This is a genomic window from Streptomyces lucensis JCM 4490, from assembly GCF_014650035.1.
Taxonomy (GTDB): Bacteria; Actinomycetota; Actinomycetes; order Streptomycetales; family Streptomycetaceae; genus Streptomyces; species Streptomyces lucensis.
Map to the genome: position 1 here is coordinate 115,344 of NZ_BMUE01000002.1, position 54,804 is coordinate 170,147.

The window sequence follows — 54,804 nt, forward strand, 5'->3', positions numbered from 1 at the left end:
ACGGCCGTGCGGACGGCCTCGGCGACGTCATAGGTGTCGACGAGGAGGGTCGTGCCGCGGCCGAGGGTGTCCACCTGGGCCTGGAAGGCGTCCCGCTCCCGGTCGTGGAGCAGGGTGAAGGCGTGCGCGGAGGTGCCGACGGTCGGGATGCCGTAGCGGAAGCCGGCCGCGAGGTCGGAGGTGGTCGCGAAGCCGCCGACGTACGCGGCCCGGGCGGCGGCCACGGCGGCCAGCTCGTGGGTGCGGCGCGCGCCCATCTCGATCAGCGGGCGGTCACCGGCGGCGGAGGCCATGCGGGAGGCGGCGGCCGCGATCGCGGAGTCGTGGTTGAGGATGGAGAGGAGCACGGTCTCCAGCAGCACGCACTCGGCGAAGGTGCCCTCGACCCGCATGATCGGCGAGCCCGGGAAGTACACCTCGCCCTCGGGGTAGCCCCAGACGTCCCCCGCGAAGCGGTAGCCGGCGAGCCACTCCAGGGTCTCCTCGTCGACGATCCCGCGCTCGCGCAGGAAGCCGAGGACGTCCCCGTCGAAGCGGAAGTTCTCCACCGCGTCCAGGACACGCCCGGTGCCGGCGACGACGCCGTAGCGGCGGCCGTCCGGCAGCCGCCGGGTGAAGACCTCGAACACGCTCCGCCGTTCGGCCGTACCGGCCTTCAGGGCGGCCTGCAGCATCGTCAGCTCGTACTGGTCCGTGAAGAGCGCCGTCGAGGGAACGCTCACCGGCAGCCCAAGGTCCGCTGTGTTCATGACGATAAGGGTACCCCCATTTCGTCAGTGTGACGATTTCTGGCCCGCGTGGCAGCATGGTCACTGTGACGTCACCCGCGCCCGTAGAGATCGAACGCACCGAGTCGGCGGAGGAGGTCTTCGCCGTACCCGAGCCCGACGTCCCCTGGGTCACCATCGTCCACAACGACCCGGTCAACCTCATGAGCTATGTGACGTACGTCTTCCAGTCGTACTTCGGCTACCCCAAGGACAAGGCCACGAAGCTCATGCTCGACGTCCACCACAAGGGCCGGGCGGTCGTCTCCAGCGGTTCCCGCGAGGAGATGGAGCGCGACGTGCAGGCGATGCACGGCTACGGTCTGTGGGCCACCCTCCAGCAGGACCGGAAGTAGCGAGCGAACCCATTTCCATGCCCGGACACTTCGAACCGCTTCCCGGCGGCGGCGCGGCCGTCGCGCTCGACGAGATCGAGATCTCCATCATCCGGTCGCTGGCCGTCCAGCTCCTGGAGCTCATCGGCCCCGGCCCCGGCGCGGACGCCCCGGGCGACCCGCTCGCCGAGCTGTTCGCCGAGGGCCCGAGCGAGCCGCCCGCCGATCCGGTGCTGCGCAGGCTCTTCCCGGACGCCTACGGCGACCCGGAGAGGGCCCCCGGCTCGCCGGCCGAGGCCGAGGAGCGCCGGGCGCACTCCGCCGAGTTCCGCCGCTACACCGAGAACGACCTCCGGGCCGGCAAGCGGGACAGCGCCCTCGCGGTGATCCGCTCGCTGGACGCGCTCGCGCCGGTGGGCGAGGGCGGGGCCGTGCTCGAGCTGGCCCCCGAGGAGTCGCGGCGGTGGCTGGGCGCGCTCAACGACCTCCGGCTCGCCATCGGGGCGCGGCTGGAGATCACCGACGAGGACGACACCGATCTGCTCTACCGGCTCCCGGACGAGGACCCCCGCAAGCCGATGGTGATGGCGTACCTGTGGCTCGGCGGCCTCCAGGAGACCCTGGTGACGACCCTTATGCCGTGATCCGGGCGGTTTGACCGTCCGGACGCGTTCGCTCAGAGGACGCTCAAATCCGGATAACGATCCAGTCACCGTTGCGGCCTGTTTTGCCGCATTCGGGCGCTCTTTGTCCGGTTCTTCCTGTGGGGTGCGCCACAACGCCCCTCTGTGATCAATATTGCGGCCGTGATAAATCTTCACGACCGCCCGGCCGACACCACCCATGTCCGGCCGGGTGCGCCACCGAGCCGACGACCGTCGGCCAGGCAACAGCTCCAGCAATCCGGGGGGATCGAAAACCCGATCCGAGGCCGACGAAAGGTCCGGGTCGGCATGGAGAAAGGCGCACCACACATGACCTCTGAGAAGGTCACCGCAGCCCCTGAAGAGGGGTACGAGCGCGGGCTCGGCAGCCGTCAGGTCCAGATGATCGCGATCGGCGGCGCCATCGGTGTCGGTCTGTTCCTGAAGGCAGGCGCGAACATCGAGAAGGCCGGTCCGAGCCTCATCCTGATGTACGCCCTCGCCGGCGTGATCATCTTCTTCATCATGCGGGCCCTGGGCGAGCTGCTGCTCTACCGCCCGGTCTCCGGCTCGTTCGCGGACTACTCCCGCGAGTTCCTCGGCCCGTTCTTCGGGTACTTCACGGGCTGGACCTACTGGCTGATGTGGGTCGTCACCGGCATGGCCGAGCTGACGGCCGCCGCGATCTACATCAACTACTGGTTCCCGGCCATCCCGCAATGGGTGACGGCACTCGTCTTCCTGGTGGTCCTCTTCGGGGTCAACCTGATCTCCGTGAAGCTCTTCGGCGAGCTGGAGTTCTGGTTCTCCATGGTCAAGGTCACCGCCCTGATCGGCATGATCGTGATCGGCGTCGGCGTGCTCACCTTCGGCTTCAGCGCCGCCGGCGACACCGCGCACGTGTCGAACCTGTGGCAGTTCGACGGCTTCTTCCCCAAGGGCATCGGCTCCTCGCTGATGACCCTGCAGGGCGTCATGTTCGCCTACCTCGCCGTCGAGCTCGTCGGCGTCACCGCGGGCGAGTCCGAGGACCCGGAGAAGACCCTCCCCAAGGCCATCAACACGCTGCCCTGGCGCATCGGCCTGTTCTACGTCGGCGCCCTCACGGTCATCCTGTGCGTGGTGAAGTGGACCGAGTTCACCGACGGCGTCAGCCCCTTCGTGAAGGCGTTCGCCGTGATCGGCATCCCGGCCGGCGCCGGCATCGTCAACTTCGTGGTGCTCACCGCCGCCCTGTCGTCCTGCAACTCGGGCATGTACTCCACCGGCCGCATGCTGCGCACCCTCGCCGACAACCGCGAGGCGCCCCGCGTGTTCAACCGGCTGTCGTCGACCAAGACCCCGGCCTTCGGCATCACCGTCTCGGTGCTGTTCATGGGCATCGGCGTCGTCCTGAACTACGTCGTCCCGGAGAAGGCCTTCGGCTACGTCACCTCCGTCGCCACCGCGGCCGGCATCTGGACCTGGCTGATGATCCTGGTCAGCCACGTGCTGTACCGCCGCGCGGTCGCCGCGGGCCGGCTGCCCGCGAGCGCCTTCCCCGCGCCCGGCGGCGCGGTGAGCTCGTACGTCGCCATCGCGTTCCTGCTCTTCGTCACCGGCCTGATCGCCTACGACGCCGACTCCCGCATCTGCCTGTACGTGATGGCGGGCTGGGCGGTCGCCCTCGGCATCGGCTGGACGGTCCTGAAGTCCCGCATCCCGGAGATCGCCGACCGTCGCGAGCCGGAACTCGAGAAGGTGGGCTGACCTCCCTCACGGACGTCCGGCCCCCGGGAGTACTCGTGGCACCCCCGGAGGCCGCCGCTCAGGACGTCCGGCATGTGGGCCGTCCCGTACCACTCCCCGGTACGGGACGGCCCTCTGCTTATCCTGGCGGGCATGCTGACCATCACCCAGGCCCTCGTCGACCAGATCGTCGCGCACGCGCGCAAGGACCACCCCGACGAGGCGTGCGGCGTCGTGGCGGGACCGGCGGGATCCGGCCGCCCCGAGCGCTTCATCCCCATGCTGAACGCGGCCATGTCGCCGACGTTCTACGAGTTCGACTCCGGCGACCTGCTCAAGCTCTACCGCGAGATGGACGACCGCGACGAGGAGCCGGTGGTCATCTACCACTCCCACACGGCGACCGAGGCGTACCCCTCCCGCACCGACATCTCCTACGCGAACGAGCCCGGCGCGCACTACGTCCTGGTGTCCACCGCCGACACCGACGGCCTCGGCGACTTCCAGTTCCGCTCGTTCCGCATCGTGGAGGGCGAGGTCACGGAGGAGGAGGTCAAGGTGGTGGAAACCTACTGATCTCGCCAGCCGGTCGCTGTGCATCCAGCATGCGAGATCACATTCCGGGGACCGGACCGGGAATCGATACGATGAGCCCATGGTTTCCTACGACGTGAGCGAGAAGACGCCGGGCACCCTGCTCGTGGCGCGGCTGCACGTCGACCTGTGCAGGCTGAACAGCGCCATCTGTTGACGTTCCCTGCCGCCGTACGGCCGTGCGCCGCGGCGCTCCCCCAGGCCAGGGGCCGGGGGACCCCCATCGCGCCCACCGACCACCATTTCCTGAACAGGAGCCCGCAACCATGGCCATCGAGGTCCGCATCCCCACCATCCTGCGTCAGTACACCGACGGCCAGAAGGCCGTGGAAGGCACCGGGGACACCCTCGCCGAGCTGTTCGCCGACCTCGAGACCCGGCACACGGGCATCCAGGCCCGCATCGTGGACAACGGCCAGCTGCGCCGCTTCGTCAACGTGTACCTGAACGACGAGGACGTCCGCTTCGTCGACGGCATCAACACCAAGCTGTCCGACGGCGACACCGTCACGATCCTGCCGGCCGTGGCCGGCGGCATGGCCTGATCCGCATGCGCTACGACTCCCCGCTGGCCGCGGTGGGCAACACCCCCCTGGTGCGCCTGCCGCGGCTGTCGCCGTCCGCCGAAGTCCGCATCTGGGCCAAGCTGGAGGACCGCAACCCCACCGGTTCGGTCAAGGACCGGCCCGCCCTGCACATGATCGAGCAGGCGGAGAAGGACGGTCGGCTGACCCCGGGCTGCACGATCCTGGAGCCCACCTCCGGCAACACCGGTATCTCGCTGGCCATGGCGGCCAAGCTCAAGGGGTACCGGATGGTGTGCGTGATGCCGGAGAACACCTCGGCCGAGCGCCGGGAGCTGCTGGCCATGTGGGGCGCGGACATCATCCCCTCCCCGGCCGCCGGCGGCTCCAACACGGCCGTGCGCGTGGCCAAGGAACTGGCCGCCGAGCACCCGGACTGGGTGATGCTCTACCAGTACGGCAACCCGGACAACGCGGGCGCCCACTACGCCACGACCGGCCCGGAGATCCTCGCCGACCTGCCCTCGATCACCCACTTCGTCGCGGGCCTCGGCACCACCGGCACCCTGATGGGCGTCGGCCGCTACCTGCGCGAGCACCGGCCGGGCATCCAGGTCGTCGCAGCGGAGCCGCGCTACGACGACCTGGTGTACGGGCTGCGGAACCTAGACGAGGGCTTCGTACCGGAGCTGTACGACGCCTCCGTCCTCACCACCCGCTTCTCGGTGGGCTCGGCCGACGCCGTCACCCGCACCCGGGAACTCCTCCAGCAGGAGGGCATCTTCGCGGGCGTCTCCACCGGCGCCGCCCTGCACGCCGCGATCGGCGTCGGCAGGAAGGCCGTCAAGGCGGGGGAGTCCGCCGACATCGTCTTCGTCGTGGCCGACGGCGGCTGGAAGTACCTGTCCACCGGCGTCTACACGGCGGCCACCACCGAAGAGGCCATCGAGGCGCTGCAGGGCCAGCTCTGGGCCTGACCCGACCGGCCGAGCCATCCGGGATCCCGCGCGCGGACCTGCTCCGCGTGCGGGATCCTTGCCGTTGAGGATCCGTTCGGGCCGCCCGTACGTCACACCCGTACCAGGCGGCCGCACGGCCGGCCACATCGGACAGGACGGCAGAAAGGCGGACCCATGCGCCGTACGACCCTCACCGCTCTCGCGGCCACGACGCTGCTCCTCGCGGGCTGCGGCTCCCAGAGCGGCGACGACGGCGGCAGCGACGGCAAGGTGTCACCGGCGCCCACCACGCGTTCGGCGAACCCGTCCGCCGGGGCGTGCGAGGACCACGCCGAGCTGAAGGCCGGCGACGACGGCCGCACCGTCTGCGTCACCAAGGGCGGCGAGGTGCGGCTCACCCTGGACGGCACCAAGGCGCGCCCGTGGAAGCCGGTCGCCGCGAGCGGCACCGCACTGAAGGCCATCAACCCGGGCTTCGTCATCCTGCCCGGCGACGCCACGGCCGCCTACCAGGCGGTGTCCCCGGGAACCGTGAAGCTCTCGTCCTCGCGCCCCCTGTGCGCCGAGCCCACCGCCCCCGGGAAGGTCTCCTGCAAGGGAATCGAGGAGTGGACGGTCACCGTGCGGGTGCGCTGACGCCGGCCCGCGGCACCACGCCGGCGGCGCTGGACCGTGTCCGCGAAGTCGCGTCGTTCGCCCGCAGTGCGGGCGTCGCGGCGCAGGCGCGACTTCGCGGACACGGTCTAGCCGGCGAGGTGCCGTACCTGGTCCCACAGCACGGGGTCGACCACGCCCACCCGGCGCCGGAACTCGCGCACCGGGACCTCGCGCAGCTCGTCGGTCCGCAGGAAGCTGGGGCGGCCCCGGGCGTCGCCGACCGCACCGGGCGGCAGCGGGATCACCCCGGCGCGCTCGTCGTGGTACTTGCTGGTGATCTTCGCGACGGTGGCCCGGTCGCCGCGCACGGCCAGCACCAGACAGGGCCGGTCCTTCGCCTCCGGGCGGTCCTCGTAGGGGACGTTCGCCCACCAGATGTCCCCCGGGGCCGGCCGCGCGGCACGCGCCGTACGCGTACCCGGCCGGCCCGGTGGCCGCAGCCGCCGCCCGCCGGGCCGGCGGCCGCCTCCCCAGCCGTCGACGAGCGTGGCGACCAGCGCCAGCAGTACCACCGCGGCGAGCGCCAGCCACCAGGACGTGTCCATACGAAGACGTTACCGGCGCGCGTCTCGCGTCGCGCGCCCTCCGGCCACACTCGTGCGCTCCGGGTCCAGCCGAACCGGTGACAGCACAGGTGAGTTCGCCCACAACGGCCCCTGGCGGAGGAGCGACCCGCGTCTTCGCGCCTTAGGCTCGACGGACCGCACGACCCCCGTCAGCCCCCTCGCGAGGCCCGTCCTCGGGCCCTCGCCCCGCCCACCGGTCTTCCCGCCAACGGAGGTTTCTGCTTCATGAAGCTCACCGTCGTCGGCTGCTCGGGGTCGTTCCCGTCCGCGGAATCGGCCTGCTCGAGCTACCTCGTCGAGGCCGACGGCTTCCGGCTGCTCCTCGACCTGGGCAACGGCGCCCTCGGCGAGCTGCAGCGCCACTGCGGTCTCTACGACCTCGACGCCATCTTCCTCAGCCACCTGCACGCCGATCACTGCATCGACATGTGCGCGTACTTCGTCGCACGCTACTACCGTCACGACGGCGGCCGCTGCGCTCCGATACCCGTCCACGGACCCGAGGGCACGGAGCACCGGCTGACCACCGCGTACGCGGACACCCCCTCCGCCTCGTCCATGAGCGAGGTCTTCGACTTCCACACGGTCAAGCCGTCCACGTTCGAGATCGGCCCGTTCACGGTGCACACCGAGCGGGTCCGCCATCCCGTGGAGGCGTACGGCATCCGCATCGAGCACGGCGGGAAGTCGCTGACGTACTCCGGCGACACGGGCGTCACCGAGGCGCTGGACGAGCTGGCCCGGGACAGCGACCTGTTCCTGTGCGAGGCGGCGTTCACGCACGGCAAGGAGAACATCCCCGACCTGCACCTCAACGGCCGTGAGGCGGGTGAGACGGCGGCCCGCGCGGGCGTGCGCAGGCTGGTCCTCACCCACATCCCGCCGTGGACGGACCCGCAGGTCAACCTCCGTGACGCCCGCGAGGCGTTCGGCGGGCCGGTGGACCTGGCCGCTGCGGGAGTCACGTACGAGATCTGACGCCGAGGCACGCGAAAGGGCCCCCGAGCGGTGACTCGGGGGCCCTCGTCATGCCGGGCGGGCCGGCCTCACGCCTTGGTGAGGTCCTCGACCTCCTCCTCGGGCTCGCGGCCCGGGGTCTTGAGGTCGAACCTCAGGATCGCGAACCGGAACAGCGCGTAGTAGACCGCGCCGAACACCAGGCCGACCGGGATGATCAGCCACGGCTTGGTCGCGAGGTTCCAGTTGAGCACGTAGTCGATCGCGCCGGCCGAGAAGTTGAAGCCCGCGTGGACGCCCAGGGCCCAGGTGAGCGCCATGGACACCGCCGTCAGGACCGCGTGGATCACGTAGAGCACCGGGGCGATGAACATGAAGGAGAACTCGATCGGCTCGGTGACGCCGGTGACGAACGAGGTCAGCGCCAGCGAGATCATCATGCCCAGCACGGCCTTGCGGCGCTCGGGGCGGGCGCAGTGCGCCATGGCCAGGGCGGCGGCCGGCAGACCGAACATCATGATCGGGAAGAAGCCGGACATGAACATCCCGGCGCTCGGGTCGCCGTGCAGGAAGCGGCCGTAGTCACCGGTGAAGACCTCGCCCGCCGCGTTCTTGTAGGTGCCGAGCTGGAACCACGCCACGGTGTTGACGAACTGGTGCATGCCGATGGGGATCAGGCCGCGGTTGACCAGGCCGAACAGGGCGGCGCCCGCGGAGCCGAGGCCGGTCATCCACTCGCCGAAGTGCGTGATGCCCTTGCCGATGGGCTCCCAGACCAGGGTGAAGACGACGCCGACCAGCGTGCCGACGAAGGCCATCAGGATCGGGACCAGGCGGCGGCCGTTGAAGAAGCCGAGCCAGTCCACCAGCTTGGTGCGGTGGTACCGCTGCCACATCACCGCGGCGAGCAGACCCATGATGATGCCGCCGAGGACACCGGGGTCGTTGTACGTCGCCTGGACGATGCCGCCCTTCTCGATGTGCTCCTCGGTCACCGGGAAGGCCTGCAGCACCTTGCTGTAGACGAGGAAGCCGACCAGCGCGGCGAGGGCGGTGGAGCCGTCCGCCTTCTTGGCGAAGCCGATGGCCACGCCTATGCAGAACAGGATGGGCAGGCTGCCGGTGATGGCGCCGCCCGCGGCGTTGAAGACGGTGGCGACCTTGTCCCAGCCCAGGCCGTCCTTGCCGAAGATGTCGTCCTGGCCGAGCCGGACCATGATGCCCGCCGCCGGCAGGACGGCGATCGGGAGCTGCAGGCTGCGGCCGACCTTCTGCAGGCCCTGGAACAGACCGGATCCCCGCTTCTTCGCGGGAGCCGCCGATGTCGCGGTGGCGGTGCTCATGCTTCCTCCATCGGGTGGTGGTCTACACCACTCAGTGGTGTAGACCTGTTTCTAGCACGATGCGAGGGCATAAGGAACTGCTAAATCCGCTACCGCCGCACTACGCGCAGTACGTGCGCGCGGGGCGCCCGCGCGGGCACGCCGAAAGGCCCCGGCGGGCCGGTGCGCGGCGCGGGCGGTGGGGGTGCGCGAACCGGACCTCGGTGGCGTCCTCGGCCTCGTCCGCCGGCTCCCGTCCCGGCGTCCTCAGGCCGAACCTCGTGATGACGAACCGGAAGAAAATGTAATACATGTGCGCGAAGCGCGGCACCCGTACGTTTGGCGACCCTCCACGCGGTGGTGTAGACCAGTCCGCGGACGGTTCCGCTGTCGTGACCGCCATCATCCGGCACGCACGGCATGACCGCTCGCGAAGATGGGCCAACTGTGGGTTACTGCGACAAAGCGGTTCGGATCAGGGAGAGGGAACATGGCCAGCAAGGCTGAGAAGATCGTCGCCGGCCTCGGCGGCATCGACAACATCGAGGAGATCGAGGGCTGCATCACCCGGCTGCGCACCGAGGTGTCCGACCCCTCGCTGGTCGACGAGACCGCCCTGAAGGCCGCCGGCGCCCACGGCGTCGTGAAGATGGGCACCGCCATCCAGGTCGTCATCGGCACCGACGCCGACCCGATCGCGGCGGAGATCGAAGACATGATGTGAACCATCCCGGTTCACCCCTGAGGGGCTCTTCCCGACGCGGGAGGAGCCCCTTCCTTCTCTACGGCTAGGCTCGTCGCCATGTCTCGCATCGACGGCCGTACCCCCGAACAGCTCCGCCCGGTCACCATCGAACGCGGCTGGAGCAAGCACGCCGAGGGCTCCGTCCTCGTCTCCTTCGGCGACACCAAGGTCCTGTGCACCGCCTCCGTCACCGAAGGAGTCCCGCGCTGGCGCAAGGGCAGCGGCGAGGGCTGGGTCACCGCCGAGTACGCCATGCTGCCCCGCGCCACCAACACCCGCGGCGACCGCGAATCCGTCCGGGGCAGGATCGGCGGCCGTACCCACGAGATCTCCCGGCTCATCGGCCGCTCCCTGCGCGCCGTCATCGACTACAAGGCGCTCGGCGAGAACACCGTCGTCCTCGACTGCGACGTCCTCCAGGCCGACGGCGGCACCCGCACGGCGGCCATCACCGGCGCCTACGTCGCACTGGCCGACGCCGTCGCCTGGGCCCAGGGCAGGAAACTGATCAAGGCCGGCCGGCAGCCGCTGACCGGAACCGTCAGCGCCGTCTCGGTCGGCATCGTCGGCGGCGTCCCCCTGCTCGACCTCCGCTACGAGGAGGACGTCCGCGCCGAGACCGACATGAACGTCGTCTGCACCGGCGACGGCCGCTTCGTCGAGGTCCAGGGCACCGCCGAGGCCGAGCCCTTCGCCCGCGACGAACTCGACGCCCTGCTCGACCTCGCCGTCCACGGCTGCACCGAACTGGCCGCCCACCAGCGCACCGCCCTGGAAGCCACCCTCGGCGAGTAAAGGGACCGCCAAGACATCCGGTCCGCGGGGGCAACCCGCACACCCTCCCCAGCGTCCTACGGACGGGCGCACGGCTCACCGCCGTGCGCCCGGTCAGCCGTACCAGGGGAGGGAACCACCATCATGGCCGCCAGCCGACGCCGACGCCGCGGCGTCATCACCACCTTCGCCGCCGTGGCCGCCGCCGCGCTCACCGCCGGCCTCACCACCGGCTGCGACGCCGTGAACAAGGCCCTGGACTGCGTCCAGACCGCCGACACCATCGCCGACAGCGTCACCGACCTCCAGCAGGCCGTGGAGAACGCCGCCGACGACCCCTCGCAGCTCGACTCCTCCCTCGCCGCCATCGACAAGAACCTCGACAAGATCGGCGACAAGACCGACGACACCGACGTCAACAAGGCGGTCGACGACCTCGACAAGGCCGTCGACAACGTCCGCACGGCCGTCAGGAACGGCGACAACACACCGGACGTCGGCCCCGTCACCGACGCGGCCGGCGAACTCACCAAGGTCTGCACGTCGTAGCGGCACCCCGAACACCCGGGGGGCGATCGACGGGGCCCGGGGGAGTGCGCTCAGCGCTCCCCCCGCCCGAGCCTTCCCCGCCCCTCGCGCCGCGAGTCCCGACGCTCCAGCCGCTCCTGACGGCGCTGCTCCTTCAGCCGCAGCCGCTCGGCCCGGGTGACCTTGCGCTCCACCCCGACACCGCCCCAGAACGCGAGACCGCCGACGACCACCCGGGGCGCCCCCGGCTCCACCCGCTCGTCACCCCGGGGATGGTCGAAGCCGCCCATCACACCGATCCCGCGCACGACGACCTCGACGCCCGGCGGCACGATCACCTGCACCCCGCCCATGATCGCCACACAGTTGATCTCGACCTCGCGGTCCGCGAAGTCCGCCTCCCGCAGATCGATCTCGCCGCCGCCCCAGAAGGCGAAGCACGTGAACCGCTTCGGCACCGTCCAGCGGCCCTTGCGCTGGAAACCCGACATCACGGCGACCGCCCCCGTCGACGACCCCTCGCCCCCGACGATCCGCCCCGCCCAACCCCCGCGTTCCACCGGCTCCTTGGTGAAGGACACCGGACCCGGCGCCACCGCGCCGGACGCCGGCAGATCACGGGTCAGCGGCGCCAGCTCACCGTACGTACGCGCCGTGTACGCCGCCTCCAGCCGCTCCTCGAACTCCGCCATGTCCAGCCGGCCCTCGGCCACGGCGTCCCGCAGAACCTCGGCCACCCGCTCACGGTCGGCGTCGGACGCCCTCAGATCCGGGACTGCGTCGTCGGTCATGGCAGCAGCCTACGAGACCGCCTTCTCCGCGTACATCTTCGCGATGACCGCCTCGATGTCCGGCTCCCGCACCGACAGGTCCACCAGCGGGTACCGGGCCGCCAGCTCCGCGACCACCGCGGCCGCCGACCGCCCCGCCGGGAACGCCAGCCACTGCCGCGGCCCTTCCACCCGCACCACCCGCGCCGACGCCACCTCCACCGGCGGCGACTCCCGCTCCAGGTCCACCACCAGCGTCCGCTCGCCCTCCCCCACCTCGTGCAGCCCCGCGAGCGCACCGTCGTACACCAGCCGCCCGTGGTCGATCACCATCACCCGCGAACACAACTGCTCGATGTCCTGCAGATCGTGCGTGGTCAACAGCACCGTCGTGCCCCGCTCCGCGTTCAACTCACGCAGAAAGCCCCGCACCTTCGCCTTCGACACGACGTCCAGGCCGATCGTCGGCTCGTCCAGGTACAGCACCTCCGGATCGTGCAGCAGCGCCGCGGCGATGTCCCCCCGCATCCGCTGCCCCAGCGACAACTGCCGCACCGGCACGTCCAACAGCGAACCCAGCTCCAGCAGTTCCACCAGACGGTCCAGGTTCTCCCGGTAACGGGCGTCCGGAATCCGGTACATCCGGTGCGCCAGCCGGTACGAGTCGATCAGCGGCAGGTCCCACCACAGCGTCGTCCGCTGCCCGAACACCACCCCGATCCGGTGCGCCAGCCGCCCCCGCTCCCGCGACGGATCGATCCCCGCCACCCGCAACCGCCCCGCGCTCGGCGTCAGGATCCCGGTCAGCATCTTCACCGTCGTCGACTTCCCCGCGCCGTTCGGCCCGATGTACCCCACCATCTCCCCACGTGCCACCGAGAACGAGATCGAGTCCACCGCACGCACCGCACGCCGCTCCCGCCTGAGGAACCCCGCCTTCCTGCGCACCTCGAAGACCTTCTCCACACCCTCCAGCACGATGAAGCCGTCCCCGCACCCCATCGAGTCACCGTCCGCCATCCGTCAGCTCCCCGTGCTCCGATACGAACGAAGTCCCGCCCGCCAGGCCAGCCCCGCCAGCGCACAGCACCCCACCGCCACCAGCGGAGGCGCGAACGCCGCCCACCCGGGCAACCCCAGCGGGTACGGCCGCCCCAGCACATACGTCGCCGGCACCCAGTTGACGAAGGCCAGCGGCAGGACGAACGTCACCCCGCGCACCAGCTCCTTGCCGAACACCGACGGCGGATACTGCAACAGCGTCGTACCTCCGTAGGTGAAGGCGTTCTGCACCTCCGCGGCGTCCTGCACCAGGAACTGGAACGCCGCCCCCGCCACGAACACCGCGCAGAAGATCCCGCAGCCGCTCACCACCATCACCGGCATCAGCAGCACCTTCGCCGGCGTCCACGCCACATCCAGCCGGGACACCGCCCAGCCCAGCACCAGCGCCCCCTGCGTCACCCGCCCCAGCCGCCGAAGCGCGAACTGGTCGGCCGCCACCAGCGCCAGCACCGGCGCCGGCCGCACCAGCATCGTGTCCAGCGTCCCGTCGCGCACCCGCCGCCCCAGCCGCTCCGCCGACCCCATCACCAGGTCCGCCAGCCCGAACGCCGTACCCGACAGCCCGTACAGGAACGCCACCTCCGGCAGCGACCAGCCGCCCAGCGCGTCCACCCGCGAGAACATCAGCATGATCGCCACGAAGTCGAAGAACGTCGCCGCGAAGTTCCCGAACGTCGTCATCACGAACGACGCCCGGTAGGTCATCGTCGACCGCACCCACATCCCGGCCACCAGCCGGTACGCGCGCAGCCCCGCCACCGGCCGGCCCCGCTCACCCACCCTGGACCACCACCCGCCGCGTCGCCGCCGACTGCAGCAGCCGCCCGGCACCCAGCAGCGCCACCGCCCACGCCCCCTGGAAGACGAACGTCCCCCACGGATCCGCGTCCCCCAGCAGGATCTGCGCCGGCGCCTGCAGCAGCGACGACCACGGCAGCACCCGCACCACCTCGCCCAGCGCCCCCGGGAACACGTTCAGCGGAAGCAGCATGCCCGAGCAGAAGTACCCGGCGAGCCATGAGATCTGCGACACACCCGTCCCGTCCAGCAGCCAGAACGCACTGAGCGCCAGCAGGAACCGGATCCCGAACCCGACGAGCATCGCCAGCAGCACGGCCACGAAGAACGCCACCCAGGTACCGGCGTCGCTCGGCAGGTACACCGGGAAACACAGCGCACCGAAGACGAACGGCACCAGCCCCCGCCCCAGCAACTGGAAGAACGCCCGCCCCAGATCCGCGGCCAGCCACCACAACTGCAGGTCGGCGGGCCGGTACAGGTCGATCGCCACGTCCCCCGTACGGATGCGTTCCATCAGCTCGCCCTCGACGCCCCCGCCGCCGATCGCGAGCGTCGACAAGAACGCCTGCCCCAGCCACACGTACGTCACGACCTGCGCCTGGTCCCACCCGCCCAGGTGCGGCCTCTCGTCCCACAACGCCCGGTACGAGTAGACGAGGATCAGCCCGAACACGGTGTTCGTGAACACCCCTGCCGCCGTGGCGGCCCGATACGTCGCGTACCGTCTGAATCCCCCTACCGCGACGGCCGCGTACAACCGTCCCGCGCCCACGCCAGTCGACCTCCCTGGACAACTCGACACCGAAGCGCAGGAGCCTAGTCCGACGGCCCGGCGACCGGCCACGCATTTCCCGCCCCGGAAGCGTGCCGGAATCCGGGAACGGAACGCCAGGTGCGAGAGTCTTCAATCAGGGGGCGCAGAGAGCGTACGAGGCGTACGGGAACGTACGACGCGAAACAGGAGTCCGTGCACGAGATGAGCGACGAGCCGCAGCAGCCGAACGAAGGCGTGGCACCGGACAAGCCGCTGCCGGCTGACGGGCCCGCAGGCCCCCGGAGCCGTGAAGAGACGGCCACCGAGAGGGGGAAGGGGACGCGGAAGCCCGCGCCGGCCGCCGCCGAGGGCGCGGACGCGGGTGCGGACGCGGGCGCCGAAGCGCCGGCCGCCGGCTCGGGCCGCGGGAGCGCCGGGTCCGAGGGGGCCGCGCCCAAGGGGGCCGGGGCCGCGCCGAAGGGGCCGGATGCCGGTCGGGCGCCGGCCGAGGGCACGGACGCCAGGAGGGCCGCGTCCAAGGGCGCGGGGCCCGAGGGGGCCGCACCCGGGGCCGCCGATCCGAAGAGGCCGGGCGCCAAGGGCACGTCCGGCGCGGGCGCGGACACCAGGAACACCCGGCCCGCGGGCACGGCGCCGAAGAGCTCGGGCACCAAGGAGCCGAAGGTCCAGGGCACCACTGCGCCGGCCGAGGACGCCGACGCGAAGAGGACCGGCAGCGACCGGCGGGACGGCTCCCGCGGCACGGCCACGCCGAGCCTCCCCGCCCAGGACACCCAGGGCCAGGACCGCACCACGTCCATCGCCCGGGCCCGGGCCCGCCAGGCGGCCCGCGACGCCCGTACCGACCAGCGCGGAACGACGGACGGCGACACCTCCTCCAAGACGCCCGCCGGCCCCCGCACGGCCGTCGGCGGCGCATCCGCCCCGGGTGCCGCGGCCAAGCGCCCCGCCGAGGCCGACGACGCCCAGTCGGCCGAGAGCACCCAGGTACTCCGGCGCATCCCGCCGGCCGAGGACGGCAAGGACGGCAAGGGCGGCGACGGCACCAAGGCCTCCCCGTCCGGCAAGGCGGCCGGCGACACCCGCGCGCCCGAGACCACGCAGGTCCTCCGGCGCGTCGCCGCACCCCGCAAGGGCGAGCCCGACGGCCCCCGCGACGCGACCGCGGCCTCCCCCGCGGCACCGGCCGGCACCGGCGGCCGTACCCCCCGCACCCCCGGCCCCCGTACGGGAGCCCAGAACCGGACCACAGGAGCAGCCGGAGCAGCCCGAGCCGCCGGTGCGGGAGCCGCCGGCGCGAGCGCCGTCGGCAGCCCCGGCGCCGCCCGGGCAGCCCGAGCCGCACGCGCGGCCGGCGCCGCCGGCGCGGGCGCCACCGCCGCCCAGGCCTCCCCCGCGGGAGCCGCCGCCACCGCAGCCCGCACCACCGCCCCCGGAACCAGCACCGACCCCGACGAGGAGACGACCGCCCTCGCCGCCTCCGACGGCACCGCCCTCGACGGCAAGAAGGGCAAGAAGCCCAAGCGCCCCAAGCGCACCGGCTGGCGGCGCCTGATCCCCACCTGGCGCATGGTGCTCGGCACCTTCGTGACCTGCATCCTGCTGATCGTCGGCCTGTTCGTCCTCGGCTACTCCCTGGTCAAGATCCCGCCGGCCAACGCCCTCGCCACCAAGCAGAGCAACGTCTACCTCTACGCCGACGGCTCCCAGCTCGCCCGCGACACCCGCGACAGCCAGGTCAACCGCGAGAACGTCAGCCTCGCCCAGATCTCCAAGGCCGCCCAGCACGCCGTACTGGCCGCCGAGGACCGCGACTTCTACTCCGAGTCCGCCGTCGACCCCAAGGCCATGATCCGCGCCGGCTGGAACACCGTCACCGGCAAGGGCAAGCAGTCCGGCTCGACGATCACCCAGCAGTACGTCAAGAACTACTACCTCGGCCAGGAACAGACGGTCACCCGCAAGGCCAGGGAATTCTTCATCTCCATCAAGCTCGACCAGCAGAAGACCAAGGACGAGATCCTCGAGGGCTACCTCAACACCAGCTTCTTCGGCCGCAGCGCCTACGGCATCCAGGCCGCCGCCCAGGCCTACTACGGCAAGGACGCCGCCGACCTCGACCCCGCCCGCGCCGCCTACCTCGCCGCCCTCGTCAACGCGCCCAGCGAGTACGACGTCATCGCCCACCCCGAGAACAAGAAGGCCGCCCTCGCCCGCTGGAACTACGTCCTCGACGGCATGGTCACCAAGGGCTGGCTCAGCAAGTCCGAACGCACCGGCCTGAAGTTCCCCATGCCCAAGGAACAGACGATCTCCGCCGGCCTCTCCGGCCAGCGCGGCTACCTCGTCGACGCCGTCCGGCACTACCTGATCGCCAACGACATCGTCACCGCCGACCAGCTCCAGGCCGGCGGCTACCGCATCACCACCACCATCCAGAAGGACAAGCAGAACGCCTTCGTCAAGGCCGTCGACGACCAGCTGATCTCCAAGCTCGACAAGAAGAACCGCAAGGCCGACACGTACGTCCGCGCCGGCGGCGCCTCCGTCGACCCCAAGACCGGCAAGGTCGTCGCCATGTACGGCGGCATCGACTACGTCAAGCAGTACACCAACGGCGCGACCCGCGGTGACTACCAGGTCGGCTCCACCTTCAAGCCGTTCGTGTTCACCTCCGCCGTGGAGAACAACTCCACCACCCAGGACGGCCGCCTCGTCACCCCGAACACCGTCTACGACGGCACCAGCCAGCGCCCCATCCAGGGCTGGAGCGGCGGCCCCTACGCCCCCTCCAACGAGGACGAGAGGTCCTACGGCGAGATCACCGTCCGCAAGGCCACCGACCTGTCGGTGAACGCCGTGTACGCCCAGATGGCCGTCGACGTCGGCCCCGCCAAGGTCAAGCAGACCGCCGTCGACCTCGGCGTCCCCGCCGCCACCCCCGACCTCAAGCCCTACCCCTCCATCGCCCTCGGCACCGCCACCGCCAGCGTCCTGGACATGGCCGAGGCCTACGCCACCCTCGCCAACCACGGCAAGCACGGCACCTACACGATGGTCGAGAAGGTCACCAAGAACGGCACCCAGCCGATCGAGCTGCCCCACCAGCCCGTCAAGCAGGCCGTCAGCCGCGAAGCGGCCGACACCACCACCACCGTCCTGCAGAGCGTCGTCGACAACGGCACCGCCGTCGCCGCACAGGCCGCCGGCCGCCCGGCGGCCGGCAAGACCGGCACCGCCGAGGAGGACAAGGCCGCCTGGTTCGCCGGCTACACCCCCGACCTCGCCACCGTCGTCTCCGTGATGGGCCAGGACCCCGTCACCGCCAAGCAGAAGCCGCTCTACTACGCCCTCGGCCAGCCCCGCATGAACGGCGGCGGCCCGCCCACCCAGATCTGGGCCCAGTACACGCGCGACGCGCTCAAGGGCAAGCCGGCCACCGACTTCGACCTCGAACTCCAGCAGGGCGCCGACCAGACCCAGGAACCGCCCACCTCCACCGGCACGGCCGAGCCCGACACCGGCGGCCAGGACGACGGCGGCACCACCGGCACGCCCACCGACGGCGGCCCCACGGCCACCCCCACCGACGGCGGCACCACCGGCACGCCCACCGACGGCGGTCCCACCACCGACGGCGGAACCACCACCACGGGCGGCGACACCACCGGAGGCGCCACCACCACCGGCGGCGACACGACCGGAGGCGCCACCACCGACGGCGGCGGCACGGCCACGGGCGGCGACGCCACCGGAGGCGGGACGACGACCGGCGGCGACATCGGCGGTGGCCCCGACACCGGAGGCGGCACCGCCACCGGAGGCCCCGGAGGCCCCCAGCTGACCGGCCGGCGTCAGTGACCGCCGGTCGCCTTCAGCCCCACGACGGCGACCAGCAGCAGACACACGAAGAACACCCGGGCGGCGGTGACCGGCTCACCCAGCACCACCATGCCGAGCACCGCCGCACCGGCCGCACCGATACCCACCCACACGCCGTACGCGGTACCGATGGGCAGGGACCTCGCGGCGTACGACAACAACGCCATGCTCGCGACGATGCCAACCCCGGTGAACACACTCGGAACGAGCCGGGTGAACCCGTGGCTGTACTTCATCCCGACCGACCAGCCCACTTCCAGCAGACCGGCGACGACCAGCGCGACCCAGGCCACGGCGAACCTCCAAGACGAACGACGACCGATGTCCACTCAGCCGCGTCGTCTTTGCCTTGACCCGGTACGGCGCGTCTCGTCGGGTTCGCCCCCGAACATAGCAAAGAGACGACAAAGAGGGCCGGTGACCGTGGTCACCGGCCCTCTCCGACGTTCGGACGCAGGACGATCTACTGAAAACCGGGAAGCATCACAGGTACAGACCCGTGGAGTCCTCCGACCCCTCGAACCGGTCCGCCGCGACGGCGTGCAGATCACGCTCCCGCATCAGCACGTACGCCACACCACGCACCTCGACCTCCGCCCGGTCCTCCGGATCGAACAGAACCCGGTCACCCGGCTCCACGGTCCGCACGTTCTGACCGACCGCGACGACCTCGGCCCACGCCAGCCGCCGCCCGACCGCCGCGGTGGCGGGAATCAGGATGCCCCCGCCCGACCGCCGCTCGCCCTCACCCGTCTCCTGCTTGACCAGCACCCGGTCATGCAGCATCCGAATGGGCAGCTTGTCGTGATGAGGGGTGCTGTGCTCGTTTCTCTTGGCGCTCACACCCTGAACCTACCTGTCCTGGACCCGTCCGTACCCGACCGGGTCAGCGCCCACGCCGCCGGACCCCGAGAGCGAGCAGCCCCACGACCCCCACGGCCACCAGCGCGACCGGCACGACCCGCTCCAGCCGCAGCGCGCCGTCCTCGTCCACGAACTGCGCCCGCACCTCGGTCACCGCGCGGTTGACCTGCACGTACGCCCGCCCGACCGTGTGATCGACCTGCGCGACCACCTTCGCCTTCGCGTCCCCCACGATCGTCTTCGGGTGGACGCGTACCCCGATCTCGTCGAGCGTCTCGGCCAGCACTTCACGGCGGCGCCTGATGTCCGCCTCGATCTGCGCCGGGGTTCTCGTGTCCGACGTCTCCGCCACCGTACGGCCTCCGAAATCTCCTGATGCTGTTCCGGACAGTCTGTCAGCACATCGCCGCGCCGCGCCGCAAGGCCCCCCGGTTACGCTGGCCCGATGAGCGAGCGACTCCAGCCGGGGGACGTGGCCCCCGCCTTCACCCTCCCCGACGCCGACGGCAACGAGGTCTCCCTGGCGGACCACAAGGGCCGCAAGGTCATCGTCTACTTCTACCCCGCCGCCCTGACCCCAGGCTGCACCAAGCAGGCCTGCGACTTCACCGACAACCTGGAGGTCCTGGCCTCCGCCGGCTACGACGTCATCGGCATCTCCCCGGACGCCCCCGAGAAGCTGGCGAAGTTCCGCGAGAAGGAGTCCCTCAAGGTCACCCTCCTCGCCGACCCCGACAAGCGGGTCACCGAGGCCTACGCCGCCTACGGCGAGAAGAAGAACTACGGCAAGACCTACCTGGGCGTCATCCGCTCCACGATCGTCGTCGACGAGGAGGGCAAGGTCTCCCACGCCCTCTACAACGTCCGCGCCACGGGCCACGTAGCCAAGATCATCAAGGACCTGGGCATCTGAGCCCGCACCCCGCCGACGGCCCGCACCGGAACCTCCCGGCGCGGGCCGTTCCCTTTCCGGGCGTGACTGTCCGATAACCGGTTCGTTACTCCGTACGAGCCGCGAACGCGCGGGGACCCGAGGTGCGGCACGGAGCCGGTGTGGCGAGACCGGCCGCTCCCGCTGGAGGTCGACCACATCGACGGCAACCGGCGCGACAACCGGATCGAGAACCTACGGCTCCTCTGCCCCAACTGCCACTCCACGACCGACAATTACCGTGGGCGCGGCAAGGCCCGCACGGGAGGGCGTGCCGCATGAACGCGCCCGAGGAACTGCGTGCGGCGATTGCCGAGTCGATCTCCATCGCCGAGACGCTGCGGCGCCTCGGGCGCCCGGACCCCGGCACCCAGCGTGCCCTTCTGCGCCGGTGGGTGGCCGAGGAGGGGATCTCGACCGGGCACTTCCTGGGTCAGGCGCATCAGCGAGGCAGAACACACGTGGACCGCACGAGGTCCGCCGAGCACATCCTGGTCCGGCACGATGGCCGACGCCGGACGCGGACGCATCTTCTGCGCCGAGCGCTTTCCGAGGTCGGCGTACCGGAGCGATGTGCCGAGTGCGGCGTCGGGGCGGAATGGCTCGGCGAGCCGATGACGCTGGAGATCGACCACGTCAACGGTGACTGGAGCGACGACCGGCGGGAGAACCTGCGGCTGCTCTGCCCGAACTGCCACGCGATCACCAGCACCTGGTGCAGAGGAGGCGGACGACGTACCACTCTGCCCAGCACCGCGTGACCGGTACCATGGCCGTGCACGCGGCCGTGTTGTAACTGGCAGCCAAGCGGCGCTTAGAACGCCGTGGGAGAAATCCCGTGTGGGTTCGAGTCCCACCGGCCGCACGCGTGGAGGGCCGTCCGGAAGGACGGCCCTTCTTCATGTCTCAGCCCAGCAGTTCCCGCACCACCGGTACCAGGGCCCGGAACGCCTTGCCCCGGTGGCTGATCGCGTTCTTCTCGGCCGGGGTCAGTTCGGCGCAGGTGCGGGTCTGGCCGTCGGGCTGGAGGATCGGGTCGTAGCCGAAGCCGTTCGTGCCCGCGGGGGCGTGGCGCAGGGTGCCCGTGAGCCGGCCCTCGACCACTCGTTCCGTGCCGTCCGGCAGGGCCAGGGCCGCCGCGCAGGCGAAGTGGGCGCCGCGGTGTTCCTCCGCGATGTCGGAGAGCTGGGCGAGCAGCAGGTCGAGGTTGGCCTGGTCGTCGCCGTGGCGGCCGGCCCAGCGGGCGGAGAGGATGCCGGGGGCGCCGCCGAGGACGTCGACGCAGAGGCCGGAGTCGTCGGCGACGGCGGGGATGCCGGTTGCCTGGGCCAGGGCGTGGGCCTTGAGCAGGGCGTTCTCGGCGAAGGTGACGCCGGTTTCCTTGACGTCGGGGATGTCGGGGTAGGCGTCGGCGCCGATGAGTTCGTGGGGCAGGCCTGCTTCGGCGAGGATCGCCCTGAGTTCGGTGATCTTTCCGGTGTTGCGGGTGGCGAGGATCAGGCGGGTCATGCCCGCCAGTATTCCTCGCCGGGTGGTGGTGGTTCCGTGCGGCCCGCTACAGCTCGGCCTGGCCGGCGCCTTCGAGGGTGGTGAGGTCGAAGGTCTCGGCCATCTTGGCGAAGCCGAGGTCGCTGGGGTGCAGGTGGTCGCCGGAGTCGTACTCGGGGCGCAGGCGGCGGGGGGCGTAGGGGTCGCGGAGTGCCTTGTCGAAGTCGACGACGGTGTCGTAGACCTGGCCGGCACGGATCTGGGCGTTGACCTGCTGGCGTACGGCTTCGCGGGCGGGGGTGGCACCGCGGTGGCCTTCGAAGGGCATGAGGGTGGCGCCGACGACCTTGAGTCCGTGGGCGTGGGCCTGGCGGACGAGGGTGCGCAGGCCCGCGGTGATGCGGTCGGGGTCGGCGAGCCTGGGGTTGCGGAGGATGTCGTTGATGCCGAGGTCTATGACGACGGCTTTGGCGTTGGTGCGGGAGAGGGCGTCGCGGCCGAAGCGGTCGAGGCCGCTGGGGTTCTCGGCGGGGCGGCCGAGGCCGTCGGCGAGGACCTGGTTGCCGCTGATGCCTTCGTTGACGACGCTGTAGCGCGGCAGTTGGCGTCCGCTGCCGAGTGCGGTGCGGAGGCGGTCGGCGAGGACGTCGGGCCAGCGGTGGTTGGCGCCGATGGTGGAGGTGACGCCGTCGGTGATGGAGTCGCCGAAGACGACGACGGTGCCGTCGGCTTCGTGGCTGAGGACGTCCAGGCCCGTCAGGTACCGCCAGTAGGTGGTCTGTTGGGTGTAGGGGATGCCGGTGGCGTCCTCGGTGCGGTCACCGTTGGCGGCGTAGGAGAGCTGGCGTGCGTGGCGGTGGTAGGTGACGGGGCCGGAGGGGGTGGGGGAGTAGGTGGTGACGAGGACGTCGCTGCCGTGGGGGAGGGCGATGCGTACGGCGTCGCTGACGATCTGTCGGCCGGCCGGGATGACGGCGGTGGTGCTGCCGTTGAAGGTGAGGCGTCGCATGGTCGCCGGGTCGGCGGCGGGGGTGTTGTCGCCGGCGGCGAGGGCGAGGGAGGCGTGGGTGATGGTGAGGGCGGTCTGTCCGTAGAGGTTGGACAGGGTGATGCGGGCGGCGGTGCCGCCGGTGTCGGCGTGGACGACGTTGCGGACGGACTGGCCTGCCATGCCGCGTGCTTCGGTGCCGGGTTCGCCGCCGACGGGGGCGGTGGCCCAGGAGCCGACCCAGGTGCCGGTGGAGGCGGGGGCGGCGGCGGAGTCGCGGTGGGGGCGGTTGTCGGCGAAGGTGGTGCGGTCGGTGCCGTCGTCGGCCGCCACGGTGAGGTATATGGCGGTGGACAGTGCGACGACGAGTGCGACGAGTGCACCGAGTACGGTGCCGTGCTTCGCGGGTGCCGTGGTTTCCGGCTGCTCCGCTGCGGGCCCCGCGGCCCCGTCATGACGCTTGGTCACGCTGTTGTCGTTCTCCTCGGGAGATGGGAGCCCGGGGCTCCGATCCGTTGCACCCATGATGAGGCATGGGTGGGGGATGTCTGACAGGGCCCTGCCCAGGACTCCCGTCCGCTCAGACGCGGGGACCGCCCGTTCCGTTCCGGAATCCGGTCGGGAAGGGACAATTGTGTTCGGGATCACCGAGCGGGTGGAGCTGATGGAACCTACGGAGACGGATACACAGGCGTCGGGCACCGGGGTGCGGGCGGCGTCGTACCGGACGATGACGGCGTTCACCCCGGCGGACGAGGAGCGCCGGGCCGGGGTGCGGCGCATGAAGCTGACGGCGACCGGGCTGTTGTTGTTCGTGGCGTTGGTCTACGTGCTGGCGAAGCTGGCGTCGCACGAGGGTGCGGGGGCGTGGGCGGAGTACGTGGCCGCGGCGGCGGAGGCGGGCATGGTGGGCGCGCTCGCGGACTGGTTCGCGGTGACGGCGTTGTTCCGGCATCCGCTGGGTCTGCCGATTCCGCACACGGCGATCATTCCGACGAAGAAGGACCAGTTGGGTGTGTCGCTGGGGGAGTTCGTGGGGGAGAACTTCCTGTCGGAGGACGTGGTGCGGCAGCGGCTGCGGGCGGTGGGCATCGGCAGCAGGCTGGGCGCGTGGCTGGCGGAGCCGGAGCACGCGGAGCGGGTGACGGCGGAGCTGGCGACTGCGTTGCGGGGCGCGCTGACGGTGTTGCGGGACTCGGACGTGCAGGCGGTGGTCGGTGAGGCGATCACGCGGCGGGCGAACGCCCAGGAGATCGCGCCGGGGCTCGGCAAGATGCTGGAGAAGGTGGTCGCGGACGGGGGTCACCGGCGGGCGGTGGATCTGGTGGTGGGCCGCGCGCACGACTGGCTGGTGCTGCACCGGGCGGATGTGATGGTGGCCGTGGAGGGGGGTGCGCCGGGCTGGACGCCGCGGTTCGTGGACCGGAAGGTGGGCGAGCGGGTCTACAAGGAGTTGCTGCGGTTCGTGACGGAGATGCGGGACATGCCGTCGCATCCGGCGCGTGGGGCGCTGGACCGGTTCCTGACGGACTTCGCCTCCGATCTGCAGTCCGACTCGGAGGTGCGGGCGCGGGTGGAGCGGCTGAAGGGTGAGGTGCTGGGCCGGGGCGAGGTGCAGGACCTGATCGTGTCGGTGTGGACGGCGGTGCGGTCGATGATCGTGGCGGCGGCGGAGGACGAGCGCAGTGAGCTGCGGTCGCGGGTGCGGGCGGCGTTGCTGTCGCTGGGCGCGCGGATGGCGTCGGAGCCGAAGGTGCAGGGGAAGGTCGACAGCTGGGTGCAGGGTGCGGCGGTGCACGTGGTGACGACGTACCGCGGTGAGATCACCTCCCTGATCACGGACACGGTGGCGGGCTGGGACGCCGAGCACACGACGCGGAAGATCGAGGCGCACATCGGCCGTGACCTGCAGTTCATCCGGATCAATGGCACGGTGGTGGGTTCGCTGGCGGGTCTGGTGATCTTCGCGGTGTCGCGGGGTGTGGGGGCCTGACCGGCCTATTCGGCCGAGCCGGGGGCACCCGGTCTCCCGTCCTCAGGACGAGGAGGGAGTCCATGACCACAGCTGAGGCCGCGAGCGGCCGGACCATCACCACTGACATTCCCGCCCGGCTCGACCGGCTGCCCTGGTCGCGCTGGCACTGGACGATCGTGATCGGGTTGGGGACCGTGTGGATCCTCGACGGCCTGGAGGTCACGGTCGTCGGGAACATCGCGAGCCGGTTGTCGGAGCCCGGCAGCGGCCTGGCCATCAGTTCCGGGCAGATCACCGGTGTCGCGGCGGCGCTGTACGTGGCGGGCGCGTGCCTGGGCGCGCTGTTCTGGGGCCGGCTGACGGACCGCTTCGGCCGCAAGAAGCTGTTCATGATCACCCTGGCGGTGTATCTGGCGGCTACGGCTCTGACGGCGGTGTCGTGGGAGGCCTGGTGGTTCTTCCTGTTCCGGTTCCTGACGGGTTTCGGCATCGGCGGTGAGTACGCGGCGATCAACTCCGCGATCGACGAGCTGATCCCGGCGGACTACCGCGGCCGGGTCGATCTGATGATCAACGGCAGCTTCTGGCTGGGTGCGGTGGGCGGTTCGCTGCTGTCGATCGTGGCGCTCGACACCGACCTGCTGGCGGCGAACGTGGGCTGGCGGCTGACGTTCGCGCTGGGCGCCTTCCTCGCGCTGGTGATCCTGCTGGTGCGGCGGCACGTTCCGGAGAGCCCGCGCTGGCTGCTGATCCACGGCAGGGACGGTGAGGCGGAGGAGATCGTCGCCGGTATCGAGCGGAAGGTCGAGGCGGAGCGGGGCGAGTCGCTTCCGGCGCCGCACGGTGAGCTGGAGATCCACCAGCGCAAGAGCGTGGGCTTCATGGAGATCGCGCGCACGGTGTTCGGCCGGTACCGCAGGCGCGCGGTGCTCGGTTTCTCCCTGTTCATCGGCCAGGCGTTCCTGTACAACGCGATCACCTTCGGTTTCGGCGCGATCCTGACCAAGTTCTTCGACGTGCCGGCCGATCACACGGGCTACTACTTCGCGGTGATCGCGGTCGGCAACTTCTGCGGTCCGCTGCTGCTGGGCAAGCTGTTCGACACGGTGGGACGCCGGGTGATGATCTCCTCGACGTACCTGCTGTCGGGTGTGCTGCTGTTCGGGACGGCCTGGCTGTTCGACCGTGGTTCGCTGAGCGCGGGCACGCTGACGGCCTGCTGGTGCGCGGTGCTGTTCTTCGCTTCGGCGGGTGCCTCCAGCGCGTACCTGACGGTGTCGGAGATCTTCCCGATGGAGACGCGGGCGATGTCCATCGCCTTCTTCTACGCCCTCGGCACGGCGGCCGGCGGTATCAGCGGGCCGCTGCTGTTCGCCGATCTCACGGGCACGGGCAAGGTGGGCGACACGGTGCTGGCGTTCTCGATCGGTGCGGCGCTGATGTGCGTGGCGGGTCTGGTGGCGGCGGTGCTCGCGGTGCCGGCGGAGCGCCGGTCGCTGGAGGACATCGCCCGCCCGCTGACGGCGGCGGCGAGCCGGGCGAAGGCGGCGGCGCGGCCGGGCCGGGCGTCGGGCGGGAGGCAGGGCACGCCGGGCCCGCGGGGCCCGCAGGGTCCGGCGGCTCCGCCGGCGGCGAGCAGGCCCTGACGGATCCCTGACGGGCCTCGGGCGGGTCCGGTCGCGTGCCGGTCGGGCCGCGTGCCGGTCGGACCGGGCCGGTGATCAGGCCCCGGTGGTCGATCCGGGGCGGACGATCATCAGCACGGTGACGGTGGCCCACAGCAGGTTGAACAGTCCGGTGTACATCGCGAGCCGCGCGGTGTGCCGGACTGTTCCGCTGTTCTCCCCGAGGGCGCCCGCTGCACGGGGGCTCTCGGGGAGCGCGCCCTCGACGAGCGTGCTCTGGGCGGGCAGTACGAGGGCGGCGAGGACGAGGCCGGCGGCGGCCGTCAGCGCGATGGACACGATCAGCCAGGCGCTGCCCAGGACGCCCATCTGACCGGCGGTGGCGAACCCGAAGACCGGGACGACGACGCCGACGACGGCGTACACCCGGCAGATGCGGTGCAGCAGCCGGAGCGTCCCGGCCGCTTCGGCGTCGCCCGGCGCGGCGAGGGCCCGGCGCGCGGCGGGCGGGAACATGCTCGCGGCGACGGTGACGGGCCCGACGGCGACGATCGCGGCGATGACGTGGACGGCGAGGAGGAACTTGGTCACGCCGGTGACGGTAGGGGCCGCGGGGATCTTGCAGAAGTGGCGCGATTGCCAGGGTCCGACGGATTCTCGCCAGCGAGCGTGTGGGTGCTGGATGCGGTCACTTGCCGGGTGAGGTGCTGGTGAGGGCCGGCCGGCGAGCGCCGCGCGCCATCACCCGGCCGTGATCCGCCGTTGCCCTGATCCGTCGTAGCCCTACGATCTGGCCATGCACACCGTGGCCGTACTGGCGCTGGACGGCGTCATCCCGTTCGACCTCTCCGTCCCCGTGGACGCCTTCGGCTGGGCGCGGCTGCCGGACGGCCGGGCGCCGTACCGGGTGCGGGTGTGTTCGGTGCGGGAGGAGGTGAGCGCGGGCGCCTTCACGGTGCGGGCGCCGTACGGCCTCGACGCGCTCGCGGAGGCGGACACGATCATCCTGCCCGGGGTGGCGGACCCGCCGGAGGTGCTGCCCCCGGGCGTCGCGGAGGCCCTGTGCGCGGCGGCGGCGAACGGTACGCGGATCGCCTCGATCTGCGTGGGCGCGTTCCTGTTCGCGGCGACGGGCCTGCTGGACGGCCTGCGGGCGACGACCCACTGGATCGCGGCGGCGGACCTGGCCGAGCGCCATCCGGAGGTGACCGTCGACCCCAACGTGCTCTACGTCGACAACGGCCAGTTCCTCACCTCGGCGGGCGCGGCGGCGGCGATGGACGTGTGCCTGCACATGATCCGCAGGGACTTCGGCTCGGCGGTCGCCGCGCACGCGGCGCGGATGTCGGTGATGCCGCTGGAACGGGAGGGAGGGCAGGCCCAGTTCATCGTGCACGACCTGCCTCCCGCGCCGGCCGGCGCGGCCCTGGAGCCGCTGCTGCGCTGGCTGGAGGACCACTGCGACCGCGACCTGACCCTGGAGGAGATCGCCGTGCGGGCGGGCGTGAGCACCCGCACCCTCAACCGCCGCTTCCGGGAACAGGCCGGTACGACGCCGTTGCAGTGGCTGCACCGGGCGCGGGTGCGGCGCGCGCAGTACCTGCTGGAGACGACGGCCCACACGGTGGACCGCATCGCCGTGCAGGCCGGCTTCGGCTCGCCCACGGCGTTCCGGGAGCGTTTCCGGAGGGTGGTGGGCACGAGCCCGCAGGCGTACCGGAGGGCGTTCCGGGCGGGGGTGTAGGTGCTGCTGCCGGGGCGAGGGCTGCTCAGGCGCTCTTGCGGTCGGCGACGGCCCAGGAGGCGAGGGCGACGGCGCCGGCGACGCCGAACACGGAGGGCCAGGCGCCGACCTTCTTGGCCAGCGGGTGGGATCCGGCGAACGCGGCGACGTAGGCGGCGGTGAGCGCGCTCGCGGCCCTGCCGCCCGCCTGTCTGCGCCACTGCTGCGCGGCGGCGGCGCCCGCTACGGCGAGGACCGCGCCGCCGAGCTGCCGCTTCTTCGTCCAGCGGGCGACGCCGTAGCCGCCGACGAGACCGGTGGCGGCGACGACCGCGCTGGGAACCCTGCTGGCCATGAGTGCCTCCTCAGTGAGGTACCTGCGATGACGTCATCCAGTCGACGACTCGATGACGACATCCAGTTCGTACGCCTTCCGAGGCTAACCACACGGCAGGAGCATCACTCAACCTGAGTCCGGGCTTGTCAACTTTCCGGCGGAGGGCTATATAAGAAGCAGTAGGGCATCGCACCCCGGTTCCTGAGGAGAGGAGTGACCCGTGATGCTCATGCGTACCGACCCGTTCCGCGAATTCGACCGACTCGCGCAGCAGGTCCTGGGCAGCACCGCCCGGCCGTCCGCCATGCCGATGGACGCCTACCGTTCAGGGGACGACTTCCTCGTCCACTTCGACCTCCCGGGCATCGACCCGGAGACGATCGAGCTGGACGTCGAGCGCAACGTCCTCAACATCCGCGCCGAACGCCGCAGCCCCGCCCCCGAGGACGCCGAGCTGCTGGTCGCCGAGCGGCCGACGGGCACCTTCACCCGCCAGCTCTTCCTCGGCGAGACCCTCGACACGGACCGCATCGACGCGTCGTACGAGGCCGGGGTCCTGACCCTGCGCATCCCGGTGGCCGAACAGGCCAAGCCGCGCCGTATCGAGATCAGCGGCGGCACCGGCGACCGCAAGCAGCTCAGCGGCTGACGGCACCGCCGCCGACCAGCTGCCTGCTCATCCCTGATCACAGCCACGCGTCCCGTGGCCCGAGCGGGGCCCGGGACGCCGCGGCGCGCTCGCGGCACAGCGACGAATGTGACCACACGTGCCGCACTGTGGCCACACGTGCCGCATGACACCACATGCCGCACATTGGCCGAACTCCCGCTCATGCCCGCTTCATTACGGGGTACTGGGCTTCCGGTGTCCCGAAGTGACCCGGAGGAGGAGCCACCCCGATGACCGTGACGACCCCGCAGCCGACGACCGCGACGACCTCGCAGCCGAGAGCCACCATCCCCGCCTCGTCCCCGTCCCTGCGCGTCCCGCGGCCCGGTACCACCCAGACCCCGGCGGCCGAGACCACGCCAGAGACGGCGGCCGGGACAGCGGCCGGGACCGCGGTCGAGGACGCCGGCTGGCGGGAGCTGACGGACGCGGTGCGCGAGGTGGGCCTGTATCCGACCGGGGAGCAGGCGGAGCGGGTGACTCGCACCGTTCTGACGGCGCTGGGCGGCCACGTCACGGGCGAGGAACGGGTGGCCCTGGCGCAGGCCCTCCCACGGGAGGCGGGCCGGGTGATCGCGTCCCAGATCCCCGCGGCGCAGGCGCTGACGGCGCGGGAGTTCGTGGAGTCGGTGGCGGCCCGCATCGAGGGCTCGACCCCCGCGACGGCCCGCTGGGACGTCAGCTCGGTCCTGACCGTGCTGGCGGACCGCATCGGCGAGCCCCTGACAGCCCGCGTCCTGTCCCAGCTCCCGCCGGGCTACGCCCTCCTCTTCGGCCGAGCGGAACTGTCACCGACGGCCTGACGCACGGCTGGCGGCCGGTGAGCGGGTGGCCGCTGCGTCACGGGCAGAGGGCGCCGCACGACGGAGGAGCGGCGCCCGCCCCCGCCCGTCCTCAGACGCGCCCGAGCGGCCGGAAGGGCCCTTCCGGAAGCTCGACCGCGATCGCGTCCCCGGGCCGTACGACGCCCCCGGCCAGCACGACCCCCATGATGCCGCTCTTGAAGACGACCTCCCCGTCCTCGTCGCGCCCCACGACCTCCTTCAGCAGCCCGTACTGGAAGTCGTCGATCTGCGCGCACGGGTACCGCACCCCGGTCACCTCGACCACGGCCTCGTCCCCGATCCGCAGCACGGCTCCGGTCGGCAGCCCGATCAGGTCGATCCCCCGGGTGGTGATGTTCTCCCCGAGGTCGCCGGCGACCACCTGGAACCCGGCCTTGCCGACCTCCTCGAACAGCTCCTCGTGGATGAGGTGCACCTGCCGCAGGTTCGGCTTGGCCGGATCCTGCTTCACCCGGACCTGATGCTTGACGGTCACCCCGGCGTGCACGTCCCCCTCCACCCCGAGCCCCGTGAGCAGGGTGATGCTCTCCCGGTTGGGCTTGGAGAAGGAGTACTCCCCGTTGCTGCTGACGGCCGTGACTGCCGCACCCATGCCAACCCCCGCGCGTTGTGCTGAACAGGACAGAGTCAGAGCGTAACTTCCGCACTACACAGGGGTCTCGTGTCTGGGCCGACCTCGGGAAGAACTCATGTGAGAGGTCGCCCGACGATCACGCACCGCTCGTGCCCAGCTCGGGCGACGGCGCTGCCCCCTCGGGCGGGGCTACCAGCTCACGCTGGTACCAGGTGCCGTGCTTGCCGCCGAGATCGGCAGGACCGGCCGGACCGACGGGCACGAACCCGGACTTGACCAGTACCGCCCGGGAGGCGACGTTCCCACTGGCGGCAGCGGCCCGCAGCGTCCGCACCCCGTGCCGCTCGGCAGCCAGCCGGCACAGCTCCCCGACTCTGGCGGTCGCCACGCCGCGCCCGGCGACGCGCTCAGCGACCCGGTAGCCGAGTTCCGCGGTGTGGTCCTCGATGTCCACGAGGTTGAACCTGCCGAGCACCGAGCCGTCATCGTCGACGAGCACGTAGAAGGCGCAGACACCGGCCTCCTGCTCGGCCAGCAGCGCGCTGAACCGCTCGGCGAACCGGCTGAAGTAGTCGTCACCCCGGTCGGAGATCGAGGCGGCGAAGTAGGCACGGTTCTGCAACTCGAACGCCAGGACCGCGGGGGCGTGATCGGCATGCAGCTGCTTCAGCTCGGGCACCCGGCCAACGTTACCGATGCGGTGCGGTGGGACCACCTGAGTTTCCGGCGGGGTGGAGGCATTGACGTGTCCTGTCGGCGTCATCGGCGCTTGCGAGCCCTGGCAACCTGCAGCAGTTGCTCGGTCTCGCGGACGACGAAGTCGGCGCAGGCGTCGACCGCGTCGTCGTAGTGGACGACGTCTCGGAAATCGTCGTCGTAGATTCCGACCTCCCTCTCCTTCAGGTACGGCTGCGGGCCGCCCGCTCGCTTGTCATAGGAGTAGAGCTGCCAGTCATCGACCAGCTCAGGGGAACGGCGCAGGCGGTGGGCCACGAGTTGCGCCAAGTCCGTCGGCAACGGGTGAGGCAGGCCTGTCTCGTCAAGTAACTGCAGGACGCTCTTCGAGCCCCGCTTGTAGTTACGCGGAAGGTATAGAAGCTGGTCGATCCAGCTGTCGTGGTCAGACATCGCGACAGTATGTTGCTGTCGAATCAGGGCGGACAAGGCGGCGCGCCCGCCCCCCGCTGGCGCGTCCCACTGGCTCACTGGGGTCTGGCCAAGCCGACCGAAGCCGCCCTGCTGTGCGTCAGTGACCTCGTCGCCAACGTGCTCGACTACGCGGGTCCAGGCACTCCCCTCGCTGGGGGGAAGCTGACCTCAAGGCGCACCCGCAAGACCCCGACCGTCTCCGGGTGGCCTGAGGAGCCGGGGCTCAGCGCAGCGCCAGGTCGCCTCGCTTGAGAGCGTGTGTGAAGGCCTGCCAGGTCTGGGCCCGGACGCCTATCGGGGAGTCACCCTGACACTTCGAATCGCGTACGAGAGTGCGGTCTCGGACATACGCGCACTCGACGCACTCGGTACCGCTGCCGCCGCTGTAGGACGACTTGAACCACTGCTGTTCCGAGGGTGCTGTCATCAGAGCTCCTTGCTTATGCGGTCAATGATCTCGGCCGAGGACTCGGCGTCGAGTGCCTTCGGACCCCGTAGGACGGCGAAGCCGCCAACTGCCGCTGTATGCGCCCCTGATGAGAACGACAGCACCTGGACCGTGACAAGTGGGCGCTGCGACAAATTGAGCAGGTGCTGAAGCTGCTCACGCATGACGTCACGGCCTCCTACCTGGCGCCGTAGAGCAGCCGCATCGATGACGCACCAGCGTCGGCGCACCGCTGTGACGGGTCACCCGGTTGCGATCGCCGAGTATGTCCAGACCTCCGCAGGGATCTCGTGCTTCAGCTTCCACGTGATCGCCATCGGCTTGCTCCCGGTGTGCTCCACGTACTCGGCGGGACCCAGCAGCATCCACGGCTGTGCGCCGCCTATGTCCGTGTTCTTGTGACGGCGGACGAAGAGCAGCACGTGGCTGCCCCCCGTGGCGTGGCGCTGGTAACGCAAGCCGGTTGGCGAGGTATCCGAGATCGTGTTCTGGGACTCCCAGTGGAAGAGGGACTCGCTCAAGGCGTAGTCGTGGTACCGGGTCTGTGGGGAGAAGTCCTTCTCGTCCTTCTCCAAGGTGATGAGCAGCGCGTCGGTTCTCACCGACTCGCACCACCTCACGCCTTCCCGGAAGTCTCCCGGCATGAAGCCGCCGATGGCGGACTGGCCGAGGGCGGGCAGGATTTCCTCGCGGGTGTAGGAAGCGTGCACGGTGAGGGGGATGCCGGCCTGGCCGCCCACTCCCAGGAGCGGGATGGGGACGTGTTCCGTGCGGGCGAGGTTGTACTCGAGTACCTGACGCAGTTCGCTTCTCACCGCGTCGTGCCTGCGCAGCATCGCGAACCCGGCGTCATAGCGTGCGAACCCCTTCCGCGTAACGCCACCGAGCGGCCACAGCTGGAAGAAGAGCATGCGAGCGTATGCCTGCCCCTGCTCGTCGAGCTCGCTGTACGCGGGGGCGTCATCTTCCAGCATGCGGGTGTAGGCGGCTACGCGCAGCGGGTCGTCCACATGCAGGAAGGAAGCAACGCGCTTGAGCAGCGCTGCCTCACCCTCGGGTGCGTCACCCTTGAGCAGACCGGAGCGGCGGAGGAGGCCGGTCCAGGAGTTGCCGTTGCCGCGATACAGCTCCTTCAGTTCGCGACCGCTCTCGGACAGGTAGCGGCTGAGTTTCGGCTCGGCGTAGTCAGCGACCTCACGGGCCAGCACCGTCACGTTGACGCCGATCTGCTCCTTGATGTTGGCGATGATGATTCTCTTCGCCTTCTCCTCAAGGATGATCTGGCAGCCGGAAGGCAGCTGGGGGAAGTCGTGCTCGATGTTGTCGAGGAGGCGCTTACGGGTCAGGTTGGTGAGCGCCCGGAACTGGTTCTCGAAGCGGAATTCCTTGCGGTGCTGTCCGATGAAGTCCAGCACCGTGAGGACCGCCTTGTCCTCAGAACGGCGGAGCCCCCGGCCGAGCTGCTGGAGGAAGACGGTGGCGCTGGAGGTCGGTCGGAGCAGGAGCAGCGTGTCCACGTCCGGGATGTCGAGCCCTTCGTTGAAGAGGTCGACCGAGAAGATCACCTGTAGCGCCCCTGATCTCAGGTCGGTCAGGGCCTGCTTGCGCTGCTCTGCGGGAGTCTCACCGGACAGGGCGACGGCGTTGAGGCCGGCGGTACGGAAGGCTTCCGCCATGAAGTGCGCGTGCGGCACCGACACGCAGAAGCCCAGCGCACGCATGGCACCGGGTTCAACGATCTTCTCCCTGACTGCCTTCACGACCAGCTTCGCGCGCCTCACGTCGCTCGACAGCTGGTTGCTCAGCGAACCGGGGTCGTAGGCCCCGCGCTTCCACTCCACGGTGCTGAGATCGGTGTTGTCGCTGATCCCGAAGTAGTGGAAGGGGCTGAGCAGGTCGTTCTCCAACGCCTCCCACAGCCGCATCTCGGCAGCGATCCGGCCATCGAAGAACTCGTCCTGGATGTTCCTGCCGTCCATGCGCTCCGGCGTAGCCGTGAGCCCCAGCAACTCCAACGGTTCGAAGTGGTCCAGGATCTTCCGGTAGGTCGGTGCCGTCCCATGGTGGAACTCGTCGATCACGATCACGTCGAAGTGATCGGGTGCGAGCCGGTCGAGAGCCCGCGCGTTCAGGGACTGCACGCTGGCGAACACGTGCGTCCAGCGCTCCGGGATCTCACCGCTGTGGAGGGACTCGCCGAAGTGCGCACCTACCAGGACGTCCTGGTAGGTGCGAAGGGACTGCTGCAGTATTTCCTTGCGGTGAGCGACGAACAGCAGCCGCAGGTCACGGTCGTGCTTCCTGCGCAGTTCCTTGTAGTCGAGAGCAGCCATGACCGTCTTGCCGGTGCCGGTGGCGGCGACGAGAAGGTTGCGGTGCCTGCCGTGTACCGCCCGCTCGACCTGCAGCCGCTCCAGCATGTCGCGCTGATGCGGGTACGGCCGTACCTCGAGACCGGACAGTGTGATCCTGCGTTCGGCGGCGGTGGCCGACGACGATCCGCCCGCGATCGCCAACGCCTCCTGCAAGCGGTCGCCGTCGGCGACCGGGTCGTACGTCTCGAAGGACGGGTCACTCCAGTACGCGTCGAAGGTGGCCTCGAACTTGCGCAGTACGTCCGGTGTGGCAACGGACGACAGCCGTACGTTCCACTCCAAGCCGTCGAGCAACGCGGTCTTGGACAGGTTGGAGCTGCCGACATAGGCGGTGTCGTAGCCGCTCCTGCGGCGGAAGAGCCAAGCCTTGGCATGGAGTCGCGTGGACCGGGTCTCGTAGTTGACCTTGACCTCGGCGTTGAACTCCTCGACCAGCCGATCGAGGGCACGCCGCTCGGTCGCACCGATGTAGGTAGTCGTGATGACGCGGATCGGCACGCCTCGCTCGTGGGCCGCCCGCAGCGAATGCTCTATGACCCGCAGGCCGTGCCACTTGACGAAGGCGCAGATGAGGTCGACACGGTCAGCCGTGGCAAGCTCGGCGCGCAGCTCGAAGCCGAGGCTCGGGTCCTCGGGCGCGTTGGTGATGAGCGCCGTCTCGGAGAGCGGGATACCGGGCCGGACGGCATAGACGCCCGGTGCCTCCTGCCGCGTGAGGGCGAGCAACTGGCGGGGCCCCTCGGCGACGAGGTCCACCCACTCCCGGGCACCGTCCAGCGTGCTGATGGACTCGAGGATGTGGTTGGCGGCGTAGACCCGCTCGCCGGCCGGGACGTTCTGCAGCACGCGCTGAACGGTGCCCGCGACGTGCCTAGCGAGCACGTGCGGTACGGATTCGGGGCCCACCGTGTCACTCACGGGATGCCAGCCGGCGCCGGCGAGCTCCTCCAACTGCTGCGCGAGACGCAGGGTGATGAGCTGTTCGTACAGCCCATCGGACAGGCTGGAGGTGGTTCGCTGGTTCCCGGACATCCGCGCGTACCCCCGTTGGCCACGTCGATGGGCGATGCACATGTGTTGTAGCAGGGGGTACTGACAGAGCTTGAGCCGGGTGGACCGCGCACGTGTCCTACCGCCTGGTGGACTCGGCAAGGAGACGCCGACCGGTCACAGTAGTGAGAGGACTCCCAGGCCGATCCCGAAGGCCATGGAGAACACGCACCACACCAGGTTCGCCGTGGGCGAGTACGACTTCGCTGTGCGGATCACCACCGCGCGCCGCGGGTCCTCCGGGTCGTAGCGCAGGATCACCGGAGTGCCGCGGTACAGGGCGTTGGGGGAGTCGCAGTTCAGGGGCACCTGGCGGTAGGTCTGCGTGGTGGGGGCCGCGGGGTGGCCCAGGGGCGGGGCCTGGTAGCGGATCTGGGGTGGGTGGTACGACGTGCCGACGCGGCGGGGGGAGTTGGCCACCTCACCCCTTGTCCGGACGCCCCGCGCACCGAGCCGGGCCAGGGACCGGCGGGCGCGCAGGGCGGCGTGGGTGCCGTGGGCGCCGATGAACGTCCAGAAGGCGGAGAAGAGGAGAAGGGCGGTGCGCCAGGGCTGGGACATGGCAGGTCTCGCCCCCTTCGCCTCGCTCCGGTGGGCCAGTTCCTCAGACGGCTGTCGCCGGGGGCGGCGTTCCGTGGCAGTCGCCGTAGCTGCGGCCCGCCCCGCACCAGCAGTCCGCCCCCCGCTGGGGCGGCCACGCGACCGCCCGCCCCCGTGCCGCCAGCGTCGTCGCGTACTGCGGCAGCAGAGCGGTGTCCTCGGGGGACGAGCCCTCCGAGGCCGCGAAGGCCTCGTAGGACGGGACCGTGCCCGTCACGATGCCCAGGTTGGGGGTGCCGGAGGAGGCCAGTTCGCGCAGGGACGCCTCTATCGTCGACAGGTGGGACTCGTGGGAGTCGTACTCCGTGGAGAGGGCCGGGTACGCCGACAGGAGTTCCGTGAGTTCGGGGGCCGGCCAGTGCAGGACCGCGACCGGGAACGGGCGGGACAGGGCCTCGCGGTAGGCGCCCAGTTCCGCGCGCAGGCGCTGGATCTCCGCCTCCAGCTCCGCCGGGTTCTCCGAGCCCAGGGACCAGACGCGCTTGGGGTCGTGGAGTTCGTCCAGGGTGATCGGGGAGGTGTGGAGGGTGTCCGCCAGGGTGTCCCAGTCGTCGTGGGGCAGGCCCCGCATGCGGCGGACGCGGTGGCGGCCGTAGAGGAGGGGATGGGTGGGGTGCGGGGGTTCCGTCCCCTCGGGGAGCAGGAGCGTCGCCGCCTCCGTGAAGGCCGCCTCCGCCGCCTCCAGCTCGTCGTGGGCCTCCAGGGCCTCGGCCACGATCACCCAGGGCGCCGGGTCGCGCGGTGCGGTCGCGCGGATGCCGTCGATGATCGCCCTGGCCTCGGCCTCGTGGTCGTACTCCCAGAGGTTGGACGCCTTCAGGGCGCGGACCAGGGAGGGGTTCGCCAGGCCTTCGGCGGTGGACAGCAGGCGGTCGTAGAGCGCGGTGGCGGCGGGGCGGTCGCCGGACAGTTCCAGGTGGGCCGCGGCTCGCAGCAGCAGGGCCTCGGCGTCCTCCGGGTACAGTCCGGCGGTCCGCTCCAGGCGTGCCGCCTCGGCGGTGTGGTCGACGTTCTCGGCAGGCGTGTCGGGGCGCATGGGGGACACCGTACTGCCGAGCGGTGACGGGAGGGAGTATGCGCTGGTGGCCGGCGCCTCCCGGGGGGAGAAGGTGTGGGCATTCGCCGGTGCCGCGGTGGCCGCCGACCGTACTCTGACACCAGGCACCGAACCACTGGAGGCGGGTGTGGAGCGCGGTGAGCTGATAGCGGGGCGTTACGAACTGCTGAAGCGGCTGGGCCGGGGCGGCATGGGGGAGGTGTGGGCCGCACGGGATCGCACTCTCCACCGTGACGTCGCGCTCAAGTCGCTCGATCTCGACGCCGCCGTACATCCGGAGCTGCCCCAGCGGTTCGAGCGCGAGGCGGTGGCCGCCGCGCAGGTCAACCACCCCAACGTGGTCGCCCTGTACGACCGGGGCGTCCACGAGGACCTGCTGTTCCTGGTGATGGAGAAGGTCGAGGGGCTGACGCTCAGCGAGTACATCCATGCCGAGAGTCCCGTGCCCCTGGGGCGCGCCCTTGAGATCGCCGAAGGCATCTGCACGGCGCTGGTGGCGGCACATCAGGCCCGCGTCATCCACTACGACATCAAGCCGCACAACGTGATGCTCACCCCGGACGGGCAGGTGAAGGTCGTCGACTTCGGGATCGCGGGGTTCGTCCAGAGCGCGTTCACCCTGGCGCGTTCCTCTCAGCTGACGCCGGCGGGCACCCCGGAGTACGGCGCCCCGGAACAGTTCCTCACCGAGCGCGGTGACGAACGCTCCGACCTGTACGCGCTCGGCGGGGTGCTGTTCGCCCTGCTCACCGGTCAGCCGCCCTTCACCGGCCACAACGGCCTCGCGGTCATGCGGCGCAAACTGGACGAGGAGGCGCCACGCGCCGATGCGCTCCGCCCCGGCCTGCCGCCCGCGGTCGCCGACCTGGTCGCCGAGCTTCTGCACCGCGATCCGCGGCGACGTCCCGCGTCGGCGCGGCTCGTCCGGGAACGGCTGCGGGAGTTACGTGCCGCTCTCGGACCGTCGGAAGAGGGCACGTCGGACCTGCCCCCCACGAGGGTGCAGCCGCCGCGCACGCGTCGCGCGGACGGCACGCGGCAACCGCTCGACCGGGGCGGGCCGTTCACCGTTTCCTGGACCGGGGAGGAGCCTCTGTCGGCATACGCCGACTCCCGGAAGGTGCGGCGGGCGGCCATCGGGCTCGGGATCGCGTTGGCAGTGGGGCTGGCGGGCGCCCTCGTCCCGGTGATCCTGAAGCCCGGTGAGACGCTGTCCGACGAGCCCGGCAACGGATGGATGGCCATGCTCGTGGTGTTTGGCGTCATCGGCGTCTTCAGCCTTCTCATGCTCCTCGTGCAGGCCGCCTGCCAGTTTCCGCGCGTCACGTCCCCCTGGACGCTCCAGATCGGGCCGCCGGGCATCAGGACCACTCACGGACCCGACAGTCGCGAGTACCGATGGAACCAGGTGCAGACGTATGCCACCGAGGAAGTCACCAATGACGCCGGCAACTGGTGCAACGCCGGCCTCTACGTCAAGTTCCTGAAGGGCGACAAACGCAGGGATCTGGACCGGTACCGTCCGGCAGGGTGGCCGTTCCCGCGGCGTGCGATGAAACGGGATGGGATGCTCCCCGTCTGCGTCCTCGGGCCCATGACGGAACAGCAGCGGGCCGCGCTCGACGACGCCCTCGCCCGGTACGCCCGGGGCAAGCGAGCCGGTGAGGCCTGGGGGACGTAGGAAGCGGGCGGGAGTCCGGCGGGCTCACGTCGCCGGACCCCCCGTGCTCAGCGCGTCCACCCCCATCCGGTCCGTCTCCTCCGGGTCGCCGCCCAGGCGGTGGACCACCACCCATCTGCCGTCCGCCATCGCCCCGGCGAACACCGAGGCGTGCCGGGTCGCGCCGTTGTGCCAGTGCACGGGGCCCGCCGTCTGCCACGAGGGCGCCGGGTCGCCCAGCCGCCGTTCCACCACCAGCCGGACCAGCAGGTCGGCGACCGCGCGCGGGGTCGCCCACAGGCCGCCCGCCGGGAGGATCGCCCCGGTCATCGTCCAGGGCCTGCGGGGGCGTCCGAAGAGTCCGGGGGCGGCCAGGCGGCGCTCCGCCGGCGGGCGGGCGGTCACCTCATGCACGTCCAGCGGGCGCAGGACGTGTTCGGCGACCAGTTCCTCGTACGGCGTGCCGGCCGCGTCGGCCAGCGCCTCGCCGAGCACGGCGTAGCCGAGGTTGGAGTACTCCTCCTCCCGGCCCGGCGGGCGCAGCAGCAGCCCGTCCAGGCGGCCGAGCAGCCGGTGCAGGGCGGGGCGGTCGAAGTCCGCGTACGGATCGCGGCGTGCGGTGCCGGGCGGCAGGCGCGGGAGGCCGGAGGTGTGCTCGGCCAGGTGCCGCAGTGTGATGCCCGTGCCGCGGGGTGCGGGCAGCCAGCGTTCGAGGGGGTCGTCGATGTCCAGCAGGCCCGCGGCGGACATGCGGGTGAGCACGGTGCCGGTGAGCACCTTCGTGAAGGAGCCGATCTCGACGAAGCGGTCCACCGCGTGGCCGTCGCCGGTCCGGGGTGGAGCCGCGTCGCTGAGGACGCAGGTCGGGATGCGGTGCACGGAGGGCAAGTAGATCTCATCGGGTATAAAGGGCGGGTACAGGTGGGGTGTTGACGCGTGGAGAGGGAGGGAGTCCTATGCACAGGCTCGCCGGGTCCCGTCGTCTCGCGCCGCTGCTGCTCCTGTTGCTGCCGGTCCTGCTGCTCGACACCGCCGGTCTCTCCGCGGCCGTGGCGCTCGCCGCGACCGCCGCCGCCGGGTCCGCGCTCATCGCCTGCGCCCTGCTGGCCGCCCGCTCCGTGCCCGCCGTGCCGCCCACCCGGGTGCGTACGGCACTGCGCGACCGGGCCCGGCGTACGGCCTTCCTGCCCCAGCGTGATCCCGACGCGCCCGGCCGGCGACGGCCCAGGGCACCTGGGCACGCCCTCCCGGCGACCGCCGCGTAGGGCACGTACTCCCACACGCGTGACCCCGCGCGGGTCGTCATGCCGAACTTCGCTCCTTTTCGGTACGACGAGACCCCCGGAGGGCTCATCCATGTCCGTCTTCTCCGCTTTCGCCCACGTTGTCGAGTACTTCGCCGACCTGCTGGAGCCGGTCTTCCACGGCTCCGCGACCGCCGCGGCGATCGTCCTGTTCACCGCGCTCGTACGGCTCCTCGTCCACCCCCTGTCCCGGGCCGCCGCGCGCGGCCAGCGGGCCCGCGCCGCGCTGCAGCCGAAGGTCGCCGAGCTGCGCCGCAAGCACGGCAAGGACCCCGAGCGGCTGCGGCGGGCGGTGCTGGAACTGCACGCCGAGGAGAAGGTGTCACCGCTGTCCGGCTGCCTGCCCAGCCTGCTCCAGATGCCCGCCTTCTTCCTGCTGTACCACCTCTTCTCGGGCGGCGGCGCGGGTGACGGGCTGCTCTCGCACCGGCTGTTCGCGGCGCCGCTCGGCGGGCGGTGGTCCGACGCGCTCGCCGACGGCGGGGTGTTCGGGCCGGCCGGGCTCGTCTACCTCGCGCTCTTCGCCCTCGTCGCGGCCGTCGCCGCCTTCAACTACCGGCGCACGAAGGAGATGGCGGCCGGGAACCCGGTCATGGCCGAGGGGGAGCAGGTGCCGGGGCTCGGCGCGGTCAACCGGATGATGCCGTTCATGTCGTTCTTCACGCTCGTCACCGCCGCGGTCGTCCCCCTCGCCGCGGCGCTGTACGTCGTCACCAGCACGACGTGGAGCGCGCTGGAGCGGGCCGCCCTGTACCGGTGAGGTGCGGGCGGCCGGAAAGGTGAAGGCGTGGTCCAGTACGTGAACATGGTCTTGCGGACTGGATCGGGCGCTTGGAGGATCGACCAGCCCTCCGATGACCGCACCCATCGGCCGGGCGCGCCGCGCGATCGAGGGAGATTGTGACCATGAAGCTGCTGCGAGTCGGTACGGCCGGAGCGGAGCGGCCCGCGCTGCTCGACGCCGAGGGGACCCTGCGGGACCTGTCGGGGATCGTGGACGACATCGACGGGGCGCTGCTCGCCGACGACGGCGCGCTCGGCCGGATCCGGGCGGCGGCCGGCACCGGGGAGCTGCCCGTGCTGGAGGCGGACGGGCTCCGGATCGGCCCTCCCCTCGGCCGCATCGGCAAGATCGTGTGCATCGGGCTGAACTTCCACGACCACGCCCGCGAGACGGGCGCCGAGCCGCCCGCCGAGCCGGTCGTCTTCTTCAAGGCGCCGGACACGGTCGTGGGGCCGAACGACACCGTGCTGGTGCCGCGCGGGTCCGCCAAGACGGACTGGGAGGTGGAACTGGCCGTCGTCATCGGCCGTACGGCCCGCTACCTGGAGTCCGCCGAGGAGGGGCTCGCGCACGTCGCCGGGTACGCGGTCGCGCACGACGTCTCGGAGCGGGAGTTCCAGATCGAGCGGGGCGGGACCTGGGACAAGGGAAAGAACTGCGAGACGTTCAACCCCCTCGGGCCCTGGCTGGTGACGGCGGACGAGGTGCCGGACCCGCAGCGGCTGCCGCTGAGGCTGTGGGTCAACGGGGAGCTGAAGCAGGACGGGAACACGGCCGAGCAGATCTTCCCGGTGGGGGAAGTGGTGAGCTACGTCAGCCGGTTCATGACGCTGTATCCCGGTGACGTCATCAACACGGGGACGCCGGCGGGAGTCGCGCTGGGCCGGCCCGAGCCCAAGCCGTTCCTCAGGGCCGGGGACGTGGTGGAGCTGGAGATCGAGGGGCTCGGGCGTCAGCGGCAGGAGCTGAAAAACGCCTGACGCTCCGCGGGGACGCACCCGGGAGTCACCGGGGGGACCGGCCGCCGGCCGCCGCCTGCCGGCCGCGGGCGGTCCGTGGCCGTCGCGCGGTTCCCCGGGCCCCTGGGCACGTCCCGTCAGGCCAGCAGGGCGGCGAGCCTGCGCCACGCCTCGCGCGGCAGGCTGTCCCGCGTGCCGCCGTCGACCACCTGGAGGGCGACGTGGTCCGCGCCCGCCTCGTGGAAGGCGGTGATCCGCTCGCGGATCCGGTCGTCGTCGCCCCAGGCGTACAGCGCGTCGATCAGACGGTCGCTGCCGCCGGCGGCCAGGTCGTCCTCGGTGAAGCCCAGACGCAGGAAGCTGTTGGTGTAGTTGGGCAGGGCCAGGTACATCGCCAGGCTCTCGCGGGCCAGGGCGCGGGCCCTGACCGGGTCCGTCTCCAGTACGACCTTGAACTCCGGGGCCAGCAGCGGCTCCTCGCCCAGGACGCCGCGGGCCTCGGCGGTGTGCTCCGGGGTGACCAGGTACGGCACCGCGCCCGCCGCCCGGTCGGCGGACAGCTGCAGCATCTTCGGGCCGAGGGCCGCCAGCACCCGGCGTCCGGCCGGGACCCCTGCCTCGTCCAGCGCGTCGAGGTAGGCGGCCAGGGACGAGTAGGGGCGTCGGTACTGGTCCGCGAGCTTGGCGTGGCTCGCGCCGAGGCCGAGGAGGAAGCGGCCGGGGTGGGCCGCCTCCAGCTCGGCGAAGGCGGCGGCGCTCGCGTCGGCGTCGTACTGCCAGATGCTCTGGATGCTGGTGCCGACCGCCAGTCGGGACGTCGCCTCCAGCAGCGGTGCGGCGTGCCGTGCGGCGCTGCTGCCGCCGAGCCAGGCGGCGCCATAGCCGAGCTGTTCGAGTTCCGCGGCGGCCTCGCCGATCCCGCCGCGCAGGGCAGGGTCCTCCGAGCGCAGTCCCACGCTCCAGACGCCGTACCGGCCGATCCGCTCCTTGGCGGTCCTGGCGTCCTTGGCGGTCCTGGCGTCCTCGGCGGTGCTCGCGTTGCTCGTCGACTCGCTCATCGGGGTCCTTCCCTCCGGGTGGCTGCCGTGCCGTGATCTTCGCGCACGCCGGTGCCAACCGGAGGGAGCCGCACGGTAATCCCGCGGCCGGGGTTCAGATGCCGAGGAACCGCTCCAGCGCCTCCACCACGAACCGGTGGTCCTGGAGCTGGGGCAGCCCCGACACCGTCACCGTGCCGACGACGCCGACGTTCTCCACGGTGACCGGGAACGAGCCGCCGTGCGCCGCGTAGGTGTCGGGGTCGAGGCGGGAGGACTCCTCGAACGTCGTGCCCTTGGCGCGGAAGCGGGCGCCCACCAGGTACGAGGAGGCGCCGTAGCGCTCCGTCACCCGGCGCTTGCGGGTGATCCAGGCGTCGTTGTCCGGGGTGGAACCCGGCAGCGCCGCGTGGAAGAGCTGCTGGCCGCCGCGGTGGATGTCGATGGCGACCGGGGCCTGGCGCTCCCTGGCCAGCCCCACCAGGAGCGAACCGAGTGCCCAGGCGTCGTCGTAGGTGAACTGCCGGAAGACCAGGCGGCGTTCCTGCGCCTCCAGCTCCTCCACGCTCGGGGTGATCTCGGGGACGAACTTCGGGGTGATCTGCGGGTGGTGCATCAGAGGGTCACCGTCACCTTCTCGCGGGCGGACCGGCGGGCCGCCTCCAGGACGTCGAGGGCCGAGGCCGCTTCGAGCGCGGTCACCGGATTGGGGCCGGCGCCGGTCACGGCCGCCGCGACGGCCGCGTAGTAGGCGGGGTAGTCGCCGGGGAGGGTCGGTACAGGCCGGCCGCCGCCGGTCGCCGGGGACTCCCCGGCGCCGATGCGGCCGTACAGGGCCTCGTCCTCCTCGCCCCAGGACGCACCCGGCCGCGCGCCCTCCCGCAGCGCCGCCTCCTGCGGGTCGAGGCCGTACTTGACGTAGCCCGCCCGCGAGCCCAGCACCCTGAAGCGCGGGCCGAGCTGGGCGGTCGTCGCGGAGACGTGGAGGTGGGAGCGGACACCGCTCGCGTGGGTCAGGGCGATGAAGGTGTCGTCGTCGGTCTCGGCGCCGGGGCGGCGCACGTCCGTCTCGGCGTACACCTCGGCGGCCGGGCCGAAGAGGACCAGGGCCTGGTCGACGACGTGGCTGCCGAGGTCGTAGAGCAGGCCGCCGATCTCCGCCGGGTCGCCGGACTCGCGCCAGCCGCCCTTGGGTCGCGGTCGCCAGCGCTCGAAACGGGACTCGAAGCGCCACACGTCACCGAGTTCGCCCTTCTCCACCAGCTCCCGCAGGGTCAGGAAGTCGTTGTCCCAGCGGCGGTTCTGGAAGACCGACAGCAGCAGTCCGCGCCGCTCGGCGAGTGCGGCCAGTTCCCGTGCCTCGGCCGCGGTGCCCGCGACCGGCTTGTCGACGACCACCGGCAGGCCCGCCTCCAGCGCGGTCCTGGCGAGCGGCACGTGCGTCCGGTTCGGGGAGGCGACGACGACCAGGTCCAGCTCGCCGGCGCGGTCGAACAGCTCCTCGGGGGCGCGGACGACGCGCACGTCCGGGAACTCGGCGCGGGCCTGCTCCTGCCGCTCGGGGTTCGAGGTGACCACCGTGTCCAGGGTGAGGCCCTCGGTGGCGGCGATCAGCGGGGCGTGGAAGACGGATCCTGCGAGGCCGTAGCCGATCAGGCCGACGCGGAGGGGCGTTGCAGTCATGCCCCCTACTTTCGCAACGCTGTTGCCAAAGTGCAAGCGGTGGGCAGAATAGGTCGCGTGAACAGGACGAAGAGCGGTCAGGCCGGAGCCAATCTGCTGGCGGTGCGGTCGCACAACGCCGCGCTCGTGCTCGACCTGCTGCGCGGCGCCGGGGCGGAGGGCATAAGCCGGCTGGAGCTGGCCGAGGGGACCGGGCTGACCCCGCAGGCCGTCAGCAAGATCACCGCACGGCTGCGCGAGGAGGGCCTCGCCACGGAGGCCGGGCACCGGGCGTCCACCGGCGGCAAGCCGCGCACCGTGCTGCGGCTGGTGCCGGACGCCGGGCACGCGGTGGGGGTGCACCTGGACCGCGACGAGCTGCGCGCGGTGCTGGTGGATCTCGACGGCGTGGTGGTCGGGGAGCGGCGCGGGGCGCTGGACCTCGGGGCGGGGGCCGGGGCCGTGCTCGGGGTGGTCGCCCGGGAGACGACGGGACTGGTCGCGGACGTCCTCGGCGGCGCCGGGCCCGCAGACGCGGGTTCGCTGCTCGGCATCGGGGTCGCGCTGCCCGGTCCGCTCGATCACACGCGGGGTGTGTTGCACCGGGTCACCGGGTTCCCGCAGTGGGACGGGTTTCCGCTGCGGGACGCGCTCGCCGAGCGGCTCGGGCTGCCGGTGGTGGTGGACAAGGACACCAACGCGGCGGCCCTCGGACTGTCGGTGGCCGGCGAGGGCGGCTCCTTCGCGTACCTGCACCTCGGCACGGGGCTGGGGGCCGGGCTGGTGATCGGCGGCAGCGTGCACCGGGGGCCGCGCACCGGGGCGGGGGAGTTCGGGCACCAGGTCGTCCAGCTGGACGGGCCGCCGTGCGAGTGCGGGAACCAGGGGTGCGTGGAGGCGCTGTGCCTGGCGGCCGTCGGCAGGGGCGACGCCCGGGAGGCCGCACGGGTGCTGGGCGTGGCGGCCGGGAACCTGGTGGGGCTGCTGGACTTCGACCGGGTGCTGCTCGGCGGGCGGACCGTGGCCGCGGCTCCGGAGGCGTTCACCGGCGGCGTCGCCGAGGTGCTGGCCGCCCGGACACGGCGGGAGAGCGTGCTCGGGGGCACGGTCCCGGTGCGGCTGGCCCCCGGCGGGGACCGGGTCGTCGCGGAGGGCGCGGCACAGCTGCTGCTGGCACCGCTCTTCGGGCGGGCGGACGGCTGACGGAGGGACCGGTCGGTCCGCCGATCGGGCGGACCGCGTCGACTCCCCGGAGTGGCCTCCCCGGCTTCCACCCCCAGCCACGCATCTCATGTGTTCATGCGACTGCGACTGCGACTGCGACGGTGTACGTCCCTGTCCTTCTGCCTTGCCGCAGCCGCCGTCCTCGTACCCGTGTCGTCGGCCGCCGCCCACGCGGACGCGACGCCCTCCTGCGCGGCCGTCGGCGACCGGGCCTTTCCGCTGACCACCCGCATCCACGGCGGGCCCACCGCCTACGAGCCGGGCGGAGGGTACGGCACCTGGTACATCGACCTCACCAACACCACCCGCCAGACCTGCGCCGGCATCCACCCCGTCGTCGTCCTCGTCGACGACAAGCGCACCCTCAGGCCGTCCCAGCCCCAGCTGGACTTCTACGACGGCTCGCATGCCGAGCCCGTCACCTTCGAGAGCACCGACGAGCAGGAGCTGGTCGGCGTCATGGAGGCGGAGGACTTCGACGGCTTCACCGTGGCACCGGGCAAGACGGTCACCGTCAAGGTCAGGCTCTCGCTCACCTCCGACGCCGTACCCGACCGGGTCACCGCCAACGCGGCGGTGGTCCAGCGCCGCGGCGACGACGGCGACTGGGTCGGGCAGTCCAACGACTACCGCTTCGCGATCGCGGAGGACGCGGCGGACGGCGAGTACGAACAGGGCACGGAGGAGCCGCGGAGCACGGGCACGGGGACCCCGCGGAGCACGGAGGAACCGCGGGGCACGGAGACGGCCGGCCCGTCCGGTGCTCCTTCGCCGGCCCCCACCCCCGCTCCCACCTCCGTCGGCGACACCGGCCCGGACGCCTCCCTCCCCTCCGCCGATGAGGCCGAGGACGCCGATGAGGACCGTGAAGCCGATGAGGCCGGAGAGGCCGGTGCGGCCGGAGAACGCGCCCGGGAGCTCGCCCGCACCGGACCCGGGCTCGCGCACGCACTGCTCGCCGCCGCCGCGCTCGTCGCCGTCGGCGGCGGCGCCCACCTGCTCATCCGCCGGCGCCGCTGAGGCGTCGGCCTACGTACGCAGAGGCGCGGCCCACGTACGCAGAGGCGTCGGCCTACGTACGACAAGCCGGGGTACGTGTCCAGTCCTTCTGACTAGGCTGGGTGCCGTCGGTACGCCGTGGTTCCGGCGCCCTCGCTCCCCGACCGTACGTACGCCAGGAGACGCACAACATGGCAGACCGCAAGCCCATCGAGTCATGGCTCACCGACATGGACGGCGTCCTGATCCACGAGGGCGTGCCGATCCCGGGCGCCGACGCGTTCCTGAAGAAGCTGCGCGAGTCCGGCCGGCCTTTCCTGGTGCTCACCAACAACTCCATCTACACGGCCCGTGACCTGCACGCCCGGCTGCGCCGGATGGGCCTGGACGTGCCGGTGGAGAACATCTGGACCTCGGCCCTGGCCACCGCCCAGTTCCTGGACGACCAGCGGCCCGGCGGCAGCGCCTACGTCATCGGCGAGGCCGGCCTGACCACCGCGCTGCACGACATCGGCTACATCCTCACCGACCACGAACCCGACTTCGTGATCCTCGGTGAGACCCGCACGTACTCCTTCGAGGCCCTGACCAAGGCCGTGCGCCTGATCAACGACGGGGCCCGGTTCATCGCCACCAACCCCGACAACGTCGGCCCCTCCACCGAGGGCGACCTGCCCGCCACCGGCTCGGTCGCCGCCCTGATCACCGCCGCGACCCGCAAGAAGCCCTACTTCGTCGGCAAGCCCAACCCGCTGATGATGCGTGCGGGCCTCAACGCGATCGGCGCCCACTCGGAGACCTCCGCGATGATCGGCGACCGCATGGACACCGACGTCCTGGCGGGCCTGGAGGCCGGGATGCGCACCTTCCTGGTGCTGACCGGCGTCACGCAGCCCAAGGACGTCGACCGCTATCCCTTCCGGCCCTCGCAGGTCGTCGACTCCATCGCGGACCTCGTCGACCTCGTCTGAGCCCGCCGCGACGGGTGAGCGGGCGTCCGAAACCCGGCCTCACCCGTTCGGCGCAGCGGAGCGCCTCCCGAGGATGCGGGGGCGCACCGGCCGGGAGAACCTCCTGGTACTGGAGGTTCACGATGGGCTCACTTCGCCTCACTCTCTGTACGGCGGTCCTGGCCGTGGCCGCGCTCGGCCCGGCGGCGCACGCGGCGGACGGCGGCTCGGTCACCGTGACCCCCGCCTCCCCGCTGCGGGGCGCCGACGTGTCCCTGCGGGTCAGCGGCTGCACCGGCACCGAGGCCACCGCCGTGTCACCGGCCTTCGTCGCCGACGCCCGCCTGGCAGGCACGCAGGGCGGCCTTGCCGGTGAGACCCGGATCCGCTCCTCCCTCGCGCCGGGCGCGTATCCCGTGAGCATCAGTTGCTCCGACCGCACGGTCACCGGCCGCGTCACGGTCGTGGACGACGCGGGAGCCGGACAGGCCGAGCAGTCCACCGAGCAGTCCACCGGGCCGTCTTCCGTGTCCGCGTCGCCCGTCGCCCCGGTCGACGCGGGCGGCGGCGGCACCGCGCACTTCGCCACGGTGGCCACCAGCGGGTCCGGCCCCGGCGCACTGCAGGCGGTGACCGGGCTGACGCTCGCGGGGATCGCCGCGGTCGCCGTCGGGCTCCGCGCCCGCCGGAGCCGTGACCCGCGCTGACGCCCCATGACCGTCGACCCCGAACCCGCCCCCACCACCGGCACCGGACGGCTCGTCACCTGCCTCGCCTGGGCGGTCCTGCTGCTCGGACTGTGGCTGTGGGGACGGGACGTGACCGGCGTGCCGCACGGCCCGGACGGACCCGCCACGGGAGACGTGTTCGCCCTCGGCCGCCCCGCCGACCCGGCGCTGCTGCCGCGCCCGGCACACCCGCTGGGCGCCGCGCGGCCCCTGCGCGTCGACATCCCCCGACTGGGCGTCCAGGCCCCTGTGGTGACCCGGGGCCTCGACGCGCGCGGGGCCGTCGACCCACCGCCCTTCGACCAGCCGGGCGTGGTCGGCTGGTACGGCTCCGGCACCGCGCCCGGCGCCGCTGGAGCGGCCCTGCTGGTCGGCCACGTCGACACCGAGACCCGGCCCGCCGTCTTCTACCGGCTCAGCACCCTGCGGCCCGGCGAGACGGTGCGGGTGGTCCGCTCGGACGACACCGTCGCCGTGTTCACCATCGACGACGTCCGCGTCCTGCCCCGCGACGACTTCGACGCCCGGCTGGCCTACGGCCCCCACGAGCGGGGCCGCGCCGAACTCCGGCTGATCACCTGCGGCGGCACCTTCGACCGCGCCTCCCGCGGCTACACGGCGAACGTGGTGGTCTCCGCCTACCTCACCGGCACCGCCCGCTGACCACCCCGTGCCCCGCCCCCCCCGGCCGGGCGATCCCGCGACGGCCGCGGCGGATGTGCCAGGATTGGCGGCCGGACCAGTGCGCGCTCGGGGGGAGACGCATGTACGACAGCAGGCGGGCCCGGTCTTCGGCCCGGTCCCGGGCCGTCACCCGCACCAGGGCGGCCGGGGCGGTGCTGGGGGCGGCGGCGCTGCTGCTCGCCGGGTGCTCCGCCGGGGACGAGGGCCCGGAACCGGACGCCCGGATCACCCAGCGGCCCAGGTCCGCCGACCCGTTCTGGGTCGACCCGGACGGCAGCGCGGCCCGCCAGGTCGCCGCCTACGCCGAGGCCGGCAGGAAGGCGCAGGCCGCGCAGATCCGGAAGATCGCCGAACAGCCGACGGGGGCGTGGATCGGCCCGGAGAACCCGGAGGACGAGGCGCGCGGCTTCACCGAGGCCGCCGGGAAGGCCGACCGCACGGCCGTGCTCGTCCTCTACAACATCCCGCACCGCGACTGCGGCCAGTACTCCAAGGGCGGCGCCGCCGACGGCGACGCCTACCGCGCCTGGATCGACGGGGTCGCCCGGGGCATCGGCGACCGCTCCGCCCTGGTCGTCCTGGAACCCGACGCGGTCCTGCACCTCGCGGACGGCTGCACCCCGGACGCGTTCCACGAGGAGCGCTACGACCTCCTCAAGGGCGCGGTCGCCAAGCTGGCGGCCCTGAAGAACACGAAGGTCTACCTGGACGCCGGGAATGCCGGCTGGGGTCACCCCGACCGGATATCCGGGCCCCTCCAGCGGGCCGGCGTCGCCCAGGCCGACGGCTTCTCCGTCAACGTCTCCAACTTCTACTCCACCGAGGACTCCCTCGGCTTCGGCAGGCAGCTGTCGTCCAGGGTGGGCGGCAAGCACTTCGTCGTCGACACCAGCCGGAACGGCAACGGCCCCTACACGTCCGGTGATCCGGCCGAGCGCTGGTGCAACCCGCCCGGCCGGTCCCTGGGCGAGACCCCCACGACGAGGACCCGGGACCCCCTGGCGGACGCCTACCTGTGGGTCAAACGCCCCGGGGAGTCCGACGGCACGTGCAAGGGAGGCCCGAAGGCGGGTCGGTGGTGGGCGAGTTACGCACTCGCCCTCGCGGAGAACAGCACGTAGCCACAGCGTGGTGACTACGGCACCCTGACCCACTGCGCCTTGGAGGGCGTCCCCCGGGCGTCGTCCACGAACAGCATGTACCAGCCGGACTGCACCAGGTTCCGGTTCCTCGGCACCGTGACCGTGATCCTGTCACCGGACGCCTTGAAGTCCAGGGCGATGGACCGCTGGTCCACGTCCGTCACGTGCGTCGAGGCGCTGGGCCGGATCAGCCGCACCTTCTTCACGGCCGCCGCGTGCTCGGAGGTGAACGTCCCCGAGGCGCCGCGGGCGATCGTCCGCGGGCCGCCGCTCAGCGTGGGCCGTGAGTCCCGGTACAGGTAGGGCGGCGTGTAGATCTCGATCCGCTGCTCGAACGTGCCCGGCTTCGTGCCGGCCGCGTCCGCGTACAGCGAGTCGGACCCGAAGAACATCACGCGTCCGTCCGGCAGCAGGATCGACCCGGAGTGGTAGTTCCGGCCCACCAGCGGATCGGCGACCGAGGTGAAGGTGCCGCTGTCCGGGTGGTACAGCCGGGCCTGCAGGATGTTCGAGTCCCCGCGCCCCCGGTAGTCCTCCGAGCCGCCGGACACCAGCACGGTGTCGTCGGGCAGGATGGAGGTCTGCGGATACCTGGTCCCCTTCGCCAGTGCGGGCCCGTCCACGAACTTCGGGTTCCTGGCCTTCAGGTCGATGATCCGGGTCTTCCTGCTCGACCGCTTCGACTCGCCGACCCCGCCGCCGCCGACGACCATGAACCTCTCGTCCTGGGCCGGAGGCAGCATCACGGTCCCGGACGTCTCCATCAGGTCGGCGTCACCGAGCCCGGGCAGCTTGGTGAACCTGTTCGTGCCGACGTCCCAGATGCCGGGTTCCCGGCCGACGTCGTCCGGTCCGTAGCCCGCGTTGGAGCCCGAGTAGAAGATCTTCCCGTTCTGCGTCAGGAACAGCGCGGGGTAGGTCGGGAACCGGCGGAGCTTGCGGGTGTAGGCCCACTTCCCGGTCTTCGGGTCGAAGATCTCGTTCTTGCCCGGGACCAGCTGCCCGATGTCGTCCAGCCCGGAGACGCTGAGGACCCGGCCGTCCGACAGCGTGGTGAGCGTCGGGTACCAGCGGGCCTCGTTCATCGGGTCGACCTTGATGTACCGCTCGGCGACCGGATCGAACTCGTAGGCGTCGCGGATGCCCTGGAAGTCCTTCTTGTCCAGGGCGAGTTTCTGGGCGATGCCGTAGGTGTTGCGGGCGTCGGCGCCCGTCAGCCCCTGGACGCGGTAGTTGTCCTGGGTGCCGGTCTCGTACCTGGCCCCGCTCTTCCGCGCCTCCACGTAGATGCGGCCGAGTCCCGGGTCGTTGCGCAGGAAGGCGCCGGTGTCCGGGTCGTAGACCTTCTTGGCGCGCGGCACCAGCACCGGGTCCTTGGAGACGAACGTCCTGCCGTTGCTCCTGCCGGTGAACCTGGTGCCTGCGGGCAGCGTGATCGGCTTGTCGGGGTTCTCGTTGTGGACGATGATCAGGCCGCCGGCCTTGGTGACGTCGCCCTTGAGCTTCTCGTACCGCTTGGTGCCGCCCGCGATGAGCAGCTTGCCGTCGGCCAGCTGGGTGTGGCCGGTGCAGAACAGGTCGCTGGGCGTGGGGATCTTCTTGATCGTGCCCTTGACCGGGTCCCAGAGCCGGGTGTCGAACCTCTTCCTGTCGAAGTTGGCCTGGTTGTTGCCCGACCCGGCGACCAGCAGCACCTTGCCGGTGTGCAGCAGTGCCGCGTGGATGGTGTTCTGCCGGTACTCCTTCGGGAACCGGACGATGTCCCAGTGGCCGTTCGCGGCCTTGTACTCCGCCTTGTTGATCTTGTACTGGTGGTACTGCGCGGTGCCGAAGCGGTAGAGCCACGGCCCGTTCATCCCGGCGAGCGCGATGACCACCGCCGCACCCGTCGTGAGCCGACGGGCGCGACGGCGGCCGGCCTGGTCCTTCATTCCTCACGTCCCCCAAGTCCGCCAAGGGCTTCCCGCACGGCCTGCTCACCGTGCCCGTCCGGGGCTCCGCCCGGTCCGCCGCGCGAATGCGCCCAGCTGGGCCGTGGCCGCCGCGGGGGCCGGGCCGTGTGCCGCTCCCGCGGCCGCGCCGCCACCGCGTCCCGCGGCTGCGCCACCGCAGGGGCCGGGGCCGGGGCCGGGGGCGGGGGAGGGGGTGGGGCGGGGACCGGGGCGGGCGTGTCCGCCGCGCGTGCGGTCCGCTTCCGCGCCCGCCGCGTCTCGTGACGCCAGGCGACGACCGGGAACGCCGTGACGAGCATGGCGAACGCGGCCCAGGTCACCATCGCCGGGTGGAAGTGCCCGAGGGCGAATCCGGCGACGACGGACGCGCCGAAGACCCCGATGAAGTACCAGTGGTACCGGAAGGTGGCGAACCAGGTGTCCGGGCTCGCCGAATCACCCTTGGGGGTGACCACGAACCTGCTCTTGCGGCGCAGCAGGGAGTCGATGAGCGCCTTCGCGTACAGCGGCGCGGACAGGGCCGACATCACCATGCCGGCCACGCCGCCGGAGCCCTCCGGCTCGTGCGGGGAGACGTTGTGCCGCCGGTTCCAGACGTACAGGCCGATCTGCAGGGCGGAGGCGTTGCCGTAGAGCATCAGCCACACGGTCGGGTCGATGTTCACGCCCGACGCGCCCAGGCCCAGGAACAGTGCGCAACTCAGAGCGGCGAGAAGCCAGTTGAGGGCGGACACCGGATAGAAGACGATCATCATCGTGTAGTTGAGGAGCCGGCCCGGCGGCAGCGAGAACCAGCCCTTCCAGTACTGCTTGAGGATCGTCTCGTACGTGCCCCGCGACCAGCGCATCTGCTGGGTGAAGAAGTCGGTCCAGGCGGCGGGGCCCTCACCGACGGCGAGGACGTCCGGGGTGTACACCGACTTCCACTTGCGGCCGGTGACCGGGTTCTCGGCCCGGTGCATCTCGAAGCCGGTGGCCATGTCCTCGGTGATCGAGTCGTAGAGGCCGCCGATCTGCTTGAGCGCCCTGATCCGTACGGCGTTGGAGGTGCCGACGAACATCGGGGCGCCGTAGCGGTTCCCGGCGCGCTGGATCAGGGCGTGGAAGAGGAACTGCTGGGACTCGGCGGCCTTGGTGACGAAGTTGTCGTAGTTGCCGTAGACCTGCGGGCCGATGACGAAGCCGACGTCCGGGTCGCGGAAGTAGCCGAGCATCCGCTCCAGGTAGTTGGGCAGCGGGACGTGGTCGGTGTCGACCGAGGCGAAGAGGTCGTAGTCGTCGCCGTGCGCCGCCAGCCAGGCGTTGTAGTTGCCGTGCTTGGTCCTGGCGCGGTGCGGGCCCGAGGGCCGGTTCCACTCGGCGACGCCCTTGCGGGAGAAGTGGTGCACGCCGAGCCGGGCGCAGACCTCCTTGACGGCCGGGTCGTCGCCCTCGTCCAGCAGCCACACGTGCACCAGCCCCCGGTGGCGCACCCGTACCGCCGCCTCCAGCGTCTTCGTCACCATCGCCAGCGGCTCCTTGCCGGGCACGAAGGAGGTGAGGAAGGCGACGCGGGTGCCGGCCTCGGGCACCACCGGGACGGGGTCGCGGGCGACGAGCGTGGCGTGCGCGTTGGACAGCACGTTCACGCAGCGGAAGAACTCGATCAGGCCGATCGAGACGAGCATGACGACGTCCAGCGCCGGCAGGTAGCCGTGGGCCGGGTGGTCGCGTTCGGTCCAGTGCGCCGGCTGGAGCAGCCAGAACAGCAGCACCAGGGAGAGCACCGGGGCCGCGCCCAGCATCAGCGCGGCGCGTACGCGGTGCGGCTCCTGCGAGAGCAGCGAGCGGTACCGCACCCGGTACGGCTGTGCCGGGTCGGGCTGGGTGAGGGGGCCCGCGAGCCGGCTGTGGTGCTCGTAGTCGTATCTGGGCAGGCTCTTCCTGATCCTGCGGAACTGTCCCGTCCGGTGGCCGGTGGCCCCGGGTCGTGCCGCCTGCGACGGGTCCTTGTGAGCATGGTCGGGTTCGGCGCCGGATGGCGTCGACGTCATGAGTCTTTCCCCCCACGCGCCGGCCGGCGCGTGTTCCTGTCGTTCGCTTCCGTCCGGCCGGCCCCCCTTGGCCCGCGCGCACGGAAAGCAGCGGTGAGTTTCGCGGTCATCGCGTCCTACCCACCCTGTAGACAGGGGACGGCGACCTTCCGGTTGCACGCCGCCGCCCTCGGCGGCGCTTTCAGCCGGAGAGGCGGGTGCGGATGTTGCCGAAGTGGTCCCTTATGGCCTCCTCCGCCCGCAGCACGTCACCGGACCGGACCGCGTCCAGGATCTCCCGGTGCTGGCGGCAGGTGACCCGCGGATCCTGCGGCACGTCCACCAGATCCCGCTGCACCCGGTGGAAGGCGTCCCAGAACGCCTCCAGCACCTCGCTCAGCAGCACGTTGTCCAGCCCCCGGTAGAGGGTGGCGTGAAAGGCGCGGTCGGTCTCGGCGAGGCCGGCCCCTTGCGCGGCCTCCTGTTCCATACGGTCCACGAGCGCGTCCAGTTCAACGAGGTCCGCCTCGGGCAGCCGGCCTGCCAGCCGGGACACCAGCCCGGTCTCCACGGCCTCGCGCAGCTCCAGCAGCCGCAGCAGGGAGTCCTCGCCGC

Annotated in this window: 59 protein-coding genes, 1 tRNA gene, 1 pseudogene and 1 riboswitch (2 of these 62 running past the window's edge); of the genes and pseudogenes, 32 read left to right on the plus strand and 29 right to left on the minus strand. The window is 71.5% G+C overall.

Features of this window, described 5'->3' with window-relative positions; all coding sequences use genetic code 11:
- A protein-coding gene (locus IE177_RS04645; RefSeq protein ID WP_190013447.1) for a nicotinate phosphoribosyltransferase crosses the window boundary here: on the minus strand, positions 1-749 show its 5' portion. Its footprint begins 598 nt before the window's first position; 749 of the gene's 1,347 nt are visible here — the first part of the coding sequence; its start codon is at positions 747-749; the stop codon falls past the left edge of the window.
- Between the two features lie 56 nt (positions 750-805).
- Between IE177_RS04645 and clpS the strand changes: the two genes are divergently transcribed.
- The 8 genes from clpS (at position 806) to IE177_RS04680 (ending at position 6,187) form a co-directional block, all read left to right on the plus strand.
- Complete coding sequence (gene clpS / locus IE177_RS04650; RefSeq protein ID WP_190013448.1) at positions 806-1,123, plus strand: ATP-dependent Clp protease adapter ClpS; 318 nt, start codon at positions 806-808, stop codon at positions 1,121-1,123.
- A gap of 17 nt (positions 1,124-1,140) precedes the next feature.
- Positions 1,141-1,746 (plus strand): DUF2017 domain-containing protein, encoded by a 606-nt coding sequence (locus IE177_RS04655; protein ID WP_190013449.1) that lies wholly within the window; start codon positions 1,141-1,143, stop codon positions 1,744-1,746.
- A gap of 330 nt (positions 1,747-2,076) precedes the next feature.
- The gene (locus IE177_RS04660) at positions 2,077-3,495 is read left to right on the plus strand and encodes an amino acid permease (RefSeq protein WP_190013450.1); all 1,419 of its coding nucleotides are present in this window, start codon (positions 2,077-2,079) and stop codon (positions 3,493-3,495) included.
- Between the two features lie 132 nt (positions 3,496-3,627).
- On the plus strand, positions 3,628-4,050 hold the full coding sequence (locus IE177_RS04665) for a M67 family metallopeptidase (RefSeq protein WP_190013451.1): 423 nt from the start codon (positions 3,628-3,630) through the stop codon (positions 4,048-4,050).
- A 79-nt stretch (positions 4,051-4,129) separates the two neighbouring features.
- Positions 4,130-4,225 (plus strand): putative leader peptide, encoded by a 96-nt coding sequence (locus tag IE177_RS35690; protein WP_373305022.1) that lies wholly within the window; start codon positions 4,130-4,132, stop codon positions 4,223-4,225.
- A gap of 109 nt (positions 4,226-4,334) precedes the next feature.
- Complete coding sequence (locus IE177_RS04670; protein ID WP_190013452.1) at positions 4,335-4,613, plus strand: MoaD/ThiS family protein; 279 nt, start codon at positions 4,335-4,337, stop codon at positions 4,611-4,613.
- A 5-nt stretch (positions 4,614-4,618) separates the two neighbouring features.
- Complete coding sequence (locus IE177_RS04675) at positions 4,619-5,569, plus strand: PLP-dependent cysteine synthase family protein (protein WP_190013453.1); 951 nt, start codon at positions 4,619-4,621, stop codon at positions 5,567-5,569.
- 156 nt (positions 5,570-5,725) lie between these two features.
- Positions 5,726-6,187: a hypothetical protein gene (locus IE177_RS04680; protein WP_190013454.1), complete on the plus strand. Its 462-nt coding sequence runs from the start codon at positions 5,726-5,728 to the stop codon at positions 6,185-6,187.
- A gap of 107 nt (positions 6,188-6,294) precedes the next feature.
- Here IE177_RS04680 and IE177_RS04685 read toward each other — a convergent pair whose 3' ends face one another.
- Positions 6,295-6,753, minus strand: a complete 459-nt coding sequence (locus tag IE177_RS04685) for a type II toxin-antitoxin system PemK/MazF family toxin (RefSeq protein WP_190013455.1) — start codon at positions 6,751-6,753, stop codon at positions 6,295-6,297.
- Positions 6,754-6,999: 246 nt separating this feature from the next.
- On the opposite strand from IE177_RS04685, the gene IE177_RS04690 reads away from it, so the two are divergent.
- Positions 7,000-7,752 carry an MBL fold metallo-hydrolase gene (locus tag IE177_RS04690; protein ID WP_190013456.1) on the plus strand — a complete coding sequence of 251 codons (753 nt, stop codon included), beginning with the start codon at positions 7,000-7,002 and terminating at the stop codon, positions 7,750-7,752.
- A gap of 68 nt (positions 7,753-7,820) precedes the next feature.
- Here IE177_RS04690 and IE177_RS04695 read toward each other — a convergent pair whose 3' ends face one another.
- Positions 7,821-9,074 carry a PTS transporter subunit EIIC gene (locus IE177_RS04695; protein ID WP_190013457.1) on the minus strand — a complete coding sequence of 418 codons (1,254 nt, stop codon included), beginning with the start codon at positions 9,072-9,074 and terminating at the stop codon, positions 7,821-7,823.
- Positions 9,075-9,543: 469 nt separating this feature from the next.
- On the opposite strand from IE177_RS04695, the gene IE177_RS04700 reads away from it, so the two are divergent.
- The 3 genes from IE177_RS04700 to IE177_RS04710 all read left to right on the plus strand — a co-directional run bounded on the left by IE177_RS04700 (position 9,544) and on the right by IE177_RS04710 (position 11,121).
- Positions 9,544-9,777 (plus strand): PTS sugar transporter subunit IIB, encoded by a 234-nt coding sequence (locus IE177_RS04700; RefSeq protein WP_069780600.1) that lies wholly within the window; start codon positions 9,544-9,546, stop codon positions 9,775-9,777.
- Between the two features lie 78 nt (positions 9,778-9,855).
- Entirely contained in the window at positions 9,856-10,593 is a 738-nt protein-coding gene (gene rph / locus IE177_RS04705; protein ID WP_190013458.1) for a ribonuclease PH, read from the plus strand.
- A gap of 123 nt (positions 10,594-10,716) precedes the next feature.
- A complete protein-coding gene (locus tag IE177_RS04710; RefSeq protein WP_190013459.1) occupies positions 10,717-11,121 on the plus strand; it encodes a prefoldin domain-containing protein in 405 nt (134 codons plus the stop codon).
- A gap of 50 nt (positions 11,122-11,171) precedes the next feature.
- Here the strand turns inward: IE177_RS04710 and IE177_RS04715 are convergent, their stop codons facing one another.
- The 4 genes from IE177_RS04715 to IE177_RS04730 are packed head-to-tail and all read right to left on the minus strand — an operon-like array spanning position 11,172 to position 14,508.
- The gene (locus IE177_RS04715) at positions 11,172-11,891 is read right to left on the minus strand and encodes a DUF1707 SHOCT-like domain-containing protein (protein WP_190013460.1); all 720 of its coding nucleotides are present in this window, start codon (positions 11,889-11,891) and stop codon (positions 11,172-11,174) included.
- A 9-nt stretch (positions 11,892-11,900) separates the two neighbouring features.
- A complete protein-coding gene (locus IE177_RS04720; RefSeq protein WP_190013461.1) occupies positions 11,901-12,890 on the minus strand; it encodes an ABC transporter ATP-binding protein in 990 nt (329 codons plus the stop codon).
- Between the two features lie 3 nt (positions 12,891-12,893).
- Positions 12,894-13,658, minus strand: a complete 765-nt coding sequence (locus IE177_RS04725; protein ID WP_229815932.1) for an ABC transporter permease — start codon at positions 13,656-13,658, stop codon at positions 12,894-12,896.
- A gap of 49 nt (positions 13,659-13,707) precedes the next feature.
- The gene (locus IE177_RS04730) at positions 13,708-14,508 is read right to left on the minus strand and encodes an ABC transporter permease (RefSeq protein WP_190013462.1); all 801 of its coding nucleotides are present in this window, start codon (positions 14,506-14,508) and stop codon (positions 13,708-13,710) included.
- 1,002 nt (positions 14,509-15,510) lie between these two features.
- Here IE177_RS04730 and IE177_RS04735 point away from each other — a divergent pair.
- Positions 15,511-18,372, plus strand: a complete 2,862-nt coding sequence (locus IE177_RS04735) for a transglycosylase domain-containing protein (RefSeq protein ID WP_373305043.1) — start codon at positions 15,511-15,513, stop codon at positions 18,370-18,372.
- On the opposite strand, the gene sugE is transcribed toward IE177_RS04735, so the two are convergent.
- The 3 genes from sugE to IE177_RS04750 form a co-directional block, all read right to left on the minus strand.
- Entirely contained in the window at positions 18,366-18,686 is a 321-nt protein-coding gene (gene sugE, locus IE177_RS04740; RefSeq protein ID WP_190013463.1) for a quaternary ammonium compound efflux SMR transporter SugE, read from the minus strand. The genes IE177_RS04735 and sugE overlap by 7 nt on opposite strands.
- Before the next feature lie 39 nt (positions 18,687-18,725).
- Positions 18,726-18,788, minus strand: a riboswitch (guanidine-III (ykkC-III) riboswitch).
- Positions 18,789-18,876: 88 nt separating this feature from the next.
- Complete coding sequence (locus IE177_RS04745; RefSeq protein WP_190013464.1) at positions 18,877-19,236, minus strand: GroES family chaperonin; 360 nt, start codon at positions 19,234-19,236, stop codon at positions 18,877-18,879.
- Positions 19,237-19,279: 43 nt separating this feature from the next.
- Positions 19,280-19,609, minus strand: a complete 330-nt coding sequence (locus tag IE177_RS04750; RefSeq protein WP_190013465.1) for a DUF3618 domain-containing protein — start codon at positions 19,607-19,609, stop codon at positions 19,280-19,282.
- Between the two features lie 93 nt (positions 19,610-19,702).
- On the opposite strand from IE177_RS04750, the gene bcp reads away from it, so the two are divergent.
- The 4 genes and pseudogenes from bcp to IE177_RS04770 all read left to right on the plus strand — a co-directional run bounded on the left by bcp (position 19,703) and on the right by IE177_RS04770 (position 21,053).
- A complete protein-coding gene (bcp, locus tag IE177_RS04755; protein ID WP_190013466.1) occupies positions 19,703-20,170 on the plus strand; it encodes a thioredoxin-dependent thiol peroxidase in 468 nt (155 codons plus the stop codon).
- Between the two features lie 123 nt (positions 20,171-20,293).
- Positions 20,294-20,470: pseudogene (locus tag IE177_RS04760) on the plus strand (HNH endonuclease); the annotation flags it as partial.
- Positions 20,467-20,949 carry an HNH endonuclease gene (locus IE177_RS04765; protein ID WP_190013467.1) on the plus strand — a complete coding sequence of 161 codons (483 nt, stop codon included), beginning with the start codon at positions 20,467-20,469 and terminating at the stop codon, positions 20,947-20,949. The pseudogene IE177_RS04760 and the gene IE177_RS04765, both read left to right, overlap by 4 nt.
- Positions 20,950-20,969: 20 nt before the next feature.
- Positions 20,970-21,053: transfer RNA gene (locus tag IE177_RS04770), tRNA-Leu, on the plus strand.
- A gap of 41 nt (positions 21,054-21,094) precedes the next feature.
- Here the strand turns inward: IE177_RS04770 and rdgB are convergent.
- Together rdgB and IE177_RS04780 are read right to left on the minus strand one after the other, a co-directional pair.
- The gene (rdgB, locus tag IE177_RS04775) at positions 21,095-21,697 is read right to left on the minus strand and encodes an RdgB/HAM1 family non-canonical purine NTP pyrophosphatase (RefSeq protein WP_190013468.1); all 603 of its coding nucleotides are present in this window, start codon (positions 21,695-21,697) and stop codon (positions 21,095-21,097) included.
- A gap of 46 nt (positions 21,698-21,743) precedes the next feature.
- Entirely contained in the window at positions 21,744-23,132 is a 1,389-nt protein-coding gene (locus IE177_RS04780) for an SGNH/GDSL hydrolase family protein (protein WP_373305023.1), read from the minus strand.
- A 166-nt stretch (positions 23,133-23,298) separates the two neighbouring features.
- Between IE177_RS04780 and IE177_RS04785 the strand changes: the two genes are divergently transcribed.
- Together IE177_RS04785 and IE177_RS04790 are read left to right on the plus strand one after the other, a co-directional pair.
- On the plus strand, positions 23,299-24,657 hold the full coding sequence (locus IE177_RS04785) for a DUF445 domain-containing protein (RefSeq protein ID WP_190013470.1): 1,359 nt from the start codon (positions 23,299-23,301) through the stop codon (positions 24,655-24,657).
- 62 nt (positions 24,658-24,719) lie between these two features.
- A complete protein-coding gene (locus tag IE177_RS04790; protein ID WP_190013471.1) occupies positions 24,720-26,285 on the plus strand; it encodes an MFS transporter in 1,566 nt (521 codons plus the stop codon).
- Between the two features lie 75 nt (positions 26,286-26,360).
- Here the strand turns inward: IE177_RS04790 and IE177_RS04795 are convergent, their stop codons facing one another.
- A complete protein-coding gene (locus tag IE177_RS04795; protein WP_190013472.1) occupies positions 26,361-26,855 on the minus strand; it encodes a DUF2269 family protein in 495 nt (164 codons plus the stop codon).
- A gap of 205 nt (positions 26,856-27,060) precedes the next feature.
- Here IE177_RS04795 and IE177_RS04800 point away from each other — a divergent pair, with 205 nt between their 5' ends.
- On the plus strand, positions 27,061-28,008 hold the full coding sequence (locus tag IE177_RS04800) for a GlxA family transcriptional regulator (RefSeq protein WP_190013473.1): 948 nt from the start codon (positions 27,061-27,063) through the stop codon (positions 28,006-28,008).
- Between the two features lie 25 nt (positions 28,009-28,033).
- On the opposite strand, the gene IE177_RS04805 is transcribed toward IE177_RS04800, so the two are convergent.
- Positions 28,034-28,342 (minus strand): hypothetical protein, encoded by a 309-nt coding sequence (locus IE177_RS04805; protein ID WP_190013474.1) that lies wholly within the window; start codon positions 28,340-28,342, stop codon positions 28,034-28,036.
- Between the two features lie 205 nt (positions 28,343-28,547).
- Here IE177_RS04805 and IE177_RS04810 point away from each other — a divergent pair, with 205 nt between their 5' ends.
- Complete coding sequence (locus IE177_RS04810) at positions 28,548-28,973, plus strand: Hsp20/alpha crystallin family protein (RefSeq protein WP_190013475.1); 426 nt, start codon at positions 28,548-28,550, stop codon at positions 28,971-28,973.
- Positions 28,974-29,224: 251 nt separating this feature from the next.
- Positions 29,225-29,797: a DUF2267 domain-containing protein gene (locus IE177_RS04815; RefSeq protein ID WP_190013476.1), complete on the plus strand. Its 573-nt coding sequence runs from the start codon at positions 29,225-29,227 to the stop codon at positions 29,795-29,797.
- Between the two features lie 91 nt (positions 29,798-29,888).
- On the opposite strand, the gene IE177_RS04820 is transcribed toward IE177_RS04815, so the two are convergent.
- The 8 genes from IE177_RS04820 to IE177_RS04855 form a co-directional block, all read right to left on the minus strand.
- Complete coding sequence (locus tag IE177_RS04820) at positions 29,889-30,431, minus strand: MOSC domain-containing protein (protein WP_190013477.1); 543 nt, start codon at positions 30,429-30,431, stop codon at positions 29,889-29,891.
- A 118-nt stretch (positions 30,432-30,549) separates the two neighbouring features.
- Positions 30,550-31,092 carry a GNAT family N-acetyltransferase gene (locus IE177_RS04825; RefSeq protein WP_190013478.1) on the minus strand — a complete coding sequence of 181 codons (543 nt, stop codon included), beginning with the start codon at positions 31,090-31,092 and terminating at the stop codon, positions 30,550-30,552.
- A gap of 80 nt (positions 31,093-31,172) precedes the next feature.
- The gene (locus tag IE177_RS04830) at positions 31,173-31,541 is read right to left on the minus strand and encodes a hypothetical protein (protein WP_190013479.1); all 369 of its coding nucleotides are present in this window, start codon (positions 31,539-31,541) and stop codon (positions 31,173-31,175) included.
- A 244-nt stretch (positions 31,542-31,785) separates the two neighbouring features.
- Positions 31,786-31,989, minus strand: a complete 204-nt coding sequence (locus IE177_RS04835) for a DUF397 domain-containing protein (RefSeq protein WP_190013480.1) — start codon at positions 31,987-31,989, stop codon at positions 31,786-31,788.
- A complete protein-coding gene (locus IE177_RS04840; protein WP_229815900.1) occupies positions 31,989-32,240 on the minus strand; it encodes a Scr1 family TA system antitoxin-like transcriptional regulator in 252 nt (83 codons plus the stop codon). The genes IE177_RS04835 and IE177_RS04840 overlap by 1 nt, the downstream gene beginning before the upstream one ends.
- A gap of 12 nt (positions 32,241-32,252) precedes the next feature.
- A complete protein-coding gene (locus tag IE177_RS04845) occupies positions 32,253-35,417 on the minus strand; it encodes a DEAD/DEAH box helicase (RefSeq protein WP_190013481.1) in 3,165 nt (1,054 codons plus the stop codon).
- A gap of 135 nt (positions 35,418-35,552) precedes the next feature.
- Entirely contained in the window at positions 35,553-35,996 is a 444-nt protein-coding gene (locus IE177_RS04850) for a DUF3592 domain-containing protein (protein WP_190013482.1), read from the minus strand.
- A 43-nt stretch (positions 35,997-36,039) separates the two neighbouring features.
- A complete protein-coding gene (locus IE177_RS04855) occupies positions 36,040-37,071 on the minus strand; it encodes an SEC-C domain-containing protein (RefSeq protein WP_190013483.1) in 1,032 nt (343 codons plus the stop codon).
- Between IE177_RS04855 and IE177_RS04860 the strand changes: the two genes are divergently transcribed.
- Positions 37,070-38,773, plus strand: coding sequence for a protein kinase domain-containing protein (locus tag IE177_RS04860; RefSeq protein ID WP_190013484.1), 1,704 nt, complete (start codon positions 37,070-37,072; stop codon positions 38,771-38,773). The genes IE177_RS04855 and IE177_RS04860 overlap by 2 nt on opposite strands.
- Positions 38,774-38,797: 24 nt before the next feature.
- Here the strand turns inward: IE177_RS04860 and IE177_RS04865 are convergent, their stop codons facing one another.
- Positions 38,798-39,631 (minus strand): serine hydrolase domain-containing protein, encoded by an 834-nt coding sequence (locus tag IE177_RS04865; RefSeq protein WP_190014082.1) that lies wholly within the window; start codon positions 39,629-39,631, stop codon positions 38,798-38,800.
- Positions 39,632-39,708: 77 nt separating this feature from the next.
- Between IE177_RS04865 and IE177_RS04870 the strand changes: the two genes are divergently transcribed.
- The 3 genes from IE177_RS04870 (at position 39,709) to IE177_RS04880 (ending at position 41,820) form a co-directional block, all read left to right on the plus strand.
- Positions 39,709-40,017: a DUF6412 domain-containing protein gene (locus tag IE177_RS04870; protein WP_190013485.1), complete on the plus strand. Its 309-nt coding sequence runs from the start codon at positions 39,709-39,711 to the stop codon at positions 40,015-40,017.
- A gap of 91 nt (positions 40,018-40,108) precedes the next feature.
- Positions 40,109-40,816: a YidC/Oxa1 family membrane protein insertase gene (locus IE177_RS04875; RefSeq protein WP_190013486.1), complete on the plus strand. Its 708-nt coding sequence runs from the start codon at positions 40,109-40,111 to the stop codon at positions 40,814-40,816.
- Positions 40,817-40,962: 146 nt separating this feature from the next.
- Positions 40,963-41,820 carry a fumarylacetoacetate hydrolase family protein gene (locus IE177_RS04880; RefSeq protein WP_190013487.1) on the plus strand — a complete coding sequence of 286 codons (858 nt, stop codon included), beginning with the start codon at positions 40,963-40,965 and terminating at the stop codon, positions 41,818-41,820.
- A gap of 116 nt (positions 41,821-41,936) precedes the next feature.
- Here IE177_RS04880 and IE177_RS04885 read toward each other — a convergent pair whose 3' ends face one another.
- From IE177_RS04885 to IE177_RS04895, 3 genes are all read right to left on the minus strand, one after another.
- On the minus strand, positions 41,937-42,857 hold the full coding sequence (locus IE177_RS04885; protein WP_190013488.1) for an LLM class F420-dependent oxidoreductase: 921 nt from the start codon (positions 42,855-42,857) through the stop codon (positions 41,937-41,939).
- A 94-nt stretch (positions 42,858-42,951) separates the two neighbouring features.
- Positions 42,952-43,452 carry a heme-degrading domain-containing protein gene (locus IE177_RS04890; RefSeq protein ID WP_190013489.1) on the minus strand — a complete coding sequence of 167 codons (501 nt, stop codon included), beginning with the start codon at positions 43,450-43,452 and terminating at the stop codon, positions 42,952-42,954.
- The gene (locus IE177_RS04895) at positions 43,452-44,519 is read right to left on the minus strand and encodes a Gfo/Idh/MocA family oxidoreductase (protein WP_190013490.1); all 1,068 of its coding nucleotides are present in this window, start codon (positions 44,517-44,519) and stop codon (positions 43,452-43,454) included. Before IE177_RS04895 ends, IE177_RS04890 begins: the two co-directional genes overlap by 1 nt.
- A 57-nt stretch (positions 44,520-44,576) precedes the next feature.
- On the opposite strand from IE177_RS04895, the gene IE177_RS04900 reads away from it, so the two are divergent.
- From IE177_RS04900 to IE177_RS04925, 6 genes are all read left to right on the plus strand, one after another.
- Positions 44,577-45,701, plus strand: coding sequence for an ROK family transcriptional regulator (locus IE177_RS04900; RefSeq protein WP_229815901.1), 1,125 nt, complete (start codon positions 44,577-44,579; stop codon positions 45,699-45,701).
- Between the two features lie 96 nt (positions 45,702-45,797).
- Positions 45,798-46,742, plus strand: a complete 945-nt coding sequence (locus tag IE177_RS04905; RefSeq protein ID WP_190013492.1) for a hypothetical protein — start codon at positions 45,798-45,800, stop codon at positions 46,740-46,742.
- A 170-nt stretch (positions 46,743-46,912) separates the two neighbouring features.
- On the plus strand, positions 46,913-47,692 hold the full coding sequence (locus IE177_RS04910; RefSeq protein WP_190013493.1) for an HAD-IIA family hydrolase: 780 nt from the start codon (positions 46,913-46,915) through the stop codon (positions 47,690-47,692).
- Positions 47,693-47,814: 122 nt separating this feature from the next.
- Positions 47,815-48,378, plus strand: coding sequence for a hypothetical protein (locus IE177_RS04915; RefSeq protein WP_190013494.1), 564 nt, complete (start codon positions 47,815-47,817; stop codon positions 48,376-48,378).
- Positions 48,379-48,384: 6 nt separating this feature from the next.
- Complete coding sequence (locus tag IE177_RS04920; protein WP_190013495.1) at positions 48,385-49,062, plus strand: class F sortase; 678 nt, start codon at positions 48,385-48,387, stop codon at positions 49,060-49,062.
- Positions 49,063-49,163: 101 nt separating this feature from the next.
- Positions 49,164-50,204, plus strand: coding sequence for a glycoside hydrolase family 6 protein (locus IE177_RS04925; protein WP_190013496.1), 1,041 nt, complete (start codon positions 49,164-49,166; stop codon positions 50,202-50,204).
- A 14-nt stretch (positions 50,205-50,218) separates the two neighbouring features.
- Here IE177_RS04925 and glxA read toward each other — a convergent pair whose 3' ends face one another.
- From glxA to IE177_RS04940, 3 genes are all read right to left on the minus strand, one after another.
- A complete protein-coding gene (gene glxA, locus IE177_RS04930) occupies positions 50,219-52,156 on the minus strand; it encodes a radical copper oxidase GlxA (protein ID WP_190013497.1) in 1,938 nt (645 codons plus the stop codon).
- Positions 52,153-54,210, minus strand: coding sequence for a glycosyltransferase family 2 protein (locus IE177_RS04935; RefSeq protein ID WP_190013498.1), 2,058 nt, complete (start codon positions 54,208-54,210; stop codon positions 52,153-52,155). Before IE177_RS04935 ends, glxA begins: the two co-directional genes overlap by 4 nt.
- 181 nt (positions 54,211-54,391) lie before the next feature.
- On the minus strand, positions 54,392-54,804 hold the 3' portion of the coding sequence (locus tag IE177_RS04940; RefSeq protein ID WP_190013499.1) for a FadR/GntR family transcriptional regulator. Its footprint extends 259 nt past the window's final position; the window shows 413 of its 672 coding nt (coding positions 260-672); the start codon falls outside the window, past its right edge; it ends in the stop codon at positions 54,392-54,394.

Coding starts and splice junctions, on each gene's coding strand:
- IE177_RS04935 (WP_190013498.1), bottom strand. CDS start 54,210: ATGACGTCGACGCCATCCGGCGCCGAACCCGACCATGCTCACAAGGAC.
- IE177_RS04695 (WP_190013457.1), bottom strand. CDS start 9,074: ATGAGCACCGCCACCGCGACATCGGCGGCTCCCGCGAAGAAGCGGGGA.
- IE177_RS04925 (WP_190013496.1), top strand. CDS start 49,164: ATGTACGACAGCAGGCGGGCCCGGTCTTCGGCCCGGTCCCGGGCCGTC.
- IE177_RS04880 (WP_190013487.1), top strand. CDS start 40,963: ATGAAGCTGCTGCGAGTCGGTACGGCCGGAGCGGAGCGGCCCGCGCTG.
- IE177_RS04895 (WP_190013490.1), bottom strand. CDS start 44,519: ATGACTGCAACGCCCCTCCGCGTCGGCCTGATCGGCTACGGCCTCGCA.
- IE177_RS04800 (WP_190013473.1), top strand. CDS start 27,061: ATGCACACCGTGGCCGTACTGGCGCTGGACGGCGTCATCCCGTTCGAC.
- rph (WP_190013458.1), top strand. CDS start 9,856: ATGTCTCGCATCGACGGCCGTACCCCCGAACAGCTCCGCCCGGTCACC.
- IE177_RS04655 (WP_190013449.1), top strand. CDS start 1,141: ATGCCCGGACACTTCGAACCGCTTCCCGGCGGCGGCGCGGCCGTCGCG.
- IE177_RS04910 (WP_190013493.1), top strand. CDS start 46,913: ATGGCAGACCGCAAGCCCATCGAGTCATGGCTCACCGACATGGACGGC.
- clpS (WP_190013448.1), top strand. CDS start 806: ATGGTCACTGTGACGTCACCCGCGCCCGTAGAGATCGAACGCACCGAG.
- IE177_RS04885 (WP_190013488.1), bottom strand. CDS start 42,857: ATGAGCGAGTCGACGAGCAACGCGAGCACCGCCGAGGACGCCAGGACC.
- IE177_RS04675 (WP_190013453.1), top strand. CDS start 4,619: ATGCGCTACGACTCCCCGCTGGCCGCGGTGGGCAACACCCCCCTGGTG.
- IE177_RS04715 (WP_190013460.1), bottom strand. CDS start 11,891: ATGACCGACGACGCAGTCCCGGATCTGAGGGCGTCCGACGCCGACCGT.
- IE177_RS04875 (WP_190013486.1), top strand. CDS start 40,109: ATGTCCGTCTTCTCCGCTTTCGCCCACGTTGTCGAGTACTTCGCCGAC.
- IE177_RS04860 (WP_190013484.1), top strand. CDS start 37,070: ATGGGGGACACCGTACTGCCGAGCGGTGACGGGAGGGAGTATGCGCTG.
- glxA (WP_190013497.1), bottom strand. CDS start 52,156: ATGAAGGACCAGGCCGGCCGCCGTCGCGCCCGTCGGCTCACGACGGGT.
- IE177_RS04820 (WP_190013477.1), bottom strand. CDS start 30,431: ATGGGTGCGGCAGTCACGGCCGTCAGCAGCAACGGGGAGTACTCCTTC.
- IE177_RS04725 (WP_229815932.1), bottom strand. CDS start 13,658: ATGTGGGTGCGGTCGACGATGACCTACCGGGCGTCGTTCGTGATGACG.
- IE177_RS35690 (WP_373305022.1), top strand. CDS start 4,130: ATGGTTTCCTACGACGTGAGCGAGAAGACGCCGGGCACCCTGCTCGTG.
- bcp (WP_190013466.1), top strand. CDS start 19,703: ATGAGCGAGCGACTCCAGCCGGGGGACGTGGCCCCCGCCTTCACCCTC.
- IE177_RS04665 (WP_190013451.1), top strand. CDS start 3,628: ATGCTGACCATCACCCAGGCCCTCGTCGACCAGATCGTCGCGCACGCG.
- IE177_RS04790 (WP_190013471.1), top strand. CDS start 24,720: ATGACCACAGCTGAGGCCGCGAGCGGCCGGACCATCACCACTGACATT.
- IE177_RS04815 (WP_190013476.1), top strand. CDS start 29,225: ATGACCGTGACGACCCCGCAGCCGACGACCGCGACGACCTCGCAGCCG.
- IE177_RS04915 (WP_190013494.1), top strand. CDS start 47,815: ATGGGCTCACTTCGCCTCACTCTCTGTACGGCGGTCCTGGCCGTGGCC.
- IE177_RS04720 (WP_190013461.1), bottom strand. CDS start 12,890: ATGGCGGACGGTGACTCGATGGGGTGCGGGGACGGCTTCATCGTGCTG.
- IE177_RS04830 (WP_190013479.1), bottom strand. CDS start 31,541: ATGTCTGACCACGACAGCTGGATCGACCAGCTTCTATACCTTCCGCGT.
- IE177_RS04905 (WP_190013492.1), top strand. CDS start 45,798: ATGCGACTGCGACTGCGACTGCGACGGTGTACGTCCCTGTCCTTCTGC.
- IE177_RS04855 (WP_190013483.1), bottom strand. CDS start 37,071: ATGCGCCCCGACACGCCTGCCGAGAACGTCGACCACACCGCCGAGGCG.
- IE177_RS04710 (WP_190013459.1), top strand. CDS start 10,717: ATGGCCGCCAGCCGACGCCGACGCCGCGGCGTCATCACCACCTTCGCC.
- IE177_RS04850 (WP_190013482.1), bottom strand. CDS start 35,996: ATGTCCCAGCCCTGGCGCACCGCCCTTCTCCTCTTCTCCGCCTTCTGG.
- IE177_RS04700 (WP_069780600.1), top strand. CDS start 9,544: ATGGCCAGCAAGGCTGAGAAGATCGTCGCCGGCCTCGGCGGCATCGAC.
- IE177_RS04845 (WP_190013481.1), bottom strand. CDS start 35,417: ATGTCCGGGAACCAGCGAACCACCTCCAGCCTGTCCGATGGGCTGTAC.
- IE177_RS04685 (WP_190013455.1), bottom strand. CDS start 6,753: ATGGACACGTCCTGGTGGCTGGCGCTCGCCGCGGTGGTACTGCTGGCG.
- IE177_RS04890 (WP_190013489.1), bottom strand. CDS start 43,452: ATGCACCACCCGCAGATCACCCCGAAGTTCGTCCCCGAGATCACCCCG.
- IE177_RS04660 (WP_190013450.1), top strand. CDS start 2,077: ATGACCTCTGAGAAGGTCACCGCAGCCCCTGAAGAGGGGTACGAGCGC.
- IE177_RS04680 (WP_190013454.1), top strand. CDS start 5,726: ATGCGCCGTACGACCCTCACCGCTCTCGCGGCCACGACGCTGCTCCTC.
- IE177_RS04920 (WP_190013495.1), top strand. CDS start 48,385: ATGACCGTCGACCCCGAACCCGCCCCCACCACCGGCACCGGACGGCTC.
- IE177_RS04810 (WP_190013475.1), top strand. CDS start 28,548: ATGCTCATGCGTACCGACCCGTTCCGCGAATTCGACCGACTCGCGCAG.
- IE177_RS04765 (WP_190013467.1), top strand. CDS start 20,467: ATGAACGCGCCCGAGGAACTGCGTGCGGCGATTGCCGAGTCGATCTCC.
- IE177_RS04670 (WP_190013452.1), top strand. CDS start 4,335: ATGGCCATCGAGGTCCGCATCCCCACCATCCTGCGTCAGTACACCGAC.
- IE177_RS04870 (WP_190013485.1), top strand. CDS start 39,709: ATGCACAGGCTCGCCGGGTCCCGTCGTCTCGCGCCGCTGCTGCTCCTG.
- IE177_RS04835 (WP_190013480.1), bottom strand. CDS start 31,989: ATGACAGCACCCTCGGAACAGCAGTGGTTCAAGTCGTCCTACAGCGGC.
- IE177_RS04690 (WP_190013456.1), top strand. CDS start 7,000: ATGAAGCTCACCGTCGTCGGCTGCTCGGGGTCGTTCCCGTCCGCGGAA.
- IE177_RS04805 (WP_190013474.1), bottom strand. CDS start 28,342: ATGGCCAGCAGGGTTCCCAGCGCGGTCGTCGCCGCCACCGGTCTCGTC.
- rdgB (WP_190013468.1), bottom strand. CDS start 21,697: ATGACCCGCCTGATCCTCGCCACCCGCAACACCGGAAAGATCACCGAA.